At 69.7% G+C, this 55,646-nt stretch carries 55 protein-coding genes (1 of these 55 running past the window's edge); 33 read left to right on the forward strand and 22 right to left on the reverse strand.

Going from position 1 to position 55,646, the window contains the following annotated elements; all coding sequences use genetic code 11:
* Positions 1-443 precede the first annotated feature (443 nt).
* The 3 genes from MKK53_RS05940 to MKK53_RS05950 all read left to right on the forward strand — a co-directional run bounded on the left by MKK53_RS05940 (position 444) and on the right by MKK53_RS05950 (position 4,840).
* Positions 444-1,928 (forward strand): PAS domain S-box protein, encoded by a 1,485-nt coding sequence (locus MKK53_RS05940; RefSeq protein WP_243927853.1) that lies wholly within the window; start codon positions 444-446, stop codon positions 1,926-1,928.
* A gap of 207 nt (positions 1,929-2,135) precedes the next feature.
* Entirely contained in the window at positions 2,136-4,286 is a 2,151-nt protein-coding gene (locus tag MKK53_RS05945; RefSeq protein WP_243927770.1) for a putative bifunctional diguanylate cyclase/phosphodiesterase, read from the forward strand.
* Positions 4,287-4,435: 149 nt separating this feature from the next.
* Entirely contained in the window at positions 4,436-4,840 is a 405-nt protein-coding gene (locus MKK53_RS05950) for a DUF4926 domain-containing protein (protein WP_243927771.1), read from the forward strand.
* Here the strand turns inward: MKK53_RS05950 and MKK53_RS05955 are convergent.
* A complete protein-coding gene (locus tag MKK53_RS05955) occupies positions 4,831-5,259 on the reverse strand; it encodes a hypothetical protein (protein WP_243927772.1) in 429 nt (142 codons plus the stop codon). The two genes, MKK53_RS05950 and MKK53_RS05955, sit on opposite strands and share 10 nt — an antisense overlap.
* Before the next feature lie 316 nt (positions 5,260-5,575).
* Here MKK53_RS05955 and MKK53_RS05960 point away from each other — a divergent pair, with 316 nt between their 5' ends.
* Together MKK53_RS05960 and MKK53_RS05965 are read left to right on the forward strand one after the other, a co-directional pair.
* Entirely contained in the window at positions 5,576-6,274 is a 699-nt protein-coding gene (locus MKK53_RS05960) for a sugar transferase (protein WP_409564280.1), read from the forward strand.
* A gap of 28 nt (positions 6,275-6,302) precedes the next feature.
* Entirely contained in the window at positions 6,303-6,512 is a 210-nt protein-coding gene (locus MKK53_RS05965) for a hypothetical protein (RefSeq protein ID WP_243927774.1), read from the forward strand.
* A gap of 743 nt (positions 6,513-7,255) precedes the next feature.
* On the opposite strand, the gene MKK53_RS05970 is transcribed toward MKK53_RS05965, so the two are convergent.
* The 3 genes from MKK53_RS05970 to MKK53_RS05980 all read right to left on the reverse strand — a co-directional run bounded on the left by MKK53_RS05970 (position 7,256) and on the right by MKK53_RS05980 (position 9,721).
* Positions 7,256-8,140 carry a hypothetical protein gene (locus tag MKK53_RS05970; protein ID WP_243927775.1) on the reverse strand — a complete coding sequence of 295 codons (885 nt, stop codon included), beginning with the start codon at positions 8,138-8,140 and terminating at the stop codon, positions 7,256-7,258.
* Positions 8,141-8,142: 2 nt separating this feature from the next.
* Positions 8,143-8,766, reverse strand: a complete 624-nt coding sequence (locus tag MKK53_RS05975; RefSeq protein WP_243927776.1) for a GNAT family N-acetyltransferase — start codon at positions 8,764-8,766, stop codon at positions 8,143-8,145.
* A gap of 361 nt (positions 8,767-9,127) precedes the next feature.
* Positions 9,128-9,721, reverse strand: coding sequence for a hypothetical protein (locus tag MKK53_RS05980; protein ID WP_243927777.1), 594 nt, complete (start codon positions 9,719-9,721; stop codon positions 9,128-9,130).
* 149 nt (positions 9,722-9,870) lie between these two features.
* Here MKK53_RS05980 and MKK53_RS05985 point away from each other — a divergent pair, with 149 nt between their 5' ends.
* The 3 genes from MKK53_RS05985 to MKK53_RS05995 all read left to right on the forward strand — a co-directional run bounded on the left by MKK53_RS05985 (position 9,871) and on the right by MKK53_RS05995 (position 12,626).
* A complete protein-coding gene (locus MKK53_RS05985) occupies positions 9,871-10,077 on the forward strand; it encodes a helix-turn-helix domain-containing protein (protein ID WP_243927778.1) in 207 nt (68 codons plus the stop codon).
* 767 nt (positions 10,078-10,844) lie between these two features.
* On the forward strand, positions 10,845-11,303 hold the full coding sequence (locus tag MKK53_RS05990; protein WP_243927779.1) for a hypothetical protein: 459 nt from the start codon (positions 10,845-10,847) through the stop codon (positions 11,301-11,303).
* 264 nt (positions 11,304-11,567) lie between these two features.
* Positions 11,568-12,626 carry a tyrosine-type recombinase/integrase gene (locus MKK53_RS05995; RefSeq protein ID WP_243927780.1) on the forward strand — a complete coding sequence of 353 codons (1,059 nt, stop codon included), beginning with the start codon at positions 11,568-11,570 and terminating at the stop codon, positions 12,624-12,626.
* Positions 12,627-12,628: 2 nt separating this feature from the next.
* On the opposite strand, the gene MKK53_RS06000 is transcribed toward MKK53_RS05995, so the two are convergent.
* The gene (locus MKK53_RS06000; RefSeq protein ID WP_243927854.1) at positions 12,629-13,831 is read right to left on the reverse strand and encodes a DNA-packaging protein; all 1,203 of its coding nucleotides are present in this window, start codon (positions 13,829-13,831) and stop codon (positions 12,629-12,631) included.
* Positions 13,806-14,444 carry a hypothetical protein gene (locus MKK53_RS06005; protein WP_243927781.1) on the reverse strand — a complete coding sequence of 213 codons (639 nt, stop codon included), beginning with the start codon at positions 14,442-14,444 and terminating at the stop codon, positions 13,806-13,808. The genes MKK53_RS06000 and MKK53_RS06005 overlap by 26 nt, the downstream gene beginning before the upstream one ends.
* A gap of 210 nt (positions 14,445-14,654) precedes the next feature.
* Between MKK53_RS06005 and MKK53_RS06010 the strand changes: the two genes are divergently transcribed.
* Together MKK53_RS06010 and MKK53_RS06015 are read left to right on the forward strand one after the other, a co-directional pair.
* Positions 14,655-15,719 (forward strand): sensor histidine kinase, encoded by a 1,065-nt coding sequence (locus MKK53_RS06010; RefSeq protein ID WP_409564281.1) that lies wholly within the window; start codon positions 14,655-14,657, stop codon positions 15,717-15,719.
* An 87-nt stretch (positions 15,720-15,806) separates the two neighbouring features.
* Positions 15,807-16,229, forward strand: coding sequence for a SufE family protein (locus MKK53_RS06015; protein ID WP_243927783.1), 423 nt, complete (start codon positions 15,807-15,809; stop codon positions 16,227-16,229).
* Positions 16,230-16,394: 165 nt separating this feature from the next.
* Here MKK53_RS06015 and MKK53_RS06020 read toward each other — a convergent pair whose 3' ends face one another.
* From MKK53_RS06020 to MKK53_RS06030, 3 genes are all read right to left on the reverse strand, one after another.
* The gene (locus MKK53_RS06020; protein ID WP_243927784.1) at positions 16,395-17,270 is read right to left on the reverse strand and encodes a DUF6456 domain-containing protein; all 876 of its coding nucleotides are present in this window, start codon (positions 17,268-17,270) and stop codon (positions 16,395-16,397) included.
* Between the two features lie 109 nt (positions 17,271-17,379).
* A complete protein-coding gene (locus tag MKK53_RS06025) occupies positions 17,380-17,589 on the reverse strand; it encodes a hypothetical protein (protein WP_243927785.1) in 210 nt (69 codons plus the stop codon).
* A 141-nt stretch (positions 17,590-17,730) separates the two neighbouring features.
* Positions 17,731-18,162, reverse strand: a complete 432-nt coding sequence (locus MKK53_RS06030) for a MucR family transcriptional regulator (RefSeq protein WP_409564282.1) — start codon at positions 18,160-18,162, stop codon at positions 17,731-17,733.
* Positions 18,163-18,545: 383 nt separating this feature from the next.
* On the opposite strand from MKK53_RS06030, the gene MKK53_RS06035 reads away from it, so the two are divergent.
* A complete protein-coding gene (locus MKK53_RS06035; RefSeq protein ID WP_243927786.1) occupies positions 18,546-20,657 on the forward strand; it encodes a S9 family peptidase in 2,112 nt (703 codons plus the stop codon).
* A gap of 158 nt (positions 20,658-20,815) precedes the next feature.
* Here the strand turns inward: MKK53_RS06035 and MKK53_RS06040 are convergent, their stop codons facing one another.
* The gene (locus tag MKK53_RS06040) at positions 20,816-24,223 is read right to left on the reverse strand and encodes an AsmA family protein (protein WP_243927787.1); all 3,408 of its coding nucleotides are present in this window, start codon (positions 24,221-24,223) and stop codon (positions 20,816-20,818) included.
* Positions 24,224-24,448: 225 nt separating this feature from the next.
* Positions 24,449-24,715, reverse strand: coding sequence for a hypothetical protein (locus tag MKK53_RS06045; protein ID WP_243927788.1), 267 nt, complete (start codon positions 24,713-24,715; stop codon positions 24,449-24,451).
* 151 nt (positions 24,716-24,866) lie between these two features.
* On the opposite strand from MKK53_RS06045, the gene MKK53_RS06050 reads away from it, so the two are divergent.
* From MKK53_RS06050 to MKK53_RS06080, 7 genes are all read left to right on the forward strand, one after another.
* On the forward strand, positions 24,867-27,242 hold the full coding sequence (locus MKK53_RS06050) for an ATP-dependent helicase (protein ID WP_243927789.1): 2,376 nt from the start codon (positions 24,867-24,869) through the stop codon (positions 27,240-27,242).
* A 379-nt stretch (positions 27,243-27,621) separates the two neighbouring features.
* A complete protein-coding gene (locus MKK53_RS06055) occupies positions 27,622-28,338 on the forward strand; it encodes a PhoH family protein (protein WP_243927790.1) in 717 nt (238 codons plus the stop codon).
* Positions 28,339-28,471: 133 nt separating this feature from the next.
* Positions 28,472-28,729, forward strand: coding sequence for a hypothetical protein (locus MKK53_RS06060; protein WP_243927791.1), 258 nt, complete (start codon positions 28,472-28,474; stop codon positions 28,727-28,729).
* A 191-nt stretch (positions 28,730-28,920) separates the two neighbouring features.
* Positions 28,921-29,223, forward strand: a complete 303-nt coding sequence (locus tag MKK53_RS06065) for an accessory factor UbiK family protein (protein ID WP_243927792.1) — start codon at positions 28,921-28,923, stop codon at positions 29,221-29,223.
* A 281-nt stretch (positions 29,224-29,504) separates the two neighbouring features.
* On the forward strand, positions 29,505-30,014 hold the full coding sequence (locus tag MKK53_RS06070; protein ID WP_243927793.1) for a YbjN domain-containing protein: 510 nt from the start codon (positions 29,505-29,507) through the stop codon (positions 30,012-30,014).
* Between the two features lie 14 nt (positions 30,015-30,028).
* On the forward strand, positions 30,029-30,832 hold the full coding sequence (proC, locus tag MKK53_RS06075) for a pyrroline-5-carboxylate reductase (protein WP_243927856.1): 804 nt from the start codon (positions 30,029-30,031) through the stop codon (positions 30,830-30,832).
* A 90-nt stretch (positions 30,833-30,922) separates the two neighbouring features.
* Positions 30,923-31,735 (forward strand): TetR/AcrR family transcriptional regulator, encoded by an 813-nt coding sequence (locus MKK53_RS06080; RefSeq protein WP_243927794.1) that lies wholly within the window; start codon positions 30,923-30,925, stop codon positions 31,733-31,735.
* A 39-nt stretch (positions 31,736-31,774) separates the two neighbouring features.
* Here the strand turns inward: MKK53_RS06080 and MKK53_RS06085 are convergent, their stop codons facing one another.
* Positions 31,775-32,134, reverse strand: a complete 360-nt coding sequence (locus tag MKK53_RS06085) for a histidine kinase (RefSeq protein ID WP_313901529.1) — start codon at positions 32,132-32,134, stop codon at positions 31,775-31,777.
* A 305-nt stretch (positions 32,135-32,439) separates the two neighbouring features.
* On the opposite strand from MKK53_RS06085, the gene argJ reads away from it, so the two are divergent.
* The 7 genes from argJ (at position 32,440) to MKK53_RS06120 (ending at position 41,265) form a co-directional block, all read left to right on the forward strand.
* Positions 32,440-33,687 carry a bifunctional glutamate N-acetyltransferase/amino-acid acetyltransferase ArgJ gene (argJ, locus tag MKK53_RS06090; protein ID WP_243927796.1) on the forward strand — a complete coding sequence of 416 codons (1,248 nt, stop codon included), beginning with the start codon at positions 32,440-32,442 and terminating at the stop codon, positions 33,685-33,687.
* Between the two features lie 47 nt (positions 33,688-33,734).
* Positions 33,735-34,391, forward strand: a complete 657-nt coding sequence (locus tag MKK53_RS06095; protein ID WP_243927857.1) for an SIMPL domain-containing protein — start codon at positions 33,735-33,737, stop codon at positions 34,389-34,391.
* Positions 34,388-34,798 carry a (deoxy)nucleoside triphosphate pyrophosphohydrolase gene (locus tag MKK53_RS06100; RefSeq protein ID WP_243927797.1) on the forward strand — a complete coding sequence of 137 codons (411 nt, stop codon included), beginning with the start codon at positions 34,388-34,390 and terminating at the stop codon, positions 34,796-34,798. Before MKK53_RS06095 ends, MKK53_RS06100 begins: the two co-directional genes overlap by 4 nt.
* A gap of 211 nt (positions 34,799-35,009) precedes the next feature.
* A complete protein-coding gene (locus tag MKK53_RS06105) occupies positions 35,010-36,233 on the forward strand; it encodes a malate--CoA ligase subunit beta (RefSeq protein WP_313901531.1) in 1,224 nt (407 codons plus the stop codon).
* A 17-nt stretch (positions 36,234-36,250) separates the two neighbouring features.
* Positions 36,251-37,141: a succinate--CoA ligase subunit alpha gene (sucD, locus tag MKK53_RS06110; protein WP_243927799.1), complete on the forward strand. Its 891-nt coding sequence runs from the start codon at positions 36,251-36,253 to the stop codon at positions 37,139-37,141.
* 199 nt (positions 37,142-37,340) lie between these two features.
* On the forward strand, positions 37,341-40,085 hold the full coding sequence (locus tag MKK53_RS06115; protein WP_243927800.1) for a phosphoenolpyruvate carboxylase: 2,745 nt from the start codon (positions 37,341-37,343) through the stop codon (positions 40,083-40,085).
* Between the two features lie 211 nt (positions 40,086-40,296).
* Positions 40,297-41,265 carry an HpcH/HpaI aldolase/citrate lyase family protein gene (locus MKK53_RS06120; RefSeq protein WP_243927801.1) on the forward strand — a complete coding sequence of 323 codons (969 nt, stop codon included), beginning with the start codon at positions 40,297-40,299 and terminating at the stop codon, positions 41,263-41,265.
* Between the two features lie 91 nt (positions 41,266-41,356).
* Here the strand turns inward: MKK53_RS06120 and MKK53_RS06125 are convergent, their stop codons facing one another.
* The 3 genes from MKK53_RS06125 to MKK53_RS06135 all read right to left on the reverse strand — a co-directional run bounded on the left by MKK53_RS06125 (position 41,357) and on the right by MKK53_RS06135 (position 43,307).
* Positions 41,357-42,208 carry a glycosyltransferase family 2 protein gene (locus MKK53_RS06125; protein WP_243927802.1) on the reverse strand — a complete coding sequence of 284 codons (852 nt, stop codon included), beginning with the start codon at positions 42,206-42,208 and terminating at the stop codon, positions 41,357-41,359.
* Entirely contained in the window at positions 42,205-42,942 is a 738-nt protein-coding gene (locus MKK53_RS06130; protein WP_243927803.1) for a PIG-L deacetylase family protein, read from the reverse strand. The genes MKK53_RS06125 and MKK53_RS06130 overlap by 4 nt, the downstream gene beginning before the upstream one ends.
* Positions 42,943-43,031: 89 nt before the next feature.
* Positions 43,032-43,307, reverse strand: coding sequence for a helix-turn-helix transcriptional regulator (locus MKK53_RS06135; RefSeq protein WP_279598848.1), 276 nt, complete (start codon positions 43,305-43,307; stop codon positions 43,032-43,034).
* 257 nt (positions 43,308-43,564) lie between these two features.
* Here MKK53_RS06135 and MKK53_RS06140 point away from each other — a divergent pair, with 257 nt between their 5' ends.
* From MKK53_RS06140 to MKK53_RS06150, 3 genes are all read left to right on the forward strand, one after another.
* Complete coding sequence (locus MKK53_RS06140) at positions 43,565-44,071, forward strand: META domain-containing protein (RefSeq protein WP_243927805.1); 507 nt, start codon at positions 43,565-43,567, stop codon at positions 44,069-44,071.
* A gap of 93 nt (positions 44,072-44,164) precedes the next feature.
* Positions 44,165-44,326 carry a hypothetical protein gene (locus tag MKK53_RS06145; RefSeq protein WP_243927806.1) on the forward strand — a complete coding sequence of 54 codons (162 nt, stop codon included), beginning with the start codon at positions 44,165-44,167 and terminating at the stop codon, positions 44,324-44,326.
* 66 nt (positions 44,327-44,392) lie between these two features.
* Complete coding sequence (locus MKK53_RS06150; RefSeq protein ID WP_409564283.1) at positions 44,393-45,256, forward strand: ABC transporter permease; 864 nt, start codon at positions 44,393-44,395, stop codon at positions 45,254-45,256.
* Between the two features lie 27 nt (positions 45,257-45,283).
* On the opposite strand, the gene MKK53_RS06155 is transcribed toward MKK53_RS06150, so the two are convergent.
* Entirely contained in the window at positions 45,284-45,469 is a 186-nt protein-coding gene (locus MKK53_RS06155) for a hypothetical protein (protein WP_243927808.1), read from the reverse strand.
* A 174-nt stretch (positions 45,470-45,643) separates the two neighbouring features.
* A complete protein-coding gene (locus MKK53_RS06160) occupies positions 45,644-45,922 on the reverse strand; it encodes a hypothetical protein (protein ID WP_243927809.1) in 279 nt (92 codons plus the stop codon).
* 162 nt (positions 45,923-46,084) lie between these two features.
* Between MKK53_RS06160 and MKK53_RS06165 the strand changes: the two genes are divergently transcribed.
* Both MKK53_RS06165 and MKK53_RS06170 read left to right on the forward strand, forming a co-directional pair.
* Positions 46,085-46,864, forward strand: coding sequence for an ABC transporter ATP-binding protein (locus tag MKK53_RS06165; protein ID WP_243927810.1), 780 nt, complete (start codon positions 46,085-46,087; stop codon positions 46,862-46,864).
* Positions 46,865-46,888: 24 nt separating this feature from the next.
* The gene (locus tag MKK53_RS06170; RefSeq protein ID WP_243927811.1) at positions 46,889-47,419 is read left to right on the forward strand and encodes a gamma carbonic anhydrase family protein; all 531 of its coding nucleotides are present in this window, start codon (positions 46,889-46,891) and stop codon (positions 47,417-47,419) included.
* A gap of 49 nt (positions 47,420-47,468) precedes the next feature.
* Here MKK53_RS06170 and fchA read toward each other — a convergent pair whose 3' ends face one another.
* The 4 genes from fchA to MKK53_RS06190 all read right to left on the reverse strand — a co-directional run bounded on the left by fchA (position 47,469) and on the right by MKK53_RS06190 (position 51,517).
* Positions 47,469-48,110 carry a methenyltetrahydrofolate cyclohydrolase gene (gene fchA, locus MKK53_RS06175; protein ID WP_243927812.1) on the reverse strand — a complete coding sequence of 214 codons (642 nt, stop codon included), beginning with the start codon at positions 48,108-48,110 and terminating at the stop codon, positions 47,469-47,471.
* Positions 48,110-48,970 (reverse strand): NADP-dependent methylenetetrahydromethanopterin/methylenetetrahydrofolate dehydrogenase, encoded by an 861-nt coding sequence (locus tag MKK53_RS06180; protein ID WP_243927813.1) that lies wholly within the window; start codon positions 48,968-48,970, stop codon positions 48,110-48,112. Before MKK53_RS06180 ends, fchA begins: the two co-directional genes overlap by 1 nt.
* Positions 48,971-49,127: 157 nt before the next feature.
* A complete protein-coding gene (locus MKK53_RS06185) occupies positions 49,128-50,072 on the reverse strand; it encodes a D-2-hydroxyacid dehydrogenase (RefSeq protein ID WP_243927814.1) in 945 nt (314 codons plus the stop codon).
* Between the two features lie 233 nt (positions 50,073-50,305).
* Complete coding sequence (locus MKK53_RS06190) at positions 50,306-51,517, reverse strand: aminotransferase class V-fold PLP-dependent enzyme (RefSeq protein ID WP_243927815.1); 1,212 nt, start codon at positions 51,515-51,517, stop codon at positions 50,306-50,308.
* Between the two features lie 506 nt (positions 51,518-52,023).
* Here MKK53_RS06190 and MKK53_RS06195 point away from each other — a divergent pair.
* From MKK53_RS06195 to MKK53_RS06205, 3 genes are all read left to right on the forward strand, one after another.
* Entirely contained in the window at positions 52,024-52,851 is an 828-nt protein-coding gene (locus tag MKK53_RS06195) for a UDP-2,3-diacylglucosamine diphosphatase (RefSeq protein ID WP_243927816.1), read from the forward strand.
* Positions 52,848-53,888 (forward strand): glycosyltransferase family 4 protein, encoded by a 1,041-nt coding sequence (locus tag MKK53_RS06200; protein WP_243927817.1) that lies wholly within the window; start codon positions 52,848-52,850, stop codon positions 53,886-53,888. Before MKK53_RS06195 ends, MKK53_RS06200 begins: the two co-directional genes overlap by 4 nt.
* 136 nt (positions 53,889-54,024) lie before the next feature.
* Positions 54,025-54,615, forward strand: a complete 591-nt coding sequence (locus MKK53_RS06205; protein WP_243927818.1) for a ribonuclease HII — start codon at positions 54,025-54,027, stop codon at positions 54,613-54,615.
* 7 nt (positions 54,616-54,622) lie between these two features.
* Here the strand turns inward: MKK53_RS06205 and MKK53_RS06210 are convergent, their stop codons facing one another.
* A protein-coding gene (locus MKK53_RS06210) for a PA0069 family radical SAM protein (RefSeq protein ID WP_243927819.1) crosses the window boundary here: on the reverse strand, positions 54,623-55,646 show its 3' portion. The gene runs 65 nt beyond the window's last position; only the last 1,024 of its 1,089 coding nucleotides appear in the window; the start codon falls outside the window, past its right edge — the gene reads right to left on this strand; the stop codon is at positions 54,623-54,625.

Consider the following 55,646-nt stretch of genomic DNA (forward strand, 5'->3'; position numbering starts at 1 on the left):
GATGGCACCAAATACCGTGCCGAGATTGATTGCCGGCCAATACATGCTGCTGATGGGCGCATAGAGAACTTCGTGTCATTCGGGCGCGAGGTGTCTCGACGTATCGGTCGCCCTGCGACCAACGCAACCGGTCGATACGAACCAGCCAGCGTAAGTAACGACTTATTAACAGAACCCTTGCGGGCGCTTGCGGTCTTCGAGCCCGCCTAAGTACCCTTCTTGTGAGGGGGGCGCATGAATATTTGAGGTTCGAAGGTATCATATGACGTATAGTTAGAATCCTATCGGATAAATTTGCATCGGTAACTGTTAAGTAACGTATATTCCTCAGTATTGCGGCAACAATCGATCAAGCAAGAAAATTCACCGGATAGATGCCGGGATCTTTCGATGATCTGATGTGATTTAGGTCGTCATTCAAATAACTCTGGGAGTCGATGTCGATGTTCGTCGGGTCGCGGACGCACACTGATCTTGTCAAAAAATTTGATGCTCTAAGCCGATCGCAAGCAATCGTTGAATTTTTGCCTGACAGCACCGTAATAACTGCAAATACCCTCTTTCTTAAGACGATGGGCTATACGCTGCTTGAAGTGCAGGGAAAGCGGCACGCGTTGTTCGTCGAGGTAGCTCATCGCGACAGTACCGCGTATCGCAACTTTTGGGATGATCTGCGCAGGGGAAGCTCAAAGACCGCCGAGTTTAAACGCGTGGCCAAAGGAGGGCGTGCCGTGTGGATCCAGGCAAGCTACATCCCGGTGTTTGACCGCACTGGCCGTGTCGTAAAGGTTGTGAAGTTCGCAACTGACATCAGCGCTTTGAAGCTTCATGCTCTTGATCTCAATGGACAAATCGCGGCGCTGCACCGATCTCAGGCGGTGATTGCCTTCGATAAAACCGGGATGATCCTCGACGCTAACAGCAATTTCCTCGACACGGTGGGATACGGTCTCAACGAAATCCGGGGCCAGCATCACAGCATGTTCGTGGATGCCCCCGAGCGGGCAGGCGCGGCCTATCGCAATTTCTGGGACCAGCTTGGCCAAGGTGAGTTTGCGGCAGGCGAGTTCAGACGCATCGCAAAGGGCGGTCGTGAGGTTTGGGTCCAGGCTACATACAATCCGATCACTGAGATGGATGGCACAGTCCTTAAGGTAGTAAAATTCGCCACCGACATTACCGCTCAAGTACGCGAGCGCCAGCGCCGTGTTGAGGCGCAGCAGGCGATCGGTATCGATCTCGACGCTATTGGCGTCGCTGTCGAACAAGTGACGCGACAAACTATGGATGCGGCTAGCACGGTGGACCAGGTCTCGAATGACATCCAGTGTGTCGCCTCGGGAGCGGAGGAACTGTCAGCCTCGGTTGCTGAAATAAGCCAGCAGGTGAGCCATGCTGCACGCATGGCTGGGGAGGCGGTTGAGCAAGCTCGACATACCGGTGGCATCGTCGAAGGTCTGAGTGGCCAGGCGGCACAGATCGGTGACGTTGTCGCTCTGATCCAGGGTATCGCCGCGCAGACCAACCTGCTGGCGCTAAATGCGACCATCGAGGCGGCGCGAGCCGGTGTGGCTGGCAAGGGCTTCGCCGTTGTGGCGTCCGAAGTGAAGGCGCTGGCAGAACAGACCGCGAGGGCAACGGATCAGATCCGTGGACAGATCGCAGCGACGCAGGCTGCGACGGGCGAGGCAGTGGTTGCGATCAGTTCGATCCGCGGGACGATCCAGGCCCTGGATCAGGTTTCTGCGGCGATCGCGGCGGCGGTAGAGGAGCAATCGGCTGTCACCCGCGAGATGTCGGGGAGCATGCACACGGCCGCTTACGGAGTTGCGACGATCGCTGGGGCCATGAAGGCAATCTCCCATGCCAGCGAGCAGGTCGATACGGCCACGCGCCAAGTCCGTGAAGCGGCACATGCGGTTGCATGATCTAATCGATTTTGCTGGCAGGTGCACGTGTTCCGGCGTGAGCAGCGCGCTGTTCTCGCCCACGCGCACTCTCAATCTAGATACTTGAAACGTGCCAGTTAGAAAGCCATTCAACTCATAGGTCAAATCGTATTCACCTGTTCGATCTGGAGCTTTCTTTTGTCCTCTCTAGCCGTGCAGTCTGACGAGGAAGCTCGACTACAGGCGTTGGTCGAGCATGACATCCTCGATGCCGAGTCAGATCCTTCAATTGCTCATATCGTTGAACTTGCTACCCGCCTTCTGGGTGCGCCAGCGGCCTTTGTTTCCTTCGTCGGTCGAAATCGACAAGTGTTACATGCTAAAATTGGTATAGACCTATGTGGAACTGATCGAGAAATCTCCTTCTGCGCAAGGACTATCGAGCAAAATGATATTCTCGTTGTGCTCGATGCCTCCCGGGATCTGAGATTTCACGATAACCCATTGGTCACTGGCCCTCCATTCATTCGTTTCTACGCAGGTTCACCGTTACGGACCAGAGATGGCCATGCTATTGGTACGCTCTGCCTCGCCGGGTCCAAGCCACGACGCGCCTTCACAAGCCAACACAGGCGCATCTTCGCTGACCTTGCCCGCCTCGTGCTCGACCGACTTGAGTTGCGCCGTATCGAAGCGGCACGCCGGGCAACTCAGTCGCGCTTTGAGCACATCGCTGAGACCTCGTCCGACGCCATCGTCTGCGCGGACGAGCTTGGGCGGGTAACATTCTGGAGCGTAGCTGCTGAACGCCTGTTCGGGCGCACAGTCGCCGAGGCTCTAGGTCAGCCCCTCGCCATCTTGATGCCCGATCGAATGCGTGGAGGTCACGAAGGTGACTTGCGCCGTATAGCAACGGGTGCGGCGGCTGGTCTGATCGGTCGTACAGTTGAACTCATCGGCCGGCAAAAGGACGGCAGCGAATTCCCGATTGAGCTGTCATTATCTACCTGGACAGAGAATGGCCGCGCTGCCTTCGGCGCGATCGTTCGCGATGTTACCCAACGGAACATGGTCGAGGAGCGCCTGTTCTCTCTCGTCCACCTCGATACCCTGACTGAGCTACCTAACCGGGCAGTACTGCGCGGCCGGATCGAGGCTGCAATTTTGGACGACCGTCCGGCGGCGGTGCTGATGCTTGATCTCGACGGCTTCAAAGAGGTCAACGACGCGCATGGACATGCGGTGGGCGATGCCGTGTTGCGAATGGCGGCAAATCGACTTCACTCCTACCTTGGCACCTTAGGTGTCGTGGCGCGGTTTGGTGGTGATGAGTTCGCAGCCGTACTGCCGGACATCGGTGATCCTTTGGTGGCAATCACCCACGGGCAAGCGGTGATTGACGTCCTTTCCGAGCCGTACACCGTCGAGGGGCTTGTCATGCGTCTCGGCGTTAGCATCGGTATCGCCCTGAGTCCGGCTCACGGTATATCCGAGGACGAGCTGCTAGCCTGCGCCGATGCTGCCCTCTACCGTGCGAAGATGGATGGACGCGGGCGCGCCTGCCTGTTCACGCCGGTCTTGCGCGAGGTCGCGCAGCGGGAGCGGGCCTGCCGTGACGGACTACGCAACGCCATCGAGCGCGGTGAGTTCGTGCTGCACTACCAACCCCAAGTCGATTTACATGACGGTACACTCGTTGGCGCCGAAGCTCTGATCCGGTGGCAGCATCCTGAACTCGGTCTGCTTTCGCCAGACGCGTTTTTGGAGGTGCTGGACAATGGTCCGAATGCAGCTCAGGTCGGCGACTGGGTGCTGCGTACTGCCTGTGCTCAAGCCCAGGCTTGGCGGGACGCCGGCCTGCAACCGTTCCGAATTGGGGTGAATCTCTGCGCGGCCCAGTTCCATGATGGCAATCTGGTTGAGAGGGTCGCTGCCGCCCTCGCTGCAACCGGATTGCCAGCCCACACGCTGGAGCTGGAGATTACCGAAACGATCATCGTACGTCACGACCCCGGGGTGGTCGCCACCCTGCAAGCTCTACGCACCATGGGTGTAGGCATCGCGTTCGATGATTATGGCACAGGGTACGCCTCGCTCAGTTTACTCAAGCGCTTCCCGCTGACGCGTCTCAAGATCGACCGCGGCTTCGTGAACGGCCTTTGCAGCGACCGGCGAGATGCAGCAATTGTGAGGGCGGTGATCGACCTCAGCCGAAGTTTCGGTCTGCAGGTAATTGCTGAGGGCGTCGAGACTCATGAGCAGCGTCAGCGTTTGATCGCGAAGGGATGCCATGAGGCGCAAGGCTATCTGTTTGGTCGGCCAATGCCTGCAGCGGAGTTCATCACGCGCTTTATAGGCGCGCCATCAGTCTCACGTTTGCCGTCGAGCGCGGCATAGCTAAGCATTCTGAAGCTAGCGGTAAGCTTCAGACTAGAACGTGATACATACGGACCGCATCAATTAATACTTTCCACTGGACACTATTTGGATCGTCTTCCGGTAGATCGCCCGTAATGCCTTGGTCGGGCAGTCGCGTGGGGGTCGGCGTGGCGGGGGATCTGGATACCGCAAGCGCCAGTTCACGGCCTTGGATTTTTAAAGGCACACGATGGCTGAACGTGGTCTGCGCGTTTTACGACATGTCTGCGCTCGCCTACTCTCAGACTATGGCCGAGCAGTTCAGCACCCACCTCCGTGCGGCACCAGATCGCCGCACGCTTCGAGCGGATCGCATACGTCCGAAGTTCGACGACCTTGATCAGGTCCGCGTCTTGGCCGCTGTCGAGGCGGACGGCGGGGTGGTGTTGCCGGTGGGTTCGATTGGCACCGTCGTCGCGCGGTGGGCTCACGGGGTAGCCTTCGAGATCGAGTTCACCGCGCCGATCAAAGCGCTCGCTACGGTTGAGGCTCGGTTGCTCAAGTTGGTTGAGCGCGGGTCCCCTCATCCATAGGGCCCGCTGAACAAATCACCTGACGCCTTCCGCCGAAACAGCGTCCGCCAGCGGCGCCTTTGATGCTCCGGCCGGTCGTGGTTCATGTGGCAGCGCTGGCAGAAAGCCGCGAGGTTACCGTTCGCGTTGTCCGCCGTGTCGTGGTTGCGGTGGGCGGCGGCCAGGACTGCCCGCGTCGTCCGCACGGATCGCAGCACGTCGTCCGCCCCGACTGCCAGGCAGATGACTTGGCCCGCTCCATCGCGCCAGGAACCGGCCTGCGCGTCCCACCAGCGGCCGTCCCCGAGATGCCAGACGGTTTCCCCGTGCGGGCGCCCGCAGACCTCACAGCGGCCTTTGGCGCGCCGGAAACGGATCACCGCCGAAAGCTGCGGCCAGTCGATGGGGTAGAAGTAGCGGTGCTCGCGCCGGATCGGCATGGCAGATGGGGTCGTGGCCTACATGAAGCGTAGCAGTAGTGCATAAGCATCGATTGCGCACGTCAGCGGACCTGCGACCGGGAAGCTCATCCAAAAAGCTTCCAGCCGTACGCAGTCTCACACTCGCTCACGTCAGCTACTTAAGTATAAATGCTGTGACCCAATAGAATTAAGCAAGCCAGAAAATTTGAGAATGTAGCCCTGAAAACCGATTGTCCGGCTTTCAATATTTCGATAAAAAACAATCATCAACTAATTATTAACCAACTAGAAGCTCATAAGCTGTCGCTGGCCTCACCCAGGAGCCGAGACCAAGATGCGCGCTGCCCTAAGATCGATAGACCCCGTTATCGTAGGCAGCAGGCAGGCGAATGTCGTCCTGTTGTCGATCCGGCACCAACGCCTCGGCTGGGTGGCCAAGCGCGGGATCGACGTCACGGTGGCGGGGGCTGCCTTGGTGCTGCTTCTGCCGTTGCTGCTGCTCGTCGGCACGGCGGTGTGGATGGGGGACCGCAAGTCGCCGATCTTCCGCCACAACCGCCTCGGCCGGGGCGGGACGCCGTTCGGCTGCCTGAAGTTCCGTACGATGGTGGTGGATGCCGAGGGCGCCCTGGCGGCGCACCTGGCCGCGAGCGCCGCGGCGCGGGCCGAGTGGGCCGCCACGCACAAGCTCACCGACGACCCGCGGGTGACCGCCCTCGGCCGGGTGCTGCGCAAGACCTCCCTCGATGAGCTGCCCCAGCTGGTCAACGTCCTGCGGGGCGAGATGAGCCTCGTCGGGCCCCGGCCCATCGTGCAGGCCGAGGTCGCCCGCTACGGGGCGGCCTTCTCCACCTGCTTCGCGGTGCCGCCCGGCGTCACCGGGCTGTGGCAGGTCTCCGGCCGGTCCGAGACGACCTACGAGGAGCGGGTCGCCCTCGATCTCGACTACGCCGCGGGCTGGAGCCTGAAGCGCGACCTCGTGATCCTGGCGCGCACCGTGCCGGCCGTCTTCGCGCAGCGCGGCAGCTGCTGAACCCGCATCGTCACCGAAGGGGCGCGCCGTGACCGAGGACAACCCGCTCTGGTACGACTACGTGGAGGCCGACGAGGGGCCCGGCGCCGTGCTGGTCGCCCTGGCGGCGGGCTTCGCGGCCCTGGCCGGGGCGGCGGCCCTGGCGTGGCGGGCCCTGTGGCTGCCGGACCGCCTGTGGCGGGCGGCCTCGGCCGCGCTCGGCCGGCGCGCACCCGAGGTGCGTCCGGCCCGGCGCTGAGGGCCGCGCCCCTGCCGGGGGCGCCCTACGCCTCCGGCGCGGTGGGGGCATCCTCGCACAGGCGCCAGAATTCCAGAATGCCGGCCGCGTAGGCCGCGAGCAGAACGGCAGTCCAGTGCATCGTCGAACCTCCCAGGGGTTCAGGGCTGTGGCAGCCGCGGAAACTGGCCATTCTTCCCGGAGCCATCAGAGACCCCGTTGCACCCGTGATATTCTGACTACGTAGATACTGCTCCAGGCTTCAGCAACCGCCACTGAGGGTGAGGAGCTTCGAAGGCTGAGGACAGATCGCTTCCCAATTGCTAACCACCCAGATGCATCTGGGCATCGAGCCGCGTTGAGTATCGATCCAGCTGCATGGACAATGGCAACCCCGTCGCCCGGTCTAAGATCGAAGCAGGCGGCCGGGCAAAGTCGGCCGTCTCGGCACAGGAGTAGCTGGTGCAGCGTAGATCTGAGCCACAGATAACAGAAGAAGATCTAGAGCGCCTCGCTCGCTCTTTGTTCGCCACCGGTTGGACGGGGTTTCGTTCAGCAGATGCAGAGACTGCGCGAACTTCCGCAAATGAGGCAGCAAGGAAATTCGTCCCCCAGTCTACTCCCTATTCGGGAAATATCCGTGACAAGTATACTCACGGGGATGACAGCTCCTGAGCAATGCAAGGCGGATTAGGCGGCCCTATTGCGACCCTTCGGGGCAGCCGTCACGTCCTTGACCTGTGCCTTGTGGCTTCCAGGCTGACCTATGCAAACAGCGATCCGAGTTTCGCCAGACCGCCAGCTCGTCCCAGAGCACCGCCTATGAGGTTTGCCCCGCCGAGGATGGCGCCGAGTGCGTTCTCACTGGCTTGCGACTGAGCCTGGGCATTCGTGTTGTTCGCGCTGGTGATCGCGTTGGTGGCGTTGTTGGTGAGGTTCACGAAGCCCTGACCCAGCCCTGTCTGAACGTTGGCGCCCTGCCCGAGGATAGAGGCCCGCGCGTTGCCCTCACCGGTGTCGAGGCCGGAGAGCGCACTGCCGTAGCCTTGGCTGGCATTGGCCTGAAGCCCGAGCCCCTGAGCCTGCCCGGCAAGCCCCTGCTGGTAGCTCTGCGCGGCGTTGCCGAGGTTCGAGACGTACTGCTGATAGCCCTGATCCGCGAGGCCGGTCGCCGTCTTCAGGATGTCGGATGTCGCGTTGCCGCCGGCCAGTCCGCCGCGGGCTGCAGCCGACCGCTGTACGGCTCCGAGCGCCTGATCCATGCTGTACTGATAGCCCGGCGAAGCCTGGAAGGCCGAGGTCGCTGCTTGCGAGCCAGCAGCCCCGTTCGCTCCCGTCGCGTTCAGGTAGGCCTGATAGGCGTTCGAGCCGCCCTGCGTCAGTGGCTGATACAGGCTGCCGAGCTGGCCGAGATAGTTCTGCGTCTGGCCGTACTGATTGGCGACGTCGCCCTTGGCCGTATCGTAGCCCGCGCTGGAGTAGCCGAACGCGCCGGGGCTGGTGCCGTCTCCCAAGAGATAGTTGATCGCCTGCCCGCCCGACGTGAGCAGCGCGTTCCCGCCCTGCTGCAAGCCGGTGTTGATGGCAGAGAGGTTCTGCTTTCGCGCAGTAGAGTAGGCGCTGCCATCGAGCGCGTCGAAGATGCCCATGGTCAGTGAACCCTATGAGATGGGGAAGGACTGGTGTGGTCCTGAGGATGGGGTGAGGTGAAGCGAGGCAGCCACCGACAGGACCGCGCGGTCATTGCCAGCATCACGGCGTCCTGACCGTCGCCGAAAGCGTCGCGAGCGACGCCCTCTCGAAGGAAGCCGGCCCGTTCGGCGTAGGCCAGGAGATTGGTCTGCTCGACGGGAATCTTGATGACCGACCGCCGCAATCCGACAATGATGAATGCCCAATGCGCGGCTGCCCGCAGCACCGGGCGGGACAGTGCGCCGGCGTTGCCAACTACGAGCAGTTCTGCCTCGTCAGGCGGTCGTGGCGCGCTCAGCACGAACAGGACACCGCGTCCTGTGTCGGCATCCCAGATCCGGAGCCACAACGGCATCGTGCCAAGCGCCCGACCGGTACCCTCTCGAATCCAGGCAACAACCTGTTCGATGGGATCGGCGATGCTGTAGCGAGACCGGCTCGGGGCGTCGCTACCAGGCGCCTGTCCGAGCCGCCGAACGATGTCCTCCTGCGCAACCAGAAGAGCTTGCAGGCAAGGGTCGGAGTGGTCGAACCGCTCCGCCTTAAGCATAGGCTGGCCGAGGGTCAGATCATCGCCCGCCATCACGCCGCCGCTCGCATCGCAGGGGCGGCCGGAGGTGGATCGCGGTCTGGGTAGTCCGTGAGAACCGACCGCAGCGCGCGCCGAGCGAAGGCCGACACGTTCTCCCCGGAAGCGCGCGCGCCGTCGTTCAGCGCGGCGCGGAGGTCGCGATCAACGCGAATGTAAAGATGGGCTGGCAGCTTGCAGCGCATCGCGTGGTTCTCCCGAATATCTCATTAGAGTAACGCATGCTTGGGCTACTTTGTCTTGCGCTTATAAGGAATGTCTTGCCGAAAGTTTTATTATCAAATCTGCTATCTGCTCGCTAATAGGTGCTTCTTTGCTTTAATTCTCTGTGAGCTTCTATGGCCGCAGCGCATAGCTATTTATCATTTTCAATAGGCGCCGGTTCAGTCACCCCGAAACAGCCCATCCCGGCGTCAACCAGTTCTGAAATCATGGCTTCGTCCAGATCGCGACCCTTAGCGATCTTCACCGAACGGCGGGCAGCCTCCCAGGCGAACCGACTCTCAGCCAAGCCGGGGACAGGCTCACCCAGTGCCGCGAGGGCATTCTTCGCGGCAGGGCGCTCCCCCTCTAACGCATCGTCGCGTCTTTTGACCCAAGACAATATATTATTTGTGCTTTCCTTGCATACTTCCCACGTCTTCTGATCCGTAGCCCATTTTTTTTTAGAAAAACGTTCGATAGTTTGCCAAGTGCTTGCCACAGTAAGCAGCACATTCATTGTGTCATAGCTGCCGAATGCAGTAAGCCATCGATCTTCATTTTCAAATGAGTTTTTGACGCGCCATTCTAGTTCTTCACTAACCGATCTTCCGGCAGCATCTGCCGCCGCCTCGACTGCTTGCCTTGTCTGATCGTCAAGGCGGAACGTGAATGTACGGCGTCGCTCACCGATGGGCGCACGTTTCGGCCGCTTCTTTGTGGCGTCCTTGCCCGCTTTCGTCGTCATTTTTCGGCCCTTGGCTGCATAAGACGAGATATTCCGTCTCTTTCGCTTCCGCAAGCCTTGACATCGAGACCCGCCGCGCGATTATCCAATGAGACGGGAAAACTCGTCTTATGCGGCGAGGCGCATTCGGTCCTCGCGAGGAGGCGGTGATGAACCCCGATGTGCAGAAGCTTTTCAGTCAGCCGACTGTCGATTTGCTGACGGCGGCTCGCATCCTGAACGTGGGCAAAGACGCCGCTTACCGCGCGGCCAAAGACGGCTCGCTCCCCACGATCAAGGTCGGGGGCAGGAGCAAAGTGCCGTCCGCAAAGCTTCGCGAAATGTTGGGTCTGCCGGCTCAGCCCCTCGCCGCCTGAACCCCGCTCTCAGCGGGCTCGCTCCGCTGGCCGCAGGTGCAGCGTCGAGGCGGCCGACGCGATCAAACAGGACCCCAGACATGAGAAACCCCGCGCATCGCGGGGCGACGGCAGGGCTCTCGAATGCTTTCCGGCAAGTCAGCGACGAGAGATGTACGGCGCCTCGGCCCCTTCGGCAAGACCTATTCATCGCCACCCGCTTCGGCCTCCCGCCCGCTACGGCGGTGGTGATTGCTGAACTCGCCTTCCCCCGGCTCGACGCATGGAGGGCGACTCGATGATGGCACCTCATTCCATCGCCCCCGGCCTCGCTCACGACGAGATCCGCGAACGGTGCGCCTTGGCGGCATCCTATGCCAGCGCAGCCGCGTCGCTCGCCTCGGTCGGTGACACCGCTGCAATGGCAAATAGCCTCGGCTGTGCTGCCCGCACGATCTTGGCCGCCGTTGAGGCCGCTCAGACCCTTCGCCCCTCGAACGGCGGGAGGCGCGCATGACACAGCGCCTTCCCCTCCTTGTCCCAGGCAATCACGCCTTGGCCTGCCGGAACTGCGATGCGTGGTCCCGGTACGGTGAAATGAAGGTCGGGCAGGACAGCCCGAGCGGCTATCGCGTCCTCGGTGTGAAGCCGCTCGGGCTCTGCCGGGCCAACCCGCCGACAATCAACCCTGAGGCTATGAGCAACGCGAACGCCGCGTGGCCCGTGGTCGAGGCTGATGACTGGTGTCGCGAGCACCGCCGTTACCGGGGCGAACGCGGGGAGGCGGCATGACGAACGTCGTCCCCTTCCCCTCGCCCATGGTGGACGAACGCACGCCGCCGGCCATTGAGGTCATTGTCGCGCCTGTCGCAGATATGTGGGTGGCTTGGCTTCGCCTGCCCGCCAGCCAGTTCATCGCCCTCGAACGCACGTCGAACGAGTGGCACGCGCTGGCCGACGCTCGCGCTTACGCCCGGCGGCACGGCATCCCCGTCACGGTGTTGCGCGAGCCGCTGGCCGTAAAGCTCGACACGCCCGCGACACCGGGCCGGGGCTGGATTTCAATCTGGCCCGACCCCGAGGACGGCGGCTCCTGGCGCGTCGATCATGTCAGCACCTCCGGCGATAGCGCTGGCATCGTCGGGTCGGCTTTCAGCTTCGATGGCGCCGTCGCCATCGCTCGTGAAGCCGTCCAGCGGACAGGCGCGACCTTTGACTATCCCTCCACTCTCGGAGGCGCATCGTGACCTACGTCTCTCCAGACCGCCCGCCGGCCTTTCTGTCACGTGCCAGCCTCGCTCGCGAACTCGACGTCTCAGAAAGCACCGTTGACGAGATGGTCCGGCGGCATGTGCTGCCGGCCCCCTTCGAACTCTCTCGTGGCTGTATCCGCTGGTCCTGGCAGGACGTTCAAGCAGCGCTTGCCCCCCGTAAACGCGGCACGGAAAGTCGGCCCTCCGATCCATTCCTGGAGGGCGCACGCTATGCCACGCAGACGCAGGAGGGTCGTCGTGCCCCTTCCTAGAGGCGTTCACAAGGTACTCTCGCGGGGCCGGGAGTACTTCTACTTCCAGGCAGGTCGAGGCACGGATCACGCTGAGCCAAGGGTTCGGCTACCCGACGATCCGCAGACACCCGAGTTCTGGATTGCCGTACGGCAAGCCCAGGGGATCGAAGGCAAAACTGGGGCGGCAACGGTCAACGGGTTGATCGATGCCTATGTGACCTCCCCGGCCTTCCTTGATCCGGAGACGCTGACCGAGGGCACCCGTGTGCTCTATCGTCGCATGCTGCAGATCGCTCGCAAGGCATGGGGCGAATTGCCGGCCGCGATGCTGCGGCCGGTACACGTACAGGCTGTCATGGACGGCTTTGCCGCATCGAAAGGCAAGGCGAATACCTTCCTAGGTACAATGCGGGCGTTGTCGGGATGGGCGCGTGCTCGCGGTCATCTCGACAGCAGTCTGACCGAGGGAGTGAAGCCTTATCCGGTGACCGGCGGGCACAAGCCGTGGACCACCGCGCAGATCACATCGGCCCTCGCCGAGCTGAACGACACCGTGAGGCGTGGTGTCGTCCTCTACCTTTATACCGGGCAGCGCGGCTCAGATGTCGTGCGGCTCGGCTGGACCGACGTGGATGAAGGCGGCTTCACCATTCGCCAGCGGAAGACCGGCCGAGAGGTTTGGTGCCCTATCGTCCCAGAACTGGCTGCCGAGATGGCCGAGTGGGAGCGACGGCCGGGGCCGTTTCTGCTGCAGCCCAACGGCAAGCCCTACAGCCGTAAACGCTTCTCCATTCACTTCGCCGAGGCCCGTGAGGACACCCCTGCCCTAGCAGGCGTGACCCTTCATGGTCTGCGCTGCACCGCCGTGGTTCGGCTGCGGCGGCTCGGCCTGTCGGTCGGGCAGATCGGCGACATCAGCGGGATGAGCCTCGCGATGATCGAGCGGTACTGCCGCTTCGCCGACAAGAAGGCCAGCGGCAAGGCCGCGCTTCTCTACCTCGGCGGAACGGCCCCAGAACCGAACTGTAAAACGCTGGAAATTTGTAAAACAAAATCCCTTTGATTTTAGCCACTTAAGAGTCCGAAGATGAAATCGCACATCTCGTCCTCCAGGGCCGGCATCGCCCCGACATGGTGGACGAGGCCCCTGGCGTAGAGCACCGACACGGGCTCCGCCCGCAGGTACTTCCCCCGGCTGGCGCGCACCGGCAGGACCGGCACCCCCGGATCGCATTGCGCGAGGACGGCGGTCGCCATCTCGCCGCCCTGGTTCACCTCGACCACCAGCGCGTCGGCCGAGAGCCGGTGATAGAGGGCCAGCGCCGCCGAGGCCCAGGCCTGCGGCGTGGCGCGGGCGAGGCTCGTATCGGCCAGCACGTAGGCCCGCTCCCCGTGCCGCCCGGCGGCGACGATCCCGCAGGCATCCGAACGGCTCCCCGAGCTGGCGGGCGGATCCACCGCCACCACGATCCGCGACAGGTCCGGCGGGCAGGCGACCCGGGCCGCCTCGATCCCCTCCCGCGCCCAGAGGGCGTCCGGCCGGTCCGAGATCAGCTCCCCGTCGAGCTCCTGGCGCCCGAGCCGGGTGCCCGCATAGCGCCCGACCACGGCCGAGAGGAAATCCGGGGCGAGGTTGTCGGCGTTGTCGTGGGTGCGCGCCCGGGTCACCACCGTCCGCGGGTCCGCCAGCAGGCGGCGGATCAGCGGGATCGGCCGCGGCGTCGTGGTGACGAGGCTGCGCGGCCTCGCCCCGAGGCGCAGGCCGAATTGCAGCATGTCGAACGCGGCCTCGGCCTCGCGCCACTTGGCGACCTCGTCGCACCACGCGGCGCCGAATTGGGGGCCGCGCAGGGAGTCCGCCTCCTCCGCCGAGAAGGCCTGGGCCACCGCCCCGTTCTCCCAGACGAGGCGCCGCCGGCTCGGCAGCCAGGACGGCCGCGCCCGCCGCCGCCGGGGCAGGCTGAGCAGGCCGGACTCGCCCTCGATCATCACGTCGCGCACGTCGTGCAGGGTTTCGCCCACCAGCGCGATGCGGCCCACCGGCTCCCCCGTGAAGGCCGGATCGCCCCGGGCCAGGGCATCGACCCATTCGGCGCCGGCCCGGGTCTTCCCGCAGCCGCGCCCGCCGATCACCGCCCAGGTCGTCCAGTCGCCCTCCGGCGGGAGCTGGTCCGCCCGCGCCCGGTGCAGCCAATCCGCATCGAGGCCGCACAGCACCTCCGGGGGGAGGTCCGCCAGGAACTCACCCAGCCGCCCCGCCGCCGACAAAGCGATCAAAGCGTCGCGCGATCTCCGCCCGGAGGCCGTCGAGATCCGCGCCGTCGGGACCGGATCGGGCAGGCTCGTCATGCGGCTCGCCCTCCCCTGCACCGTCTGCACCGGACCCGAGATCGTCGAGGAGCCGCTTGAGTCCGCCGAGATCGCGCAGGACCTTCGCCGAATCGAACCCCGCCTGGGGCGCGTCGGAGAGCGCCGCGTCGAGCACCGCGATCTGCCGCCCGATATGCGCCCGCAGCCTTTCCCGCAGGCGGCGGGGATCGACCCTGTCGCCCCCTGCCGCCGTCCGGCCCGGCGGCCCGAAGGCCGCGAGCAGGACCGGCGCCGCCGCCCTGGCGAAGCCCGCCGCCTCGGCGAGGTCGCCCGGATCGATCTCCACACTCAGCAGGCGCATCGCCGCCTCCCGGCGGGCCTGCGGCCATTCCTCCAGCGTCCGCCGCCGCGGCTGCGGGAGCCGCACGCCGTCGCGGAGGTTCCAGTGCTCCACGGTCCTGCGGGAGACCCCGAGGCGCCGCGCGATGGCGCCGATGGAGAGGTTCGGATCTTGCAGCAGGGCGTGCGCCCTCACGCGCCCGTCCACCGAGCGGGCAGCTTCGGAAGGCATCGGCTGCCCCACACACTTCTTGAGCGTGCCCCTCTTCTACCGAAGCAGCGTTCGCCTGTCAATGACAAAAAGCTTATCGAAGGTTTTTTATCTTTCCAGGCCTGACGTGTCCACATGTCCGTCGTGCAGCGCCGGAACGGCACCCCCTGCAGCACGTTGACCGGCGCGTTTCCATCGGCCACCCATCCCGACAGCGCATATGAGTCTAGCATGGGCGAACACCCATCATCGGCCGATCGGAGCGGATCCCAGGTGTCGGACGATGCAGGCGCGGCGGCACTGAGCGACAGCTTCCGCCGATTCGCGGACGTGGTGCCCCTGATGCTGTGGCGGTCCGACCGGCACGGGCACGCCGTCCACCACAACGATTGCTGGCTCGAATTCACGGGGCGCGCCCTGGAGGAGGAGCTCGGCCATGGCTGGCGCGAGGGGCTTCACCCGGAGGATTTCGACCGGCATGCGAAGATCGTCGCCAAGGCCCACGAGGCGCGCGAGCCGTTCACCGTGGAGTTCCGGCTGCGCCGCCATGACGGCGTCTACCGCTGGCTGCTCGACACGGCCCGGCCGCTGATCGAGGACGGAAAGTTCCTCGGCTATCTCGGCTCGTGCTTCGACATCACCGACCGCAAGCATGCGGAGGAGCATATCGAGCACGCCCTCGCCGAGAAGGAGGCGCTGCTGGCGGAAGTCTACCACCGGGTGCGCAACAACCTTCAGGTGATGGTGAGCCTGATCGGCCTCTACGGCCGCGCCGCCCCCGACGCCTGCCGGGGCAGCTTCGAGGCCCTGGGCCAGCGGGTGCGCGCCATCGCCCTGGTGCAGCAGCACCTGCACGAGGCGCCGCATATCGCCTCCATCGACCTGCGCGATTACCTGCGCCGCCTCGCCTCCGGCCTCGGCCAGCTGCGCCGGGCCGGGCGGATCGGCGTGCAGGTGAACGGCGAGGGCAACGGGCTCGTGGAGCCCCGCACCGCCAACGCCCTCGGCATGATCGTCGCGGAGATCGTAGCCGAATGCCTCGACGCGACGGCCGAGACGGTGGCCTGCTCCATCGCCATCACCATCGAGGCCCCGCCGGACGGGCCGACCACCGTGGCGGTCGTCTCCAACGTCCGCGACGTGGCCGAGCCGAACCGGACGAACGTGCCGAAGCTCGGGCCCCGGCTCATCGCGGCCTATGCCTCCCAGGCCGAGATCGCCGCCTCCGGCGAAGCGAGCCAAGCGAACCCCCTGATCCTGCAGCTGCCCCGCCCCCACGAGGGGGCGGATGCGTGACGCGGCCGGCCGGGGGCGCGGGGAAGCCGCCCCGTCCCCATGTCTTGCCTGCCCCATAGGGGCGGACCTTCCTCGGACCCTCCGACCATGCTGCCGCCGATCACGACCATCATCGAGAATTTCGAGATCGTGGAGGACGAGCACATGCGGCTCGAATACCTCATCGAGCTCGGCCGTGCCCTTCCGCCGTTGCCCGAGGCCCTGCGCATCGAGACCAACCGCGTCCATGGCTGCGAGAGCCAGGTCTGGATCCACACGGCCGCGGAGGACAGGGACGGAACGCGGCGGCTCGCCCTTCAGGGCTTCAGCGACTCGTTCATCGTCCGCGGCTTCGTGGCTCTGATGGTCGCGTACTACGACGGCAAGACGCCGAAGGAGGCGGCCGGGATGGATGGGCTGGATCTGTTCCGGCAACTTCACTTCGGCGGGCACGTGACGTCGAAACGCTCGAACGGCGTTCGGTCCATGGTCGAGCGCATCCACCGGGATGCGGTGCAGCTGGCCGCCTGAGACGATCCCTTCCGCCCCCACGGGGGCTGGCGAGCCCAACGACGCGGGCGGTAGGCTCCCACGGGTGCCCTTCGGGCTGAGCGCCGGGGGAGAGGCCCGGCGTTTCTGCAGAGCCCCCGCCGGACCCGCACCACGGCCCCGAGCTTTCAGAGCCGCGCCCCGACCTCAGGCCCCCTCCCGCCAGAGGCGCAGGCGGGCCCGCTCGGGACCGACCGCCTGCCGCTCCAGCCCGTAATGCTCCGCGAGGCGGGAGAGCGCGATGCGGGCGACGACCTTGGCCGAGCGCGCCGGCCAGCGGCGCTCCGCCTCGATCCGCTCCAGCCCCTTGAGGAAACCGCACAGGTCGAGGAGCAGGTCCGACAGGTCGCCGCCCACGGCCGCCAGCGCCCCGCGCACCCGCTGGCGGGCCGCCACCGCCGTGTCCGAGGCGCTGGCCGGATCCCGGGCGCCGCCGCCATCGACGCGCTGCGCCGTCCAGTCCATCCCCATCTTCGGCAGCATCAGCGCCTGGGCGATGTCCCGGCGCAGGCGCTCGCCCGCCTCATACTCCACGGGATCGATCATCGGCCGGCCGTCCCGGTCCCGGCGGCGGGCCATCCAGGCGAGGGGACTCTCCCCCGCGTCGCGGAGGGGTTCCTCGGACCCCCTCCCCTTCACCAGCTCCAGGTGCTGGGCGCGGAAGGGGCCGACCTCCCCGCCCCGCTCCCGCCGCAACCGCGCGAGGCCGGGTGCCGAGACGATCAGGCGCCCCGCGCCCTCCTCGGATACGAGGTCCGCGGCCACGAGCTCGGTGCCGGCGAGGCGCGGGAAGCGCCCTCCCCCGACGGACACCCCGCCCTCGCTCCGGCGGACGATCAGGGCCGCGGCGTCGAGGGGATCGGGGCGGGCCTCGGTCCCCGGCGCCCCCAGGGCGGCGAGCAGGCGGGACGCGTCCCGGGAGAGGATCCGCGCCCCCTGATGCGTCGCCCGGGCCGCCGGTTCGGCGCGCCGCGCCCGCCGCTGACGGGGCCGGGCCACCTTGACGTCGTCGGACATGTTCATGTTTTGTTCTCGTGCTGCTGCGGTGCCGTGCGCCGAAACAGCCCTACCAGACAATAGTCTTATGTCAAGAAAATAGGGAAAGGCCGGTGGGCGGGGCCCATCGATGCCGTCACCGCTTCGCCTTGGTCGGGGGTCTGCGGAGCACCTCGGCGATCTCGTCCTCGGCCTTGCCGCGGACCTCGTAGCCCATCGCCTCGAACCGCTCGAGCAGCGACTCGCTGGTGGCGGCCGAGCGTGCCGCCCAATCCGCCATGAGCCCGTTGATCCGCTCCAGATCGTCAGCGGGATGACCCTCGCCCGTCTCGGGATGGTGCGCCATCGAACCTCCTCGGGCCGACCTCGCGCCCTGCGCGACCGACGTGTCAGCCCGACCCTAACGCGGCGAGGGCCGAAGCGGTGCCGTGCCCGCGCGAGAACATCCGGCCCCGGGCTTCCGCCCGGGGCAGCGGGGTGCCGGAAATCAGGCGGTCTGCCCGTAGCTGTCGCGCGGCTGCCCGAGACCGATCGCCTTGGCGAGGTCGGAGCGGGCCTGGGCGTAGTTCGGGGCGACCATCGGGTAATCCGAAGGCAGGCCCCACTTGGCCCGGTACTGCTCCGGGCTCATGTTGTACTTCGCACGCAGGTGGCGCTTCAGCGACTTGAAGCTGCGCCCATCCTCCAGACAGATGATGTACTCGTTCGTCACCGACTTCTTGATCGGGACGGCGGGCTGAAGGGGCGCGTCCGGCGCCGTGGCCACGATCTTCCCCGTCGCCACGCCGACGAGGGCCTGATTGATGCGCTCGATCAGTGGCACAAGGTCTTCCGCGGGAAGAGCCTTGCTGGAGACATAGGACGCCGCGATCTTCACGGTCATCCGCACCCTATCGAGGGCCACTTTCTGTCTTTCCACGACGCCAAACCTCCATCTTTCCGACCGTTAATGACTAACGATGGCCACCGTGCAATCAAATTTGATTTAGTTAACGATTTGACTGAGTTACCATCATTCGCTCGGACCTATAGCCGCAGATCCAGACTTCGCGTCGCAAGGATCATGCAGCGCATTGGTGGAGTATTTCATCGAAATTCATGTCGCAAGCGGCAATCATCGGGAAATTGACGAATGAATTGCTTCCATGTTCGCGCATTTGACTTGGTAAAGCTCTCTTCAAGTCGCATCGTAGATCGAACTACGATCAAGAGTTGCTTTTACCTGGGCCGGCGCCCGGCTTGCCTCCGGCAGGCGCACGCGGCACACCCGGCGCACGGCAAACCGGGACGGAGTGGGCGCAGATGCTGAAGGGAATGGGCGGGGAAGCGCCGGTCGCCGAGGTTCGCCCGACGCAGGTGACCGTCCACGGGCGGACGGTGCCGGACGACTATGCGTGGCTGAAGGCGGCCAACTGGCAGGCGGTGCTGAAGGACCCGGCGGCGCTGCCCGAGGACATCGCCGCCTACCTGCGCGCGGAGAACGCCTATACCGATGCGGCCCTCGCCGGCACCGCGGACCTGCGCAGGCGCCTCGTGGGCGAGATGCGCGGCCGGATCCGCGAGGACGACAGCGGCGTGCCCGAGCCGGACGGGGCCTTCGCCTACTACACCCGCCACCGGGACGGCGGGCAGCACCCCCTCGTCTGCCGCCGGCCCACCGGCCCGGAGGCGCCCCTCGGCCGCGAGGGCGAGGAGACCATCCTCATCGACGGCGACCGGGAGGGCGAGGGCCTGCCGTTCTTCGAGATCGCCTCGGCCAGCCACTCGGACGACCACCGCCTGCTGGCTTGGGGCGCGGACACCAAGGGCTCGGAACTGCACGCCATCCGCGTGCGCGACCTCGCCACGGGCGAGGATTCCCAGGACCTGATCGAGGCGACCTCGGGTGAGGCCGTCTGGACGGCGGATGGCGGCGGCTTCTGGTACGTCGCCCTCGACGCCAACCACCGCCCGGCGCGGGTGATGTTCCACCGCCTCGGCCAGCCGCAATCGGCCGACGCGACGGTCTATGCCGAGCCCGATGCGGGCTACTTCGTCCATATCGGGGAGACGCAGTCCGGCCGCTTCCTGGCGATCACCGCCAGCGACCACGAGACCGCGGAGATCCGCCTCATCGACCGCGCCGCGCCGGAGGCCGGGGCGCTCCTCGTGCAGCCCCGCGAGCCGCTGTTGATCTATTCCGTGGACGACCACGGCGACACGCTGTTCATCCGCACCAACGCGGACGGGGCCGAGGACTTCAAGATCGTCACCGCCCCCCTCTCCGATCCCGGGCGCGGCCGGTGGCGGGACCTCGTGCCCCACCGGCCGGGGGTGATGATCCGCCACCTGCACGTCCTGGCCGGCCACATGGTGCGGCTGGAGATCGAGAACGCGAAGCCGCGGATCGTCGTGCGCGCCCTCGCCGACGGGGACGAGCACGTCGTCGCCTTCGGGGAGGAGGCCTATTCCCTGGGCCTCCAGCCCGGCAGCGAGTTCGACACGGCGCGGATCCGCTTCGTCTATTCCTCGATGACGACCCCGGCCGAGACCTTCGACTACGATTGCCTCAGCCGCGCGCGGGTCCTGCGCAAGCGCCAGGAGGTGCCGAGCGGGCACGAGCCCGCGGCCTACGTGACGCGCCGCCTGTTCGCCACCGCACCGGACGGGGAGCAGGTGCCGATCTCCCTGCTGCACCGGAAGGACCAGCCCGTCGACGGTTCGGCGCCGCTCCTGCTCTACGGCTACGGCTCCTACGGCACGCTGATGCCCGCGGCCTTCCGGACCAACCTGCTCTCCCTGGTGGATCGCGGCTTCGTCTACGCCATCGCCCATATCCGCGGCGGCACCGAGAAGGGCTGGCGCTGGTACCTGGACGGCAAGCGCGAGAAGAAGCCCAACACCTTCACCGATTTCGTGGCCTGCGCGCGGGCGCTGGTCTCGGCAGGCTACACGGCCGAGAAGCGCATCGTCGCCCACGGGGGCTCGGCCGGGGGAATGCTGATGGGGGCGGTGGCCAACATTGCCCCGGAGCTGTTCGCCGGCATCGTCGCCGACGTGCCGTTCGTGGACGTGCTCAACACCATGCTCGACGCGGACCTGCCCCTCACCCCGCCGGAATGGCCCGAATGGGGCAACCCGGCCGAGAGCGAGGCGGCCTTCGAGACGATCCTGTCCTACTCGCCCTACGACAACGTCCGCGCGCAGGAGTACCCGGCGATCCTGGCGCTCGGCGGCCTCACCGACCCGCGGGTGACCTATTGGGAGCCGGCCAAGTGGGTCGCCCGCCTGCGCGCGACCATGACGGGGGGTGGGCCGGTCCTGCTCAAGATCAACATGGAGGCCGGCCACGGCGGCGCCGCCGGCCGGTTCGACCGCCTGGAGGAGGTCGCCCTGATCTACGCCTTCGCCCTGGCGGCGGCGGGGGTGGAATAGGGCCGAACGGCGGATCGCGCGGACGCCGCCACGGACGCACCGCCGGCCGTCGCGAGGGACGCGCGCCCTCAGGCGATGGCCCGCCGCCCGGGGGGCGGCCCGCGGCGCCCGCGCCGCCGGGGCGGGGGCCGCGTCTCGCCAGGGCGCGAGGCCTGCCGCTACGGTGGCGGCGCGGCGGGCTCGGGGGATGGCGAGTCGGCGCGGGCGCGGGCCTGCCGCTCGGCCTCCTCGGCCGCGAGCTTGTCGGCATACGCCTTGAGGGCGGCGGCGCGGGACTTGTCCATCTCGATCCGGTCGCGGCGGCGCTGCCGCTCCACCTGATCTGCCTCGGTCAGCTCGATCTTCTCCAACTCGCGCTGCAGGACGAAGGCGGCGAGGCCGGTCGAGAGCGGCCCGGCATCGACGCCCCGCGCCGGGTCGGCGAGGCTGCCGGTGAGGGCATACTGCACGGCGGGCGGGCCCGCCGGCCAGCCCTGCGGCACCGTCCCCCCCGTCAGCGTGCCCCGGGCGTCGAGGCGGCCCTCGCGCAGATCCTCGGTGACGCTGCCGACCCAGCGGGCGGGGCCGAGATCCACATCGAGGGGCCCCGCCCGCAGGACGCCGCCGACGATGGTGGCGGGGGCGGAGACCGGCGCCGTCGCCTGGGCGGCGGCCTTGCCGAATTCCTGCGAGACCAGGGCGGCGAGCCGCCCCTCGCGGAGCGGATCCTCGGCCTCGACGGCCAGGGCGAGGGCCCGGCCGAGGGCGTTGGGATCGAGCCCGGAGAGGCTGAGGTCCTTGAGCGTCAGGCGCCCGCTGCCGGCGAGGTTGCCGACGAGGGCGGGAAGCGCCTCCGCGCTCGCGGCGACGCGCAGCGCGGCCGAGAGGCGCCCGCCGAGGGCCCGCCCCCCGGAGACGGCGGAGAGGGCGAGATCGTCCAGGGTGCCCTCACCGGTCACGGACAGGGCCTCGCCCCGGCGCGCCAGGGTCGCGGAGCCGGACAGGCGCCCCTCCGCGAACCGCGCCGTCATCCCGCCGAGGGTGAGGCTGTCGGCGTCGAGGCCGAGGGTGAGGGCCGCGTCGGTGGCGCCCCATCCCCGGCCGAGGTCGAGGGAGGCGATGCGGAGGCCGACCGTGCCGTGCGGCCGGGGCGGCAGGGGGGCGGCGCGTCCCCCCTCCAGCGGCATCAGCAGCGCGGCGGCGAGCTTGGGCAGCGACAGGCGCGCCAGGGTCGCGCTGCCGTGCAGGGTGCCGTCCGCCGCGCGGGCGATCCGGGCCTCGACCGGGGCGCCGGCGATCCGCCCTTCGACCGCGACGAGGGGGTCGTCCGCGTCGGTGGCGAAGGTCGCGGTGACCTCGGCCGGCCACGCGCCGGGATCGAGCCGCGCCGCGCCGGCGAGCGTCAGGAAGGGGCCGAGATCGGCGGCCTTCACGGCGATCCGGCCGCCCTCCGGCACCGCGCTGCGGTCGGGCAGGACGAGGGGCTGGAGCGTGGCGAGGCTCGCCCCCGCGACGCTCCCCGACAGGGTGAGGGAAAGGCCGCCCCTCAAGGGTTCGGCGACGAGGCGCAGCTCGGCCGGCTGCTGGAGGCCCGGGATGTCGCCGCGGCCGAACCACGTGCCGGCGCGGGGCGTGGTGAGGGTGCCGGCCCCGGCCATGACGCGCCCGTCGCGGCTCCGGACCGAGAGGTCGAGGGTGCCGCCGCCGGCCGTGCCCTTGGCCTGCACCCGCACCTCGTCCTCCTGCGCCCCCCGGTCGAGGGCCACGGCGAGGTCGAGGGGGGCGCTGCGCAGGAAGGGCGGGAGCGCCTGGAGGTCCTCGGTCCAGACCCGTTCGAGCAGGCCGACCAGGGGCGCCGCGACGGGGGCCTGGAGCCGACCGGCGATGCGGCCGGTGCCGTCCACCCCCAGGGTGCCGGAGAGCTTCGCACTCGCCCCCGCGAGGTCCGTCACGTCGAGGCTGTCGACGACGAGGCGCTGGCCGTCGGACTGGATCCGCGCCGCGATGGTGCCGTTGCCCGAGCCGACCGCGCCGTAGCGCACGTCCCTGGCCTGGAGGGTGAGGGCGAGGTCGAAGCCCCGCAGGGCGGAGAAGGCCGTGCCCAGGGGCGGCAGGGCGGCGACATCGACGCCGCTCGCCAGAAGCTGCGCCTCGAAACGCCCCCGCGCCCCGGAATCGGGCCCGAGATAGCGGGCATTCCCGCTGACGCGGGCGGCGCCGAACCCGGCGCGCAGGTTCCGCAGGGACAGGTCGGAGGAGGAGGCGGAGACGTCCGCGGCGATGTCCACCGCCCGCCCGTCGAGGAGGCCGACCAGCGGCCCCTCGACGCCGAGGCGGCGGAGGAGGCGGCCCAGCCCGTCCGATTGCTTGGCGGCCAGGGCCACCGGGCCGGTCAGCCGGAGGGGCGCCCCCTCGACCTCGCCGCTCACCGTGACGGTGGCCTCGCCGGGGGCCGTCGCCGAGAGGCGCCGCAGGAGGAGGCCCCCGCCCCGCTCCGCCGTGCCCGACGCGGCGAGGCCGGTCCACTCGGCGGCGCCGAAGGCGGCGCTGTCCACGGCGATGTCGAAGTCGAGCATCACCGGCAGGCCCCATCCGCCGCGGGGGATGCCCCGGGACAGGAACGCCCCGCCCTCGGGCGAGGTCAGGAAGGCGTCGAGGTCGAGGCGGCGCGCCTTCAGGGACAGGGCCGCCCGCCATTGGCGCAGATCGAGCCGGCCCGAACCTTCGAGGCGCAGGGACTTCCCCCCGGGATCGACGTCCAGGCTCGCCTGCTCGAACCGCACCTGGGTGCCGCGGGCCTTGAAGCTGCCCGCGAGGGTGAAGGGGAGGTAGGGCCCCGCCACCTGGGTAGGCGGCCCGACCACCAGCCGGGCGTTGCCCTCGGCCCGGACGATGCTCCCCGTGGCGTCCGCCTCGTCGGGCGCGAGGGCGAACCGGGCATCGACCTCGAACAGGGGCGTGGCGTCGCCGCCGCCGGAGATCTTCACCGGCAGCCGGCCTTCGGCATCGGGGGTGCCGCTCACCGCCCGGAACGGCACGCCGCCGCTCGTCGCCTCGATGCGCCAGGGCCCGACGAGGGCCGGTGCCTGGATGCGGACGTCGTCGGCGTAGAACTGGTCCGTCCGGCCCGTCGCGCGCACCGCCGTGGTGACGAAGAACTGCTGGATCTGAAGGTTCTCGATGGCGAGATCCCGGCCGCGCAGACCGTCCAGCAGGCCCTGCGGCAGGGTGATCGCCTCGCCGTCGTCGAGGAGCAGGCGGATCTCGGCCCGGCCGATCCGGGTCTCGGTGAACCGGGCCTCGCCCTTCAGCAGGGGCGCCAGGGCGACCTCGGCCTTCACGAAGCGGGCATCGAGGGCGGGCCCCTCCCGATCGCCGAGGTGGAGCCGGTCGACGCGCAGGCGCGGCGAGGGCAGGAGGCGCACCTCGACTCGCCCCTGGCTCTGCACGGGCACGTCCAGCGACTGCGACAGGGAGCGGTCGATGAAGGCGCGGTGGGCCGTCCAGTCGATGAAGGGCGGGACGGCGAGCGCCGCGATCAGGACGAGGACGATCGCGCCAGCGAGCGCGGTCAGCAGATCACGCACCGTTCCCGTTCCAGACCTCTCCGCGGACCCCCCGCGGGCCGCTCGCCCGGGCCTATAGCATGAAGGGCGGGGTGTGGCGCGACGGGGTCAGACCACGCTCCCCGCGGGGCCCTCGGACGATCCGGCGGCCCAGGGCTCGGAGGCGGCCCGCACCCCCGGCTCGCCGACGGCGCCCGCGGTGGCGGAAGGGACCACCGGACCCAGCCCCACCGCACTCAAGCGCCATCAGCGCCCCATCGAACCGCCGCGGGGGATCGGGGCCGGGGCCGGGGGCGGCGTGGTGGATTGGCTGCGCTGGATGTTCATCATCGTGGTGTTGTTCTGGGTGGTCGAGCCCTGCTGCAGCGAGCGCGTCGTGCTCATGCTCGACATCGATTCGTTGGCCGCGTTGGGGTTGCCCTGCTGCACCTGCGCCAGGGCGGGGGCGGCCGACAGGGCCAGCGGCAGGGCGGCGGCGAGGGCGACGCGCGCGAGGGACTTTGCGAGGGGCATGGGGTTCGGGCCTTCGAGGCGACGGGAGGGGATCTCGCCGGGTCAAACCCGCGTCGCCCGCGGGGTTCCTGGCGGATCCCCCCGGCGCGCGCACGGGCCGCACGGGTCCCGCGGCCTCGACGCCGTTCGCGATTTGGTCCAGTGAGAAGGGATGCAGAACCGCCCTCATGCCCTGCCCGCCGCGGACGGCCCCTCCGCCTCGATCAGCGCCCGCGCCCTCGGTGGCCTGCGGCGCGAGGCCGAGGGCTACCTCGACGGGCTCAACACCGAGCAGCGCCTCGCCGTCGAGACGACCGAGGGGCCGATCCTCGTCCTGGCCGGCGCGGGCACGGGCAAGACGCGGGTGCTGACGACGCGCATCGCCCACCTGATCACCACCGGCCGCGCCCGCCCCTTCGACATCCTGGCCGTGACCTTCACCAACAAGGCCGCCCGGGAGATGAAGTCGCGGATCGGCACGCTGATCGGCCCGGCGGGGGAGGGCATGCCCTGGCTCGGCACGTTCCACGCCATCGGCACCAAGATCCTGCGCCGCCATGCGGAGCTGGTCGGGCTCAAATCCGACTTCACCATCCTCGGCACCGACGACCAGCTGCGCCTGATGAAGCAGGTGCTGGCCGACCAGAACATCGACGAGAAGCGCTGGCCCGCCCGGGCGCTCGCCCACACGATCGACGGCTGGAAGAACCGCGGCCTCTCGCCCGAGCAGGTGCCGCCGGGGGAGGCCACCTCCTTCGCCTTCGGCAAGGGCGGCGCCCTCTACGCGGCCTATCAGGCGCGCCTCGCCACCCTCAACGCGGTGGATTTCGGCGACCTTCTCCTGCTGTGCCTCAAACTGTGGCGCGACAACACGGACGTGCTGGAGACCTACCAGGACCGGTTCCGCTACATCCTCGTGGACGAGTACCAGGACACCAACGTCGCCCAGTATCTCTGGCTGCGTCTGCTGGCGCAGAAGCGCAAGAACGTGGCCTGCGTCGGCGACGACGACCAGTCGATCTACGGCTGGCGCGGGGCCGAGGTCGACAACATCCTGCGCTTCGAGCACGACTTCCCCGGTGCCACGGTGGTGCGGCTGGAGCGCAACTACCGCTCCACCGGCCACATCCTCGCCGCCGCCTCCGGGCTGATCGCGAAGAACGAGAGCCGGCTCGGCAAGACGCTGCGCACCGAGGACGAGCCCGGCGAGCCCGTCACCGTCACGGGGGCCTGGGATTCCGAGGAGGAGGCCCGGCTGCTGGCCGAGGCGATCGAATCCCTGCAGCTGAAGAAGCATCCGCTGTCGGAGATCGCGGTGCTGGTGCGCATCTCGGCGCAGATGCGCGAGATCGAGGACCGGTTCGTGCAGCTCGGCCTGCCCTACCGAGTGATCGGCGGCCCGCGCTTCTACGAGCGGGCCGAGATCCGCGACGCGCTGGCCTACCTGCGCATCACCATGAACGGCAGCGACGACCTCGCCTTCGAGCGGATCGTCAACACGCCCAAGCGCGGCCTCGGCGACGCGACGCTCCAGCAGCTCCACACCTACGGCCGGGCCGAGCGGGTGCCGCTGCTCACCGCCGCCCGCCGCCTGTGCGAGACCGACGAGCTGAAGCCCAAGGTCCGCCAGACCCTGCGGGCCCTCACCGAGAGCTTCTCCCGCTGGTCGCGCCTCGTGGAGAGCCAGCCCCATGCGGAGGTGGCGCAGACGATCCTGGAGGAATCCGGCTACACCGAGATGTGGCAGAAGGACCGCTCCGCCGACGCCGCCGGGCGCCTGGAGAACCTGAAGGAATTCGTCCGCTCGATGGAGGAGTTCCCCGACATGGCGGCATTCCTCGAACACGTCTCCCTGGTGATGGACGCCTCCGAGGCCGAGGGCGCCGACCGGGTCTCCCTGATGACCCTCCACGCCGCCAAGGGGCTCGAATTCGACACGGTGTTCCTCCCCGGCTGGGAGGACGGCCTGTTTCCCAACCAGCGCGCCCTGGACGAGAGCGGCCGGGCCGGCCTGGAGGAGGAGCGCCGCCTCGCCCATGTGGGCTTGACCCGGGCGCGCAAGCGGGCGAAGCTGTCCTTCGCCGTCAACCGCCGCATCCATGGGTTGTGGTCGTCCACCATCCCGTCGCGCTTCATCGACGAGCTGCCCCCCGCCTCGGTGGACGTGGTCGAGGCCCCGGCCCACTACGCGGCGGGCGCCTCCCGCTTCGACCGCAACCCGCAGCCCTTCGGATCGAGCTACGGCACCCCGGGATGGCAGCGCGCCCAGGAGCGCACCAACGGGCGCGGCAACGCCGACGCCGCCGGGCGCGGCTTCGGCGCGGCCCCCGGCCGCAGGGGCCCGGCCTCGTCGGGACCGCGCCAGATCGAGGGCGAGCTGATCGCCAAGTCGACGGGCTCGCCCTCCGCGTTCAGCGTGGACCAGCGGGTCTTCCACACCAAGTTCGGCCCCGGCACCGTGGCCGGCGTCGATGGCAACAAGCTGACCGTGGACTTCGACAAGGCGGGCCGGAAAATGGTCCTGGACAGCTTCCTCCAGGAAAGCTGACGCGGGGGCCCGCGGCCCCCTCCCCGCCGGTGGGCACGCGGGGACGCGGCCCGAGGGACGCATGGCGCCGCCGGAGTGTCCGCAGCGACACGCGGACGCAGGAAAATCCGCCTTTCCGAACCCCGGGGCCGGCTTCGTCACCGGCGAGTCACACCCCGCGAACAATCGTGTGGGGCAGCCGATTTTGGTGCGTCGGTTGCTTTGTTGGCTCCGCTTCCGGGTGGAATTGGTTTACTCTCCACAGGCGATGATCAGAGACCCGGAACTTCGATGAGCCGTAAGACTTGGCCCGTCGAATGCTTGGAGGAAGCAGGAGTACCGAGACTACGTCGTTTCAGTGACACGTCCAGATAGGCCCGTCCCGTTGGAGTGTTGACCCATGAAGAGACGCCGCGCACGCCTTGAATTGGTTGAAGACCGCACACCTCGCCTCCACCGCACACGCTTCGACGAAGAGAGACATCTCGGCCCGATCCAACCCCTGACCGACAGGCAGGCGGAATACCTCGACGCCCTCGGCCGGTCCCCTCAGGTCATCGTCCTCGGCCCGGCGGGCACCGGGAAGACCTACATCGCCGGGACCCGCGCCGCCGACCAGCTGCGCCAGCGCCGGATCGCCAAGGTGGTGATCACCCGGCCGAACGTCCCCTCCGGCCGCTCGCTCGGCTTCTTCCCCGGCACCCTCGAAGAGAAGATCGCCCCCTGGGTCGCCCCGCTCACGGAGGCGATGAAGGAGCGCATGGGGGCCGGCGCCTTCGAGATCGCCCTGAAGGCCGGCGACATCGAGATCGTCCCCTTCGAAGTGATGCGCGGCCGCACCTTCAAGAACTGCCTCGTGATCCTCGACGAGGCGCAGAACACCACCGTCAACGAGATCAAGATGTTCCTGACCCGCATCGGCGACGATTGCCAGGTCATCATCAACGGCGACGTCTCGCAGACCGATCTGCGCGAGACGTCGGGGCTGCGCACGGTCATCCATCTCATCAAGAGCCGGATGATGCCCATCCCCGTGGTGGAGTTCACCCGCGCCGACATCGTCCGCTCGGGCATCTGCGCGGAATGGGTCGCCGCGTTCGAGGAAACGAATCTCTGACTTGGCGGTTACTGACGGCGGGCCGGTGACGGTCCGCCGTGCCGCGTGCGGCACGAGAATACTCCCCGAACCTCCCGCCAGGGAGGACGAACCGGGTTCCATCCCGGCAACCGGAAGAAACGGAGTCTCCCTCGTGAGGAAACTGACCCTGACCGCCGCGGCCTTCGCGTCCCTGTGTGGGGCGGCGCTGGTGACGCCCGCCCTCGCCGTTCCCGCCTCCCCCGCCGGCATCGCCGCCCCCGACGCGATGACCACGACGGTGCAGGCCTCGCCGATGGAGCGCCGCATGATGCACCGCCGCATGGAGCGCCGGATGATGCACCGGCACATGGAGCGCAAGATGATGCGCCGCCATATGATGCGCCGGCACATGATGCGCCACGGCATGTAAGACGGTTCGGCACCCTCCGGCCACCGGGGCGCAAGCCCCGGCCGGGGGGCGCCTGCCCGCAGGATACGGCACGGCCCTCCCACTTGAGCGTTGCCGCCGCCCCGCGGGATTCCTATGTCGGAGCGCTTGCGTGGTCCCGGATCCGCCCGCGCCGCCGGCGCGGCCGCCGGCGACCGATCCGGGAGACCGACATGCCCCCCTCCAACCGTCTGTTCGACGACCTCGCCCGCCTGATGACCGACGCCGCCGGCGCAGCCCAGGGCGTCCGCCGCGAGGCCGAATCCGTGGTGCGCGCCCAGGCCGAACGGCTGATCCGCGACCTCGACGTGGCCTCCCGCGAAGAGCTCGACGTGCTCCGCGACCTCGTCGCCACCCTTCGCACCCAGAACGACGCGCTCACCGCGCGGGTCGCCGCCCTCGAAGCCAAGGCCGGCCCTTCGGCCGGTGCCGGCGGGGCCGTGGGCGGGGTGGCGGGACTGAGCGAAGGCGTGTGATTCGCCGGGAAACGGTTTTGCACAGGAAGCCGCAGCGGCGATTCCGTTTCCTGTTCACCGACCCCGCAATCGGCTTTGTGTCGCGAGTCGCGCCCGGTCTATATTGGGTCATGGACTGATTCGGGGGAGACGGAAGAAGGACTGCGGATCTTTCGTAGTCGTTTGCAACGTCTCCCGCCTTGATCGGCCGAACACTTCTCGATCTCGGGGCGTCGAGGCGCCTCCCATCACGTCGTCATCGCGCCGGCACGGAGTGATCCGCGCCGTCAACCTGGATCGTCATGCCGCTGCTTCACATCGACTATTACGATCCGCATCGGAGCGAGCACCCGCTCGACGTGGTCGAGCGCTTGGCCTCGCTGCGCGACTGGATCTTCGACCGGGCCGAAACGGACGAGATGTCGGTCACGAGCCCCGGCCGGTGGACCGACTATCACGTGGCCTTCACCTGGATCGAGGATGTGGAGGCCCTGCACGTGGCCTGCGCCTTCGACCTCAAGGTCCCCGAGCGGCGGCGCCAGGAGATCCAGCGCCTCATCGCCATGGTGAACGAGCAGCTCTGGATCGGGCATTTCGACCTGTGGTCCAGCGACCACGTCGTGATGTTCCGCCACTCCCTCCTTCTGGCGGGGGGCGCCGTGCCGACCCAGCCGCAATGCGCGACCATGATGAAATGCGCGGTCGATGCCTGCGAGCGGTACTTCCAGGCCTTCCAGTTCGTGCTCTGGGCGGGCAAGAGCGCCCGGGAGGCCCTCGACGCCGCCCTGTTCGAGACCGAAGGCGAGGCGTGAGCGCCGCGCCGGGCATGCCCGCCTCGCTCATGCTGGTGGGCGCGGGCAAGATGGGCGGGGCCATGCTGGCCGGCTGGCTCGATGCCGGCCTCGACCCCGCCGCCACGTCCGTCATCGACCCCGACCCCTCGGACGCCATGGTGCGGCTCTGCGCGGAGCGGGGCGTCTCCCTGAACCCGCCCGAGCCGCCCCCCGCCGCGGTGCTGGTGCTGGCGATCAAGCCCCAGGGGCTCGATGCGGCATCCCCCGGGCTGGACCGGCTGATCGGGCCTGGGACGCTCCTCGTCTCGGTGCTCGCGGGCAAGACGGTGGCCGACTTGCGCGGGCGCCTGCCCTCGGCCCGGGCCGTGGTGCGGGCGATGCCGAACCTTCCGGCCAGCATCGGCCGGGGTGCCACGGGCGCCTTCGCCAACGAGGGGGTGAGCGAGGCCCGGCGGGCCGAAGCCGGGGCGCTTCTCTCCGCGGCGGGGGTGGTGGCGTGGCTGGAGGACGAGGCCTCGATCGACGCGGTGACCGCCGTGTCGGGATCGGGGCCGGCCTACGTGTTCCTGATGGTCGAGACCCTGGCGGAGGCCGGGATCGCCGCCGGCCTGACGCCGGAGGTCGCCGGGCGGCTGGCCCGGGCGACGGTGGCCGGCGCGGGCGCCCTGCTCGATGCGGACCCCACCGGGGCCGGCGCCCTTCGCCAGGCGGTGACCTCCCCCGGCGGCACCACGGCGGCGGCGCTCCAGGTGCTGATGGCCGAGGATGGGATGGCCCCCCTGATGCGCCGGGCGGTGGCGGCGGCCAAGCGCCGGGCGGGCGAATTGTCGAGCTGATGTCGTGCGGCATGCCGCGCGCGCCCCTGACACGGGCCGGATCGACCCCTAAATGGGGACGGCAGACGCACCGGAACCGACGATCCAGCGATGACTGAACCCAAAGGCCCGACCAAGCGGACCCGCAAGGCCGCGGCTCCGGCTCCCGCCCCCCTCGGCGGGGAGCCCGCCGCCACGCCGGAGCGGGACGAGGCCCCGGCTGCGCCGCAGCACGATGCGGCGGGCGCCGCGCCGCCGCTGCCCCCGCGGGAGGCCGCCGTCGAGGCACTGATGCGCCTCGCCGCCGAGCAGCCCTGGAACGACATCGAGGTCGGCGACATCGCCCGGGAGGCGGGCATGTCGCTCGGCGAGCTGCGCGAGCTGTTCCCGTCGAAGGGGGCGGTCCTCGGCGGCCTCGCCAGGATCATCGACCGCAAGGTGCTGGAGGCGGACGGGTCCGACCTCGCCGACGAGCCGACGCGGGAGCGCCTGTTCGACGTGCTGATGCGCCGCCTCGACGCCATGACGCCCTACAAGCCTGCCCTGCGGCGGATCTCCTACGCGCTGCGGGGCGAGCCCTTCTCCCTGCTCGCCCTCAACGGCGTCATGGTCAACTCGCACCGCTACATGCTGGCCGCCGCCGGGATCGACACCGAAGGTCCCCTCGGGCAGGTCAAGCTCCAGGGCGTGGTGATCGCCTTCGCCCGCGTCACCCAGGTCTGGCTGGAGGACGAGGACCCGGCGCTGGCCCGGACCATGGCCCGGCTCGACAAGGAGATCCGCAGCGGCGAACGGTTCATGGAGCGGGCCGAGGATGTCCGCCGCCTCACCGCACCCCTGCGGGCCATCGGCCGCTCGCTCCTCGACCGGCGCTCGCGCACGGACCGGGACGAGGCCGCGGGCGACGAGCCGCCGAGGGTGTGACGGCCTGATCGCCCGTCACCCCGGTGGCGGGCACGGGTGTCAGGAGAAGCGGTCGGCCAGGACTTCCCGGACGGTGCCGACCATCTCGATGCCGCTGAGCCTGTCGCGCTCGACGGTGAGGGAATCGGGGATCAGGTCGTCGATGCCCTCGTCGCTGTCGTCCCCGGCGAAGACGATGCGCAGGTTGGGCCGGAGCGCCCGCGCCTCGATGGCGAGGCGGCTGCAGCAGAGACTGCCCTGCAATGCGGCATCGATGACCAGCACATCGACCGGGAGGCCGAGGGCGAGGACGGTCATCGCATCGACCCCGCGGTCGCACACCGTCGCCTGGAATCCGGCATGGTGGACCTGCGCCGACGCCTCGTCGCGCCAGCGCTTGTGATGCCCGACGACGAGCACCTGAACTCTGTAGCAACCTCCGGGAGCGGCCGGAAACCGTGCCGAGGGTCCGACGGCGGTTGATCCCATTCGCGTAAGACCACCACTTTGCGTTGCGTTGCGACATGCTATGCCGGGTGGGGAAAGCCGCGCAAGGCCCTCATCGCGGAATTGCCCCATTCGGCGCCCGCTCTGCCCAACCGGCAGGCATGCGCGCAGGGCGCCACTCCGGTGGGCAGCGCGGTCCTCGGTTGACGCGGCCGGGCCCTGCCGGGCAACACCACGCCGCGGCCGGCTCGCAGCCGGATCACGGAGCCTTCGATTCGATGTCGTCCAAGCCGTCGCCCGTCTCGCCCCTCGCACCCACGACCAACCCCGACCTGCCGCCGGTGGCCGGCGTCCGCCTCGCCACGGCGCAGGCGGGCATCCGCTACAGCGGACGGACGGACGTGCTGTTCGTCGGGCTGGAGCCCGGCACCCGGGCGGCGGGGGTGTTCACCCGCTCGAAATGCCCCTCCGCGCCGGTGGACTGGTGCCGCGAGGCGCTGGCGACCGGCACGGCCCGGGCCCTCGTGGTCAATTCGGGCAATGCCAACGCCTTCACCGGGCGCCTCGGCCGGGACGCCGTAGCGCTGACGGCGAAGATCGCCGCCGCCGCCGCGGGCTGCGCCGAGAGCGAGGTCTACATCGCCTCCACGGGCGTGATCGGCGAGCCGCTCCCCGCCGAGCGGTTCGAGGGCGTGCTGGCCGCCTGCGCCGGGCGGGCGCAGGACGGCGCCGGGGCCTGGGCCGAGGCGGCCCGGGCGATCATGACCACCGACACCTTCCCGAAGCTCGCCACCCGCGAGGCCGAGATCCACGGCACCAAGGTGCGGATCAACGGCATCGCCAAGGGCGCGGGCATGATCGCCCCCGACATGGCGACGATGCTCGCCTTCGTCTTCACCGACGCGGCCCTGTCCCAGGGCGCGGCCCAGGCCCTGCTCGCGAGGGGGGCGGACGACAGCTTCAACTGCGTCACCGTGGATGGCGACACCTCGACCTCCGACACCCTGATGCTGTTCGCCACGGGCAAGGCGGGCCACACCGAGGTGGCGGACGCCGAAGACCCGGCGCTGGCGGGCTTCAAGGCGGCGCTGGACGACCTGCTGAGCGAGCTGGCCCAGCTCGTCGCCCGCGACGGCGAGGGCGCCCGCAAGTTCGTGACGGTGCGGGTCGGCGGCGCCGAGAGCGACGCCTCCGCCCACCGCATCGCCCTGTCGATCGCCAACTCGCCCCTGGTGAAGACCGCCGTGGCCGGCGAGGATGCCAACTGGGGCCGCGTCGTCATGGCGGTCGGCAAGGCCGGCGAGCCCGCCGACCGGGACCGCCTCGCGATCTGGTTCGGGGATGTCCGCGTCGCCGTCGAGGGCGCCCGCGACCCCGCCTACAGCGAGGACGCGGCCAGCGCCGTCATGCGGGCGCCGGAGGTGGAGATCCGCGTCGATCTCGGCCTCGGCGCCGGCAAGGCCCGGGTGTGGACCTGCGATCTGACCAAGGGCTACATCGAGATCAACGGGGATTACCGCTCGTGAGGGCGCCGCCTCTCGCCCTGCTCCTGGCCTCCCTCGCGGGGGCGGCGATGGCCGACGGGGCGCCCTGCCCCCGCTACGTCAGCGTCACCGGGCACGCCGCCTCGACCCAGGCGCCGGACTTCGCCGAGGTCGCGGTGGGGGTCGAGGCCAAGGGCGCGACCGCCGGGGCGGCCCTCGATGCCGCCTCGAAGGCGGTGGCCGGCATCGCGGCCCTCGCCCGCGAGGCCGGCCTTCCCCCCGCCGACATCGGCACCGCGGCGGTGACGCTGCGGCCCGCCACCCGCACGGTCACCCGGCCGGGGGGCGGCATCACCGAGGAGCCGGACGGCTACGCCGCGGGCAACGTGGTCCGGCTGCGCCTCTCCGACATGGGGCGCCTGGGCGACCTCCTGCGGCGGACGCTCGATTCGGGGGCGAACCGCATCGACGGCATCACCTTCGGCCTGCGCGATCCCGACGGGGCGACGGCGGCCCTGCAGGTCGCCGCGGCCAGGGATGCCCGCGCCCGCGCGGCGACCCTCGCCGAGGCGGTGGGGGCGAAGCTCGGTCCGCTCTGCACCCTGACGGCGCTGGAGGCCGGCCCCGCCCCCTTCGCGATGCGGGCGATGGCCGCCGCCGCCCCGAAGGCGCGTCCGGTGCCCGTCGAGGCCGGGACGATCGAGGGCGCGGCCTCCGTCACCGCCGTCTTCGCCCTCGACCCATGAGCGCCCTTCGCCTGCTCCTCGTCGTCGCCGTGGCGCTGGTGGATGCGGACGGCCGGGTGCTCGTGGCCGAGCGCCCCGCCGGCAAGCAGCTCTCCGGCCTGTGGGAGTTCCCCGGCGGCAAGGTCGAACCCGGCGAGCGGCCGGAGGAGACCCTGATCCGCGAGCTGGGGGAGGAACTGGGCATCACCGTCGCGGAGCCGTGCCTCGCGCCCCTGACCTTCGCCAGCCATGCCTATCCCGATTTCCACCTGCTGATGCCGCTCTACGTCTGCCGCCGCTGGGAGGGCACGCCCCGCTCCCTCGAAGGCCAGGCGCTGAAATGGGTGCGCCCCCGGGGCCTGCGCGACCTCCCCATGCCCCCCGCCGACGCGCCGCTGGTCCCGTTCCTGATCGACCTTCTGGGCTAGGGCGGGCCGGCCCCGGCCCGTCACGGCGCGTGGGGCAAAATAATTTTGCGACGCCGTCAAGTCGTAATACGAAGCCGGCTTCGCCCCGCCGTGTCGTTTTAAGCATATCGCATCGCACCATTGCATGCGATTCGTGCTGCAGCCGCGAGAAAGGCCGGCTCAACCGGCGAATCAAAAAATTTGACGGGCGGAATCCACCGGTACACGTAGAATACTAGCCGATACGGGTCACAAAAAGACGCGGAGGAGGCGCCGGATGGACGTCCACGAATACCAAGCCAAGGAGCTGCTCGCGAGCTTCGGCGTCGCCGTCCCCAAGGGTGCCATCGCGTTCAGCCAGGATCAGGCGGTCTACGCGGCCACCGAACTCGGGGGATCGTTCTGGGCCGTGAAGGCGCAGATCCATGCCGGCGCCCGGGGCAAGGCCGGCGGCATCAAGCTCTGCCGGACCTACAACGAGGTGCGCGACGCGGCCAAGGAGCTGCTCGGCAAGCGCCTCGTCACCCACCAGACGGGCCCTGAGGGCAAACCGGTCCAGCGCGTCTACGTCGAGACCGCCGACCCCTTCGAGCGCGAGCTGTACCTCGGCTACGTTCTCGACCGGAAGGCGGAGCGCGTCCGCGTCATCGCCAGCCAGCGCGGCGGCATGGAGATCGAGCAGATCGCCGCCGAGGAGCCCGAGGCGCTGATCCAGGTCGTGGTGGAGCCGGCCGTCGGCCTGCAGCAGTTCCAGGCCCGGGAGATCGCCTTCAAGCTCGGCCTGAACATCAAGCAGGTCGCCGCCGCGGTGCGGACGATCATGAACGCCTACCGGGCGTTCCGCGATTGCGACGGCACGATGCTGGAGATCAACCCGCTGGTCGTCACCAAGGACGACCGGGTGCTGGCGCTCGACGCCAAGATGTCCTTCGACGACAACGCCTTGTTCCGGCGCCCGACCATCGCCGACATGCACGACCCCTCGCAGGGCGACCCCCGCGAGGCCCAGGCTGCCGAGCACAACCTCAGCTACATTGGCCTCGAGGGTGAGATCGGCTGCATCGTCAACGGCGCCGGCCTCGCCATGGCGACCATGGACATGATCAAGCACGCGGGCGGCGAGCCGGCGAACTTCCTGGACGTGGGCGGCGGCGCCTCCCCGGAGCGGGTCGCCACGGCCTTCCGGCTGGTCCTTTCCGACCGCAACGTGAAGGCGATCCTCGTCAACATCTTCGCGGGCATCAACCGCTGCGACTGGGTCGCCGAAGGCGTCATCCAGGCCGCCCGGGAGGTGAAGATCGACGTGCCCCTGGTGGTGCGCCTCGCCGGCACGAACGTGGAGGCCGGGAAGCGGATCCTGGCCCAGAGCGGCCTCGACCTCATCACCGCCGACACGCTGACCGAGGCCGCGCGCAAGGCGGTCGACGCCTGCAACGCCGCCAAGAACAACCGCTGAGCCGGGGAGATCGGGCCATGAGCATCCTCATCGACGAGACCACGCCGATCATCGTCCAGGGCATCACCGGCGACAAGGGCACCTTCCACGCCAAGGAGATGCTGGATTACGGCACGAACGTCGTCGGCGGCGTCACCCCCGGCAAGGGGGGGCGCACCCATCTCGGCCTGCCGGTGTTCAACACCGTCAAGGAGGCGGTGGAGGCCACGGGCGCCACCACCTCGATCACCTTCGTGGCCCCGCCCTTCGCGGCGGACGCCATCATGGAGGCGGCCGATGCCGGCCTGCGCCTCGTCTGCTCCATCACCGACGGCATCCCCGCCCAGGACATGATGCGGGTGAAGCGCTACCTCTACCGCTACCCGAAGGAGAAGCGGACGATGGTGGTCGGCCCGAACTGCGCCGGCATCATCTCGCCCGGCAAGGCGATGCTCGGCATCATGCCCGGCCACATCTACCTGAAGGGCAACGTGGGCGTGATCTCCCGCTCTGGCACGCTCGGCTACGAGGCCGCCTCGCAGCTGAAGGAGCTGGGGCTCGGCATCTCCACCTCGGTGGGCATCGGCGGCGACCCGATCAACGGCTCGTCCTTCCTCGACCACCTCGCCCTGTTCGAGATGGACCCGGATACCGACGCGGTGCTGATGATCGGCGAGATCGGCGGCCCGCAGGAGGCGGAGGCCTCCGCCTGGATCCGGGACAACATGTCGAAGCCGGTGATCGGCTTCGTGGCGGGCCTCACCGCCCCGAAGGGCCGGCGCATGGGCCATGCGGGCGCGATCATCTCCGCCACCGGCGACAGCGCCGCCGAGAAGGCCGAGATCATGAAGAGCTACGGCCTCACCGTGGCCCCCGATCCGGGCTCCTTCGGCCAGACCGTCGCCGACGTGCTGGCGCGGGCGGCCTGAACCCGGCCTGGAAGCCTTCTCCCATCCTGGGCCTCATCCTGAGGTGCCCGCACCAGCGGGCCTCGAAGGAGGGCTCCAGGACCCGCTGCGGCCCCTGGAAGCTTCCTTCGAGGCGGCTGACGCCGCACCTCAGGATGAGGTCGGCGGGTGGGAGAGGGCCGACCGCGCCGCCTCGATTTCAAAGGACAAGGGCTCCCCCATGCCCACGACGCTTCACGCCAGCCCCTCCTCGGTCACCGGCTTCGCGCCGCCGGTGATCACCGGCACCTCCTCCGAGGGCGCCCTGGACATCCTGTTCCAGGCGCTCCTCGACGTCGCCCGCCGGCACGACCCCGAGCTGGAGGCCGTGCTGCACGGCACGGCCGACATCTCGCGCTTCTCGCCGGAGATGCTGGCCCGCGCCCTCCAGGTGCAGGGGATCTGGTTCCAGCTCATCTCCATCGCAGAGCAGAACGCCGCCATGCGCCGCCGCCGGCACACGGAGCGGACGGAGGGCCGGGCGGCCTTGGGCGGCTCCTTCGCGGGCGTCTTCGCCCAGGCCCGCGCCCGGGGCATCGCGCCGGAGCGGATCCAGGCCCTGCTGAACGACCTGCGCATCCGCCCCACGATCACCGCCCACCCCACCGAGGGCAAGCGGGTGACCGTGCTGGAGAAGTTCCGGCGCATCTACCTCGTCCTGCGCGAGCTGGAGATGCCCCGCTGGACCGACCGCGAGCGCAACGGCCTGATGAACGAGCTGCGCGACCAGATCGAGCTCGTCTGGATGACCGGCGAACTGCATCTGGAGAAGGCGACCGTCGAGCGGGAAGTCGCCTGGGGGCTGCACTTCTTCGACGAATCGCTGTTCGAGATGCTGCCCGAGACGATGGATTCCCTCGAGGAGGCGCTGAGCGAGACCTATCCCGACACGCCCTTCAAGGTCCCGCCCTTCTTCCAGTTCGGCTCGTGGATCGGCGGCGACCGGGACGGGAACCCCTTCGTCACCGCCGCCGTCACCCGCACCACCCTGCAGCGCAACGCGCTCGCCTCCCTGTCCCGCTACCGGGACGGCGTGCGCGAGCTCGGCCGCACCCTCTCCCTCACCGAGCGGGCGCTGCCGGTGCCGGGGGCCTTCCGCGAGGCCCTGACCCGCCAGCTCGCCGAGAGCGGGCAGGCCCGGGCCATCGAGCGGCGCAACCCCGGCGAGGCCTACCGCCAGTACCTCACCTGCGTCCTGCGCAAGATCGAGGCGACCATCGCCCGCAACGAGGGCCGCCACCCCTCCGGCCCGGATTACCCGAGTGCCGACGGGCTGATCGAGGATCTGCGCACCCTGGAGCGCGGGCTCGCCGACGCGCAGTGCGGGGCGCTGGCCCGGGACCTCGTCCGGCCGGTGCGGCGGATGGTGGAGATCTTTCGCTTCTCGACCGTGCGCCTCGACCTGCGGGAGAACACCACCCGCACCACCGAGACCCTGCGCGCCCTGTGGAAGCAGGAGAACGGCGACGGCGAGCCCCCCGCCCTCGAATCCCCCGCCTGGCGGTCCTGGCTGGAGGCCGGCCTCGCCCGGACGCGGGACCCCGAGCGGTCCTTCGAGAACCTGCCCGACGCGGCGAGGGAGACGCTGGCCACCTTCGCCCTGGTGGCGGAGATGCGCGAGAACCTCGACCGGGAGGCGTTCGGCTCCTTCGTCCTGTCGATGACCCGCTCGGTGCCGGACATCCTCGGCGCCTACCTGCTCGCCAAGGAGGCGGGCGTGTTCCTCGACACCTCCGGCACCGAGATCTGCCCGCTGCCCATCGTCCCCCTGTTCGAGACCATCGACGACCTGCGCGCCGGCCCGGCCATCATGCGCGAGCTCCTGGCCGTGCCGGTGGTGCGCCGCTCCACCCGCTGGCAGGGCGGGGTGCAGGAGGTGATGATCGGCTATTCCGACTCGAACAAGGACGGCGGCTTCGTCGCGGCGAATTGGGAGCTCTACAAGGCGCAGAGCAAGCTCACCCGGCTCGGCCAGGAGCTCGGCGTGCCGATCGCCTTCTTCCACGGCCGCGGCGGCTCGGTGAGCCGCGGCGGCGTGCCGACCCATCGCGGCATCGCCGCCCAGCCGCCGGGCTCGATCCGCGGGCGCTTCCGCATCACCGAGCAGGGCGAGGTCGTCTCGTTCAAGTACGCCAACCGCGGCACCGCCGCCTACCAGATGGAGCTGCTCGCGGCCTCGGTCTTCGAGCACGCCCTGGCCGGCGACGGCAACGGCCAGCCCGCCGGCCACGACGACGCCCTGGAGGCGCTGGCCGGCGCCTCGCGGGCGGCCTACGTCAACCTGCTGAACACGGACGGCCTCGTCGATTACTTCCAGGCCGCGAGCCCGCTCGACGAGATCGCGCTGCTCAACATCGGCTCGCGCCCGGCCCGGCGGTTCGGGGCGCGCTCCCTGTCGGACCTCCGGGCGATCCCGTGGGTGTTCGCGTGGTCGCAGAACCGGCACGTCGTCACCGGCTGGTACGGCGTCGGCTCGGGGCTCGCGAGCTTCATCGACGTCCGCGGCCGGGAGGGCGAGGCCACCCTGAAGCGGCTGTTCTCGGAATCGCGGGTGCTGCGCCTCGTGCTGGACGAGGTGGAGAAGACCCTGCTGATGGTCGATCTCGACATCGCCCGCGCCTATGCCGGCCTCGTGCCCGACAGGGCGGTGCGCGAGCGGATCTTCTCGGCCATCGAGGCCGAATACACCCTGACCCGGGAGATGGTGCTCCGGGTGAGCGGCGGGTCCGAGCTGGCGGAGCGGTTCCCCCTGTTCCGCGACCGGCTGAAGGGCCGGCTGCCGACGATCAACCAAGTGTCCCGCGAGCAGGTCGAACTCCTCGCCCGCTACCGCAGCGAGACCGACGAGGACCGGAAGGAGGCGGTGAAGTCCGCCCTGCTCCTGTCGATCAACTGCATCGCCGTCGGCTTCGGGTCGACCGGGTGAGCGAGTCCGATCTCAACGCCGTCATTGCGAGCAAAGCGAAGCAATCCAGGGACCCGCCACATCTGCAGAAGTCCCGCCGCCCTGGATTGCTTCGCTGCGCTCGCAATGACGGCGAGGGCACTTCCTGAAACAGTCAGGAACACCAGTTGACCCCCCGGCGCGCCACACCCGACACGCGCGGGACGAGACCACCCCAAGGAGGAAAACACCAATGAGCTTCACCCTGATCCAGCAGGCCAAGGCGCGCCTGCACCGCTCGGAACTCGCCGTTCCCGGCTCCAACCCGACCTTCATGGAGAAGTCGGCCTCCTCGGCCGCCGACGTGATCTTCCTCGACCTGGAAGACGCCGTCGCCCCCGACGACAAGGAGCAGGCCCGCAAGAACATCATCCAGGCGCTGAACGACCTGGATTGGGGCAGCAAGACCATGATGATCCGCATCAACGGTCTCGACACCCACTACATGTACCGGGACGTGGTGGACATCGTGGAGGCCTGTCCGCGCCTCGACATGATCCTGATCCCCAAGGTCGGCGTGCCGGCCGACGTCTACGCCATCGACGTGCTCACCACCCAGATCGAGCAGGCCAAGAAGCGCGAGAAGAAGATCGGCTTCGAGGTGCTGATCGAGACCGCGCTGGGCATGGCCAACGTCGAGGCCATCGCCCAGTCCTCCAAGCGCCTGGAGGCGATGTCCTTCGGCGTGGCCGACTACGCCGCCTCGACCCGCGCCCGCTCCACCGTCATCGGCGGCGTGAACCCGGACTTCTCGGTGCTCACCGACAAGGACGAGGCCGGCAACCGGCAGACCCATTGGCAGGACCCGTGGCTGTTCGCCCAGAACCGGATGCTGGTGGCCTGCCGCGCCTACGGCCTGCGCCCGATCGACGGCCCGTTCGGCGACTTCTCGGATGCCGACGGCTACCGCTCGGCGGCGCGGCGCTGCTCGGCGCTGGGCTTCGAGGGCAAGTGGGCGATCCACCCGAGCCAGATCGAGCTCGCCAACGAGGTGTTCACCCCCTCCGAGGCCGAGGTCACCAAGGCCCGCCGCATCCTCGTCGCCATGGAAGAGGCCGCCAAGGCCGGCCGTGGTGCCGTCTCCCTGGACGGGCGCCTCATCGACATCGCCTCGATCCGCATGGCCGAGGCGCTGATCGAGAAGGCCGACGCGATGCGGTAAGCCGCATTCGGAAGGGGGCGGTGCAACAGGCACCGCCCCCTTCCGTCCATTCCGGTCCTCGCGACGGCGGTGGGCGAGGTGACGGTCTGACTCAGAACGGCCGCTCGTCCGGCAGCCGGGCGGCGGCGATCTCCTCCGGCGTCGGGTCGCGGCGCAGGATGATGCCCTGGCGCCAATCCGGCCCGATCAGCCCGAGCCGGGCGAACCCGTCGAGCCAGCCGTCCATCGGCCAGATCCCGTGCCGGCGGTGAAACCGCTCGGCGTTGGCGACGATGTCGCGAAAGTGCTGCAGCGGCGGATCGTAGGCGGGGTGGTGCTGGTGGAAGGCCAGCGGGCCGCCCAGGAACAGGGTCGGCACGCCCATCGCCTCGGCCCTGAAGGCGAGGTCCGTATCCTCGGCGCCGTAGCCGGAAAAACCCTCGTCGAACCCGCCGAGGCGGTCGTAGGTCGCCGCCCGCACGGCGAAGGCGAGGGACCAGAACAGGCCGGGCTGCGGCGAGGGCACGATGCCCGATTCGGGGAAGTGCCGCACCGGATGGAGATGGCCCGCCCGGGCGAGGTCGGCCTCCCGCCAGCCGTCGCCCACGGCGCCCGCCGGCAAATAGCGCACCGCGCAGCAGACCAGCCCGTCCCGCTCGGCCGCCGCCGCCGCGAGCCCAGCGACGAGGTCCCCCGAGGGGATGCAGTCGACATCGAGGAAGATCAGGATGTCGGCCTCACCCGCGGCCCGGCGGCCGGCGTTGCGGGAGGCCGCCAGCGGCAGGCCGGCGCTGGCGAAGGCGACGCGCTCCACCGGGAAGGGCAGAGCTGGCAGCGGCGCCCCGTCCCCGCCCATCTCCACCACGATGCAGCGATCCGGGGCCTGCCCCCGGGCCAGACCTTCGAGCAGGCGTGCGAGATGGCCCCCGCGGCCCTTGTTGAGGGTGATGACCGCGACGCTCATTCCGCGACGGCCACGAAGCGCTCGCTCGGCCCGCACAGGCGCTCGATCATCGCCGGCTCCAGGCGGAAGCCGGTCGGGTCGTCGGCGATGAGGTCGCTCACCTGCGATTCGTGGGCCGCCACGGCCTTCGCCTTCACGGCGCGGTAGGGCGAGACGTCCAGGCGCAGGCCCTGCGGCGGGGGGCCGACCTCCGTCTCCGGCGGCAGGGTCCAGCCCCAGACGGGGTATTCGTAGATCCGCACCCCCGGCATGTGCCGACGGGCCAGGCCGACGATGGCCGCCGCCGCCTTGTGGTCGCAATGGGGATCGTGCCGCCACGTCACGAACACCGCGCCCGCGGCGCAGGCGGCGGCGGCCCGGGCCACGGCCTGCGCCGCCGCCTCGGCCTGCGGCCCTCCGCTCGGCACATGGGCGTCGGGCAGGCGCAGGAAGGTCACGTGGCCGGGCTCCATGCCCAGCACCGCCACGGCCCGCAGGGTCTCGGCCTCGCGGAGCGTGCGCAGCTTTTCAGGCGGGTAGAGGGCGGAATGGGTGTGCGAGCCGCAGCCGTCGCTCACCACCACGAGCCGCACGTCCCGCCCCGCGGCCCGGGCGGCGGCGATGAGGCCGCCGCAGCCGAGGCTCTCGTCGTCGGGATGGGGCGCCACCACCACGAGGCCGCCGGCCCCGACCAGCGCATCGAGGTCGGCCAACGGCAGGCTGTCGGCGGCGGCGAGGAAGGCGTCGGCACGCATCGCAGGACGGGTCTCCGCGTTCCGCCGGACGGGGCGGAACGGAGAGCGGACCATCCGGGAGGCCGGCTGAACGCGGCCTGAGCAGGCCCCTACCGGTCGTTCTCGGTGGTGAGGTTGCCGAGCCGCGTACCCTCGTCGGTCCCCCGCATCTCGTCGAGGCTGACCCCGGCCGAGGGCGAATCGGTGAACACGATGCCGGCCCCCGAGAGGGCGCTGCGCAGCACCTCGATCTGCCCGGAGGGCGAATCGCCGTAGCCTGCCTCGAAATTCTTCACCAGCGCCTCGTCGCACCCGGCCTTCCGGGCGAGGTCGGCCTCGCTCCAGCCGAGCAGCCCCCGCGCCGCCCGCGACTGCGCCGCACTCATCGCCAGGGGCACCGACCCGCCCTGGACGCCTTCGTCAGATCCCGTCACGCCCCGTCTCCGCTTCCCGTGGTCCACAACCGCGCCGGGCCGGCAACGTTTCCCTCCGGCGCGGTCCATGATCATAATTGTGCTGAAATTCCGCGCCATCGAGCGGGACACAAGCCCCCCGCCGCCGGCGTCCGGGGCCGGCCCCGGCACCGCATCGGCGGATCCGGGCCGTGACGACAGGCGCGAAGGCGCGACAGAGGGACGACACGATGAGAGCGGTGCTGATCGCCACGCTGGCCTGTACCGTGATGGCCGCGACGAGCCAGGCGCAGGCACAGATGGGCGGCGGCCCGAACACCGGCTTCGGCAAGGGCTATCGCCGGCCGGGCGGCGAGGACAAGAAGGCGCCCCAGTACGTGCCGGGCACCAAGGCCCAGGAGAAGAACTTTCCCCTCGATTCCACCTGGACGGCGGTGAGCATCAACGGCAAGCCCTTCGGCGGCGGCGACCGGCCGAGCTTCATCCTCGACAAGCAGTACCGCGCCCGCGGCTACGGCGGCTGCAACACCTTCGCGGCCACCGCCTTCCCCTTGAAGGAGCAGCACATCGCCGTGGGGCCCCTCGCCCTCACCAAGAAGTCCTGCGACAAGGCCCTGGCCGCCGCCGAGCAGGCGTTCTTCGTGGCCCTGCGCACGGCGGCCGCCTGGGACATCGTCGGCGCGCAGCTGGTGCTGAAGAGCCCGAACGGCGAACTCCGGTTCGACCGCGCCCTGTAAGAATCTGTTGACGACGTCCACGAAAGCCCGCCGGAGTTCAGGCGGCTTTCAGGGCTTCCGGTATCATCTGTCCCTGCGACAGGGAGATGGCGGATGCCGGTCGGTTTGGGTCTGGAACGGGCGAATCCGACCGGGCGCGGCATCGCCCCGGCCAGGGCCGCGGACACCCTCGGCTTCCACCCCCTCGCCCTGTGGATCGCCGCCGCCGCCCCCGTGGCGGCGACGCTCCTGATCCTCATGCGCCTGGCCGGATGAGGGGGTCTCCCGGCGTGGACGGGGGTGATCGCGGGCCGTGGCTTCGGTGGGCGCGGGGCCCCTTGCATGCGCCCGCGCAACGCCCGCACAAGGGCCACCCCCTCTGACACCCGATCATCCCGCACCGTGATTCCCGACACCGAACCGAAGCCCGCCGCCCCGCGGCGCGGCACCCGTCTGCTGCTCGGGCTGCTGCCGCCGCTCCTTCTGGCGCTCGGCTGGGAGGTGGGGGTCGATTCGGGGCTCGTCTCCGGGCGGCTCCTGCCCCCTCCGAGCCGGATCGGCGGCACCCTCTGGGGCCTGGCCGCCTCGGGCGACCTCGCGATCCATGTGGAGGCGACGCTGGTGCGCGTCGGCCTCGGCTTCGCCTTCGGCGCCGCCGCCGGCATCCTGGCGGGGGCCCTGGTCGCCACCCTGCCCCGCCTGCGCTGGCTCGTGGACCCGAGCCTCCAGGCCCTCCGCGCCGTGCCGTCCCTCGCCTGGGTGCCGCTGTTCATCCTGTGGTTCGGCATCCTCGAGACGCCGAAGGTGCTGCTGATCGCGGTGGGGGTGTTCTTCCCCGTCTATGTCGGGGTGGCGGGCGCCATCGCCTCGGTCGACCGGAAGCTGGTGGAGGTCGGGCGGGTGTTCCGCCTGTCGAAGGCGGCCCAGGTCCGGCGGATCCTGCTCCCCGCCGTGCTGCCGGCGACGCTCACCGCCCTGCGGACGGGGCTGGGGCTCGGCTTCCTGTTCGTGGTGGCGGCGGAGCTAATGGGCGCCTCGGAGGGCCTGGGCTACCTGCTGGTGGACGGCCAGCAATTCGGCAAGCCGGACCAGATCATGGCGGCGATCATCGCCTTCGCCGTGGTCGGCAAGCTGGCGGATGCCGCCCTCGTCGGGCTCACCGCCCCCCTCGTGCGCTGGCAGGACACGGCGCGCGAGACGCTCTGACGGGGCCGCCCGCAGGAGGGCCGCCGGCTAGTCCTTGCCCACACTCTCCCGGGGCCGATCGAGGCCGCCCGGAAAGCCCCGGTGCGACGACCCGGCCTCACGCTGGGGGGGATCGACCAGCGGAAACAAAGCGGCGAGCCCGGCCGCGACACCGTAGAGGACGGGGTCGGCGTTCAGGCCATCGCGCGGCGGGTGGAGATCGTTCGTCAGCATCGTGGGTGTCCGGTCCCACGGCTTGGGCGGAGAGTGGCCCTCATCGCGCGTGGGTGTTCTTCCCGATCAATGCGGCGCGCACGGGTTTGTTGCATGCGACATAGAAGAATAGGCGCCAATGCCACGTATTCGGTCACGTGTTCTTCGATATCACGGCACTTGAGCGATAACGCATCACCCCCGGCGGCGCAGGATCGCCTCTCCGCGGCGAACCGGCAGGGGGCAGGTCTCCGGCACCACCGACATCACCACCGCGCTCGGGCAGCGGGCCTGGCAGCCCTGGGCGGCGTCGATCTGGTCGCGGCCGCAGGCGTCGGCGAAGCAGACCGTGCCGAGATCCTCGCAGGTGGCCCGGAAATTCCCGGTCGGCACCGGGCGCGACAGGTCGGCCGCCAGGGTGGGCGCGGCGACGAGCAGGGCCGCGAGCCCGAGGGCGGACGTGAACCGGTTCATGGTGCCTCTCCGTGCGGCCCCGGGCGGGGGATCCTCACACGACTCCCGGGGGGGCGGGCGGCGTGCGGGAGGCTCTTAGCATTGGCAGGCCGGAGGCACCTGTGTCATTCCCGCGACTGGGAGTGAATGGCCGTCGGCGGCCCCCTATGATCGGAGCGCGGCGTGCTCGCCATCGGCGACCTTTCCAAGACCTACGCCGACGGCACCCGCGCCCTGGAACGGATCGCGCTGTCCGTGCCGGCGGGGGAGATCCTCGCCCTGGTCGGCGGCTCCGGCTGCGGCAAGACCACCCTGCTGCGCCTGATCGCCGGCCTCGACCGGCCGAGCGCGGGGTCGATCACCCTCGACGGCGAGGCGATCAACTGCCCCCATCCGGGCGTCGGCCTCGTCTTCCAGGAGCCGCGCCTGCTGCCCTGGCTCGATGTCGCCGCCAATGTCGGCTTCGGCCTGTCCGCCCTGCCCCGGGGGGAGCGCCGGGGCCGGGTGATGCACGCCCTGGAGCGCGTCGGCCTCGCCGAACAGGCCGGGCGGTGGCCCCGGGACCTGTCGGGCGGGCAGCAGCAGCGGGTCTCCATCGCCCGGGCCTTCGTGGCCGAGCCGCGGGTGCTGCTCCTCGACGAGCCGTTCTCGGCGCTCGACGCCTTCACCCGCAAGGACCTGCACGGCCACCTGCTCGCCCTCTGGGCCGAGCACCGGCCCACGGTGGTCCTGGTGACGCACGATGTCGGCGAGGCGGTGGCGCTGGCCGACCGGGCGGTGGTGATGCGCCCCCGCCCCGGCCGGCTGGACGAGACCCTCCGCATCGGCCTGCCCCGCCCGCGCGATCCGGCCTCGGCGCAGAGCGAGGCGGCGGTGCGGGCGATCCTCGCCGCCCTCGACCGCTCCCTGAAGCCGAGCCCGGCCCGGCCCGACGCCGCGCCCCCCAACGCCAACTGGTGGTAGAGCCACCCTCACCGGAGAGACGCCATGCCCCTCTACGCCCTCGACGACCACGTCCCCCGGCTCGCCGACCCGGACCGCACCTGGATTGCGCCGGACGCGACGGTGATCGGGCGGGTGGAGCTGGGCCTCGATGTCGGGATCTGGTTCGGGGCGACGCTGCGGGGGGACAACGAGCCGATCTGCATCGGCGCCCGCAGCAACGTGCAGGAGGGCGTGGTGATGCACGTCGATCCCGGCTTCCCCCTGACCCTGGGTGAAGACGTCACGGTGGGCCACGGGGCCATCGTCCACGGCTGCACCATCGGCGACGGCACGCTGATCGGCATGGGCGCGACGATCCTCAACGGGGCGAAGATCGGCCGGGGCAGCCTCGTGGGCGCCAACGCGCTGGTCACCGAGGGCAAGGAATTCCCGGATTACAGCCTGATCGTCGGCGCCCCCGCCAAGGCGATCCGGGTGCTCGACGAGGCGGCCATCGCGGGCCTCCTCGACTCGGCCCGGCGCTACGTGGAGAACGGCCGCCGCTACGCGAAGGGGCTGCGGCGGGTGGACTGAGCGTGAGGCCCCCTCTCCCCGCCTGCGGGGAGAGGGGGGAGGGTGCCCCTCAGTTCACCTTCGCCTTGACCACCTCGTAGACCTTTTCGGTCAGCGGCCCGGCCTCGGCGAGGATGGTTTCCAGCTCGTCCAGGCGCTCCTGGGCGAAGTCCCGGTCCTCGATCCCCTTGGCGTTGACGTAGACGTTCAGCGCCGCGCTGCGCAGGCCGGCATGGGCGGAGAGCACCGCCACGCCCGCATCCGAGACGACGTTGAGGTTGCCCTTGTCGGCCGTGATCGCGGCGAGGTCGATCACCGCCCGGCAGGCCCGGCAGCAGGAGAGCGGCACGTCGGTCGCCTCCTTGAGCGCCGCCTGGATCCGCTCGGCGCGGGACGCCTTCTCCTCGTCGGTGCCCTTGGGCAGGCCGTAGGCGGCCATCACCGCGTCGAAGGCGGCGACGTCCTGCGCGATCATGCCGGTGAGGCCGACGCGCAGGCCCTCGGAGCGGGCCAGCACGTCCTTCAGCTCCGCCTCGACCTCGGCGTACTTCTTCTTGCCGATGGTCAGGTTGCAGACCATCGAGACCAGGGCCGCGCCCATGGCGCCGGAGATCGCCGCCGCACCGCCGCCGCCGGGGGTGGGGGCGGCGCTGGCGAGCTCCGTCAGGAACGTCTGGATCGAGTCGTTCTCGGGTTGGGTCTTGTCGCCCATCACGCCATCTCCTTGGCGAGCGCGTAGATCTCCTCGGCGTCGAAGACGCGGTCGGTGCTCTCGAACAGCTTGCCGATGCAGGCCCGGTGCAGCTTGAGCTTGAGACCGCCGATGCCGAGGGCACCGAAGGCGCTCTTGCCGTGGCGCTCCTTGCCCTTGTCCATCGCATCGACCCCGCCGATGCCGGCCGGGGGCTGGGCGTTGTAGTCGGCCAGGAACTCCACGGCCGAATCGTCGGACCAGGCCGACTCCGGCAGCAGCTCGACGCCGATGGCGCCGGCCGAGAACACGAGATTCTTGCCCTTGGCGAGGGCGATGCGGGACGCCTCGTCCGGCGTCGCGGCGGCGGAGACGTTCACCTTGAAGCGCCGGTTGATCGCGTCGGCGGCAGCCTGGGTCTTGTCGAGGCTGCGGCCGGCGATGGTCACCAGAGCGCCCTCGCCCGCCAGCAGCGCGGCCGAGCGCATCCCCACCGGGCCGGTGCCCGCCAGGACCACGGCGGTCTTGCCCTGCAGCGAGCCGGCGGCCTTGGCGACCAGGGCGACGCCCGCGGCGGCCGTGGTGTTGGAGCCGTTGGAATCGAGCATGCAGGAGACGCGGAACGGCCCGAAGAAGCGCTTCTTCACCGCCTCGAACACCGCCTCGCCCTCGGCCATGCTGCCGCCGCCGACGAAGATCGCGGTCGACTTCTTCTCCGAGCCGCCGCGGGTGTAGATCGTCCCATCGACGAAGGCGCCGACATTGTCCGGCGTGACGTTGCCGTAGCCGGTGATGTGGTCGGCCCCGCCATCGTAGCCCACCACCACGTCGAAGACGCTCGGGGCGGAATCGGTGTCGAACTGGAACAGCAGCTTTTTCATGGGCTCGTGAGTCCTGCTTTCAAATCAGGTCAATGTATTGATCCGCTCACCGTCTTTGCGAGCGGAGCGAAGCAATCCAGGGCAGCGCCACATCCTGAGACGTCCCGCCGCCCTGGATCGCTTCACTGCGTTCGCGATGACGGGGGTGAGGCGAAACCTACCCCTGGACCACGTTCTGCGGCTTGCCGGCGACGAACGCCTCGACGTTGTCCACGAGCTGGTCGGCGAGGATCTGCATCGCCTCCTTGCTCGCCCAGGCGACGTGCGGAGTCACGATGAGGTTCGGCAGGTCGGCCTCGCACAGGATGTTGCCGTCCCGGGGGGGCTCCTGCACCACCACGTCGAAGCCGGCGCCGGCGATGGTGCCGTCCTTGAGGGCCTCCAGCAGGGCCGCCTCGTCCACCAGCCCGCCCCGGGCGGTGTTGATGAGGATGGCGTTCTTCTTCATCCGCTTGAGTTCGGCGGCGCCGATCAGGCCCTTCGTCTCCGGCGTGAGCGGGACGTGCAGGGTGATGACGTCGGACTGGGTGAGCACCGTCTCGAAATCCGAGAGGCCCTCCTGCGGGAAGGTGTCGTAGGCCAGCACCTTCATGCCCAGCGCCTCGGCCCGCTTGGCGATGGACTTGCCCAGCGCCCCGTAGCCGACGATGCCCAGCGTCGAGCCGGCGATGTCGTAGATCGGGTAGTCGAAGTAGCAGAACTGCGCCGACTTCGCCCAATCGCCCCGCTTCACCGAGTTGGCGTAGGGCACGATGGCCCGGCGCAGGGCGAACATCAGCCCCACCACGTGCTCGGGCACGGTGTTGAAGGCGTAGTTGCGGATGTTGACGACGGTGATGCCTTGCGCCTTCGCCTGGGCCTTGTCGACCACGTCCGTGCCGGTGGCGGCCACCGCGATGAGCTTCAGGTCGGGGAGCTGCTTCAGCGTCTCGGCGCGCATCGGCACCTTGTTGATCAGGGCGATCTCGGCGCCCTTCAGCCGCTCGACCGTGTCCTCCGGCGTCCAGGTCGAGTCGTGCTCGACATATTCATGCTCGAAGCTGAACGGTTTCAGCGTCGCGTCGAGCGATTCCCGGTCGAGGAACACGATTCGTTTCGCCATGGGTCGTCGGCTCCCTCTCCGGCGGCGCGCCTTCCCGGCGGCGCTCTGCGGTCCATTCCATCCCTCCCGTCCCCGCGGGCGACGCGAAGCGACCCGAGGGCGCGGGACGCCCCCGAAGGTGGCGCCGCCCTGGATGACTTCAGTGCCGCCCGCGAGGACGGCGATGCGCGAGGTTCACACCACCGCGGCAGCGCTCGCAAGGGGCGGAGGACCGAGGCCCTCCGCCCTGTGCCTCACGCCTTGTGCAGCGGGTTCTCACGCAGGTAGCTCGAGGCCGCGGCGACGCCGGAGCCGGGGGTGAGCGTCATCCCGCAATCGATCATGGCCATCTCCGCGCCCGCGATGGCGCCGAGCAGCGACAGCTCGTTGAGGTCGCCCAGGTGGCCGATGCGGAAGACCTTGCCCGCGACCTTCGAGAGGCCCGCCCCGAGGGAGAGGTTGTAGCGCTCGTAGGCGTGGATGATGATCTTGGCGGCATCGACGCCCTCCGGCACGACGATGGCCGTGACGGTGTCGGAGTTCCACTTGGGCTCCTTGGCGCAGGGCTTGAGGCCCCAGGCCGCCACCGCCTGCCGGGTCGCCTCGGCGAGGACGTGGTGGCGGTGGTAGATGTTCTCGATCCCTTCTTCCTTCATCGTGGCCAGCGCCTCGCGCAGGCCGTAGAGGAGCGGCAGGGCCGGGGTGTAGGGGAAGTAGCCGCCCTTGTTGGCGTTCAGCTGGTCGGCCCAGGCGAAGTAGACGTGGCCGAGCCGGTCGTTGCTGCCGGACTGGCCACCCTCGGCGACCTTGAGCGCCTTCTGGCTGACGCAGAGCAGGCCGAGGCCGGCGGGCAGCATGAAGCCCTTCTGCGACCCCGCCACCGCGCAGTCGACCTTCCACTCGTCCATCTTGAACGGCAGCGAGCCGATGGAGGAGATGCCGTCCACGAACAGCAGCGCCGGGTGGCCGGCGGCGTCGATCGCCTTGCGCACGGCGCCGATGTCGCTCGTCACGCCGGTGGCGGTCTCGTTGTGGACGATCATCACCGCCTTGATGGCGTGGTCCTTGTCGGCCCGCAGGGCCTCGCCGATCTTCTCCGGATCCGCGCCGGTGCCCCACTCCTCGTCCTGGACGATCACGTCGAGGCCGAGGCGCGCGGCCATGTCGGTCCAGAGGTGGCTGAACTGGCCGAAGCGGGCCACGACCACCTTGTCACCGCGGCAGAGGGTGTTGGTGAGCGCCGATTCCCAGATGCCCGTGCCGGAGGACGGGAACAGCAGGACCGTGCCTTCGGTGGAGCCGAAGACCATCTTGGCGTCCTGGAACAGGGGCTTGGCGAGCTCGGGGAAGCTCGGCGAGCGGTGATCCTCGGACTGCACGGACATCGCGCGGATGACCCGGTCGGGGATGGTGGTCGGGCCTGGGATGAACAGGTGGTTGCGACCGGGACGCCGGGATGCGGCCATGATGTCTCCTCCGAATGGTTTCGCGCACGGGATCGGGCCCGGCGCGGGATCTGTCGCGCGTGTCGTGACGGGGCATCGGGGAAGTGGCGGGAGCCTCCCACCCGCCATCGGCGGCCGGGGAACTGCCCTGGACCCTGGGCGCTGCGGAGCGGCAGGCGGCTCGTGCCGCTCGCGTCGCGGCGCGCGTTCCCGCGCCGGTCGCCTCCGATGTGCCGTCCTATCCTCGCGGCGTCGGTTCGCGCGCCGCCTTCCCTTCCGCACCTGCCCCACCGGCGGCCCGGGCAGGGCCGTCGGATCAAATGTATTATGGGATGGGGCTGCTCGAAAGGAAAACCGGAAAATCTTCGAAGAAAGGGCAAAAAAATTTGGCGTGCAGTGCAACCTGCGGCCATCAAGGTTGAGGGAACGATCTTGCGACGGTTCGACCTGTCCCGCCGGCCGCCAGCGTCATCAAAATGAGATGGGATCGCGCTCTGGATCCCGGCGCATTACGCCGGGAGAACGCCGTGGCAGAGGACGACGACAGGCCGATCCGCGTCCGCACCCTGTTCCTGTCCGACCTGCACCTCGGCACCCGCGGGTGCCAGGCGGGGATGCTGCTCGGCTTCCTGAGGGATTACGACGCGGACACCATCTACCTCGTCGGCGACATCGTCGACGGGTGGCAGCTCAAATCCGGCTGGTACTGGCCGCAGGCCCACAACGACGTGGTGCAGAAGCTCCTGCGCAAGGTCCGCAAGGGAACCCACGTCGTCTACCTGCCGGGCAACCACGACGAGTTCCTGCGCAACTACGTCGGCACGACCTTCGGCGGCATCGAGATCGCCGACACCGCGATCCACGAGGCGGCGGACGGGCGGCGCTACCTCGTGATCCACGGCGACCAGTTCGACATGGTGATGCGCCACCAGCGCTGGCTCGCCCATCTCGGGGACGGGGCCTACACCCTCGCTTTGTGGTTGAATACGGTCCTCAACCGTTTCCGGCGCCGGCTCGGCCTGTCGTACTGGTCGCTCTCGGCCTGGGCGAAGCTGAAGGTGAAGAACGCCGTCAGCTTCATCGGCAAGTTCGAGGAGATCCTGGCCGAGGAGGCCCGCCGCCGGGGCGCCCAGGGGGTGATCTGCGGCCACATCCACCACGCCGCCGACCGGGCGATCGACGACCTGCGCTACCTCAACACCGGCGACTGGGTGGAATCCTGCACCGGCATCGTCGAGCATTACGACGGCCGCATCGAGGTGCTGCACTACCCGTCCGTACTCCGGGCCAGGGAAGCGCAGGCGCTGACGGAGGCCCAGGAGGCGCTGCCGCCGGGCCGGAGAGCGGTCGCTTGAGGCTGCTGATCGCGAGCGACGCGTGGCACCCGCAGGTCAACGGCGTGGTGCGCTCCCTGGAGCAGATGGTGCGCCGCGCCCCCGCCCACGGCTTCCGGGCGAGCGTGCTGAGCCCGTCCGAGTTTCCCTCCATGCCCCTGCCGGGCTACCCCGAGATCCGCCTCGCCTGTCCGGTGCCGGGGCGCCTGGCCGCCCGCTGGGACGCGGTGGGGCCGACCCATGTCCACATCGCCACCGAGGGGCCGGTGGGCTTCGCGGTGCGGCGGCGCTGCCTGAGCCGGCGGCTGCCCTTCACCACGAGCTACCACACCCGCTTCCCGGAATACCTCGCCGCCCGCGCCCCCGTGCCGGAGGCGTGGTCCTACGCCTACCTGCGCCGTTTCCACGGGGCCGCCCAGGGCACGATGGTGAGCACCGCGAGCCTCCAGGGCGAGCTGGAGGACCGGGGCTTCGGCCGGATCATGCGCTGGACTCGGGGCGTCGACACCGACCTGTTCCGCCCGGCCGCGCCGGACGCCCCCGTGCCCGCCGACCTCGCCGGGCTGCCCCGGCCGTTCTTCCTGTTCGTCGGCCGCCTCGCGATCGAGAAGAACATCGCCGCCTTCCTGGCCCTCGACCTGCCGGGCACCAAGGTGGTGATCGGCGACGGGCCGGACCGGGCGCGGCTGCAAGCCCTGGCGCCGGAGGCGCGGTTCCTCGGCACCCGGACGGGCTCCGACCTCGCGGCGCTCTACGCCGCCTGCGACGCGTTCGTCTTCCCGAGCGTGACCGACACGTTCGGGATCGTCCTGCTCGAGGCCCTGGCCTGCGGCCTGCCGGTCGCCGCCTTCCCCGTGCCCGGCCCCCTCGACGTCATCGCCACGGGCGGCGTCGGGATCCTCGACCGCGACCTGCGCGCGGCGGCGCTCGGCGCCCTCACCCTGTCGCGCAAAGCCTGCCGCGAAGAGGCCCTGCGCCGGGGCTGGGACGAGAGTGCCCGCCAGTTCTACGGCAACATCGTCCTCGCCCGCAGCCGGGCCGAGCCCGAGGCGGCCTGATCCCGCCTCCGCGGCGGCGCCCGTGAGGACGGGCGCCTGAACCCCGGCGGCGTGGCGCGCGCTCGCAGGGACGGCGGCGGATGGGATGGGGGAACGGGGCGGTGACGCGGGCCGCCGGAGATGCCAGAGGGGCGCGATGCCGCCCTTCGATCCCGCCCGCGCCGCCGCCTACCCCGCCGTGATCGGCTGCGACGAGGTCGGCCGGGGGGCGCTGAGCGGCCCGGTGGTGGTCGCCGCCGTCTGGTTCGACCCGGCCGCCATCCCCGCCGGGCTGCTCGGCGCCCTGGACGACAGCAAGAAACTTCCCGAGGCGGCCCGGAACAGGCTCGCGCCGCTGATCCGCGCCCATGCCCGGGTCGCCCTGGCGGCGGGCTCGCCCGCCCTGATCGACCGGATCAACATCCGCGCGGCGACCCTGGACGCCATGGCCCGGGCGGTGGCGAAGCTCGGCATCGACGCCCCTGTCTGGGTCGATGGGCGGGACGTCCTGCCGGGCTTTCCCGGGCGGGCGGTGGTCGGCGGCGACAGCCTGGTGCCGCAGATCGCCGCCGCCTCCATCGTCGCCAAGGTCCTGCGTGATGCGTTCATGCGCCGGCTGGCCAGACGCCATCCCGGCTACGGCTGGGAGCGCAACGTCGGCTACGGCACGGCCCTCCACCGGGCCGGCCTCGCCGCCCTCGGCCGCAGCCCGCACCACCGGGCGAGCTTCACGCGGACCTTCGGGTAGGGCGCGCTCAGAACAGGGCGAGCTGCGCCCCCGGCGGGCGGAACTCCTGCGTGTTCAGGGCCATGCGCCCGAACGTGTAGCCGAGCCGCCGCCCGGCGAGGCGCACCCGCTGGCCGATCATCTCGGCATAGGGTCCCTCGCCCCGGAACCGGTGGCCGAAGCGCGAATCGTTCTCCCGCCCCCCGCGGGATTGCCGCAGCAGGGCGAAGGCCCGCTCCTTGCGCTCGGGGTAGTGCTCGGTGAACCAGTCGGCCACGAGGTCCTTCACCTCCCCGGGCAGGCGCAGCAGGGCGTGGCCGATCCGGCTCGCCCCGTGGGCGCGGGCGGCCTCCAGCAACGCCTCGACCTCGTGGTCGGTGAGGCCGGGGATGACCGGCGAGACGTTGACCATCACCGGCACCCCCGCCGCCGACAGGGCCCGCATGGCGGCGAGCCGGCGGTCGGGGCGGGGGGCGCGGGGGTCGAGGTGCCGGGACAGGCGCGGGTCGAGGGTCGGCAGCGAGATCGCGACGAGAACGAGGTTCCGCTCGGCCATCGGCGCCAGCAGGTCGAGATCCCGCAGGACCAGGTCGGACTTGGTGGTGATCCCCACCGGATGGCGCGCATCGGCCAGCACCTTCAGCACCGCCCGGGTCAGGCGGTGCTCCCGCTCGATGGGCTGGTACGGGTCGGTGGCGGTGCCGAGCGCGATCGTCTCCGGCCGGTAGCCGGGGGCCGCCAGCTCCCGCGCCAGCACCTGCGCCGCCTCCGGCTTGGTGAACAGCCGCGATTCGAAATCGAGGCCCGGCGAGAGGCCGAGATAGGCGTGGGTCGGCCGCGCGTAGCAGTAGATGCAGCCGTGCTCGCAGCCCCGGTACGGGTTGAGGGAGCGGTCGAACGGGATATCGGGCGAGGTGTTGCGGGCGATCACCGAGGCCGTGCGCTCGGGCCGGACCTCGGTGCGCAGGGGGGCCGGCGCGTCGGGCTCCCACCCGTCCGCGAAGGTCTCGCGGCGGGCGGCTTCGTAGCGGCCGGTCGGGTTGGCGGTGGCG

It is taken from the genome of Methylobacterium sp. J-076, assembly GCF_022829405.1.
Taxonomy (GTDB): Bacteria; Pseudomonadota; Alphaproteobacteria; order Rhizobiales; family Beijerinckiaceae; genus Methylobacterium.

Bases quoted from the DNA above. Each gene is read 5' to 3' on its own strand.
- MKK53_RS06160 (WP_243927809.1), bottom strand. From the start codon at position 45,922: ATGAACCGGTTCACGTCCGCCCTCGGGCTCGCGGCCCTGCTCGTCGCC.
- MKK53_RS06155 (WP_243927808.1), bottom strand. From the start codon at position 45,469: ATGCTGACGAACGATCTCCACCCGCCGCGCGATGGCCTGAACGCCGAC.
- MKK53_RS06205 (WP_243927818.1), top strand. From the start codon at position 54,025: ATGCCGCCCTTCGATCCCGCCCGCGCCGCCGCCTACCCCGCCGTGATC.
- MKK53_RS06185 (WP_243927814.1), bottom strand. From the start codon at position 50,072: ATGGCGAAACGAATCGTGTTCCTCGACCGGGAATCGCTCGACGCGACG.
- MKK53_RS06010 (WP_409564281.1), top strand. From the start codon at position 14,655: ATGGGCGAACACCCATCATCGGCCGATCGGAGCGGATCCCAGGTGTCG.
- MKK53_RS06055 (WP_243927790.1), top strand. From the start codon at position 27,622: ATGAAGAGACGCCGCGCACGCCTTGAATTGGTTGAAGACCGCACACCT.
- MKK53_RS06180 (WP_243927813.1), bottom strand. From the start codon at position 48,970: ATGAAAAAGCTGCTGTTCCAGTTCGACACCGATTCCGCCCCGAGCGTC.
- MKK53_RS05955 (WP_243927772.1), bottom strand. From the start codon at position 5,259: ATGCCGATCCGGCGCGAGCACCGCTACTTCTACCCCATCGACTGGCCG.
- MKK53_RS06120 (WP_243927801.1), top strand. From the start codon at position 40,297: ATGAGCTTCACCCTGATCCAGCAGGCCAAGGCGCGCCTGCACCGCTCG.
- MKK53_RS05940 (WP_243927853.1), top strand. From the start codon at position 444: ATGTTCGTCGGGTCGCGGACGCACACTGATCTTGTCAAAAAATTTGAT.
- MKK53_RS06170 (WP_243927811.1), top strand. From the start codon at position 46,889: ATGCCCCTCTACGCCCTCGACGACCACGTCCCCCGGCTCGCCGACCCG.
- MKK53_RS05960 (WP_409564280.1), top strand. From the start codon at position 5,576: ATGCGCGCTGCCCTAAGATCGATAGACCCCGTTATCGTAGGCAGCAGG.
- MKK53_RS06115 (WP_243927800.1), top strand. From the start codon at position 37,341: ATGCCCACGACGCTTCACGCCAGCCCCTCCTCGGTCACCGGCTTCGCG.
- MKK53_RS06080 (WP_243927794.1), top strand. From the start codon at position 30,923: ATGACTGAACCCAAAGGCCCGACCAAGCGGACCCGCAAGGCCGCGGCT.
- MKK53_RS05970 (WP_243927775.1), bottom strand. From the start codon at position 8,140: ATGGGCATCTTCGACGCGCTCGATGGCAGCGCCTACTCTACTGCGCGA.
- MKK53_RS05975 (WP_243927776.1), bottom strand. From the start codon at position 8,766: ATGGCGGGCGATGATCTGACCCTCGGCCAGCCTATGCTTAAGGCGGAG.
- proC (WP_243927856.1), top strand. From the start codon at position 30,029: ATGCCCGCCTCGCTCATGCTGGTGGGCGCGGGCAAGATGGGCGGGGCC.
- MKK53_RS06050 (WP_243927789.1), top strand. From the start codon at position 24,867: ATGCAGAACCGCCCTCATGCCCTGCCCGCCGCGGACGGCCCCTCCGCC.
- MKK53_RS06145 (WP_243927806.1), top strand. From the start codon at position 44,165: ATGCCGGTCGGTTTGGGTCTGGAACGGGCGAATCCGACCGGGCGCGGC.
- MKK53_RS06140 (WP_243927805.1), top strand. From the start codon at position 43,565: ATGAGAGCGGTGCTGATCGCCACGCTGGCCTGTACCGTGATGGCCGCG.
- MKK53_RS06150 (WP_409564283.1), top strand. From the start codon at position 44,393: ATGCGCCCGCGCAACGCCCGCACAAGGGCCACCCCCTCTGACACCCGA.
- argJ (WP_243927796.1), top strand. From the start codon at position 32,440: ATGTCGTCCAAGCCGTCGCCCGTCTCGCCCCTCGCACCCACGACCAAC.
- MKK53_RS06045 (WP_243927788.1), bottom strand. From the start codon at position 24,715: ATGCCCCTCGCAAAGTCCCTCGCGCGCGTCGCCCTCGCCGCCGCCCTG.
- MKK53_RS06135 (WP_279598848.1), bottom strand. From the start codon at position 43,307: ATGAGTGCGGCGCAGTCGCGGGCGGCGCGGGGGCTGCTCGGCTGGAGC.
- MKK53_RS06190 (WP_243927815.1), bottom strand. From the start codon at position 51,517: ATGGCCGCATCCCGGCGTCCCGGTCGCAACCACCTGTTCATCCCAGGC.
- MKK53_RS05985 (WP_243927778.1), top strand. From the start codon at position 9,871: ATGAACCCCGATGTGCAGAAGCTTTTCAGTCAGCCGACTGTCGATTTG.
- MKK53_RS06065 (WP_243927792.1), top strand. From the start codon at position 28,921: ATGCCCCCCTCCAACCGTCTGTTCGACGACCTCGCCCGCCTGATGACC.
- MKK53_RS06125 (WP_243927802.1), bottom strand. From the start codon at position 42,208: ATGAGCGTCGCGGTCATCACCCTCAACAAGGGCCGCGGGGGCCATCTC.
- fchA (WP_243927812.1), bottom strand. From the start codon at position 48,110: ATGGGCGACAAGACCCAACCCGAGAACGACTCGATCCAGACGTTCCTG.
- MKK53_RS06095 (WP_243927857.1), top strand. From the start codon at position 33,735: ATGGCCGACGGGGCGCCCTGCCCCCGCTACGTCAGCGTCACCGGGCAC.
- MKK53_RS06020 (WP_243927784.1), bottom strand. From the start codon at position 17,270: ATGAACATGTCCGACGACGTCAAGGTGGCCCGGCCCCGTCAGCGGCGG.
- MKK53_RS06100 (WP_243927797.1), top strand. From the start codon at position 34,388: ATGAGCGCCCTTCGCCTGCTCCTCGTCGTCGCCGTGGCGCTGGTGGAT.
- MKK53_RS05990 (WP_243927779.1), top strand. From the start codon at position 10,845: ATGACGAACGTCGTCCCCTTCCCCTCGCCCATGGTGGACGAACGCACG.
- MKK53_RS06130 (WP_243927803.1), bottom strand. From the start codon at position 42,942: ATGCGTGCCGACGCCTTCCTCGCCGCCGCCGACAGCCTGCCGTTGGCC.
- MKK53_RS06070 (WP_243927793.1), top strand. From the start codon at position 29,505: ATGCCGCTGCTTCACATCGACTATTACGATCCGCATCGGAGCGAGCAC.
- MKK53_RS06025 (WP_243927785.1), bottom strand. From the start codon at position 17,589: ATGGCGCACCATCCCGAGACGGGCGAGGGTCATCCCGCTGACGATCTG.
- MKK53_RS06015 (WP_243927783.1), top strand. From the start codon at position 15,807: ATGCTGCCGCCGATCACGACCATCATCGAGAATTTCGAGATCGTGGAG.
- MKK53_RS06035 (WP_243927786.1), top strand. From the start codon at position 18,546: ATGCTGAAGGGAATGGGCGGGGAAGCGCCGGTCGCCGAGGTTCGCCCG.
- MKK53_RS05980 (WP_243927777.1), bottom strand. From the start codon at position 9,721: ATGACGACGAAAGCGGGCAAGGACGCCACAAAGAAGCGGCCGAAACGT.
- MKK53_RS06005 (WP_243927781.1), bottom strand. From the start codon at position 14,444: ATGCCTTCCGAAGCTGCCCGCTCGGTGGACGGGCGCGTGAGGGCGCAC.
- sucD (WP_243927799.1), top strand. From the start codon at position 36,251: ATGAGCATCCTCATCGACGAGACCACGCCGATCATCGTCCAGGGCATC.